At 41.4% G+C, this 57671-nt stretch carries 53 protein-coding genes (2 of these 53 cut by a window edge); 26 read left to right on the top strand and 27 right to left on the bottom strand.

Annotation, left to right across the window (positions count from 1 at the left end; genetic code table 11):
* Both ABMY41_RS05030 and trmL read right to left on the bottom strand, forming a co-directional pair.
* On the bottom strand, positions 1-40 hold the beginning of the coding sequence (locus ABMY41_RS05030; RefSeq protein WP_349274283.1) for an EAL domain-containing protein. 1871 nt of this gene lie to the left of the window's left edge; 40 of the gene's 1911 nt are visible here — the first part of the coding sequence; it begins with the start codon at positions 38-40; the stop codon falls past the left edge of the window.
* Between the two features lie 76 nt (positions 41-116).
* Positions 117-581: a tRNA (uridine(34)/cytosine(34)/5-carboxymethylaminomethyluridine(34)-2'-O)-methyltransferase TrmL gene (trmL, locus tag ABMY41_RS05025; protein WP_349274282.1), complete on the bottom strand. Its 465-nt coding sequence runs from the start codon at positions 579-581 to the stop codon at positions 117-119.
* Between the two features lie 101 nt (positions 582-682).
* Here trmL and ABMY41_RS05020 point away from each other — a divergent pair, with 101 nt between their 5' ends.
* The gene (locus tag ABMY41_RS05020; RefSeq protein WP_082401648.1) at positions 683-1591 is read left to right on the top strand and encodes a cation diffusion facilitator family transporter; all 909 of its coding nucleotides are present in this window, start codon (positions 683-685) and stop codon (positions 1589-1591) included.
* Here ABMY41_RS05020 and ABMY41_RS05015 read toward each other — a convergent pair.
* Genes ABMY41_RS05015 through ABMY41_RS05005 form a run of 3 tightly spaced genes read right to left on the bottom strand, consistent with a single transcriptional unit; the run spans position 1570 to position 4588 of the window.
* On the bottom strand, positions 1570-2511 hold the full coding sequence (locus ABMY41_RS05015; RefSeq protein WP_349274281.1) for an alpha/beta fold hydrolase: 942 nt from the start codon (positions 2509-2511) through the stop codon (positions 1570-1572). The two genes, ABMY41_RS05020 and ABMY41_RS05015, sit on opposite strands and share 22 nt — an antisense overlap.
* Entirely contained in the window at positions 2512-3897 is a 1386-nt protein-coding gene (locus tag ABMY41_RS05010) for an ATP-binding protein (protein WP_175078502.1), read from the bottom strand.
* 1 nt (position 3898) lies between these two features.
* Positions 3899-4588 (bottom strand): response regulator, encoded by a 690-nt coding sequence (locus ABMY41_RS05005; RefSeq protein ID WP_175078501.1) that lies wholly within the window; start codon positions 4586-4588, stop codon positions 3899-3901.
* Positions 4589-4759: 171 nt separating this feature from the next.
* On the opposite strand from ABMY41_RS05005, the gene ABMY41_RS05000 reads away from it, so the two are divergent.
* Positions 4760-5287: a Spy/CpxP family protein refolding chaperone gene (locus ABMY41_RS05000; protein ID WP_349274280.1), complete on the top strand. Its 528-nt coding sequence runs from the start codon at positions 4760-4762 to the stop codon at positions 5285-5287.
* A 56-nt stretch (positions 5288-5343) separates the two neighbouring features.
* On the opposite strand, the gene yacG is transcribed toward ABMY41_RS05000, so the two are convergent.
* The 7 genes from yacG to nadC all read right to left on the bottom strand — a co-directional run bounded on the left by yacG (position 5344) and on the right by nadC (position 12208).
* Complete coding sequence (gene yacG / locus ABMY41_RS04995) at positions 5344-5577, bottom strand: DNA gyrase inhibitor YacG (protein WP_054562797.1); 234 nt, start codon at positions 5575-5577, stop codon at positions 5344-5346.
* A gap of 73 nt (positions 5578-5650) precedes the next feature.
* Positions 5651-7327, bottom strand: coding sequence for a type IV-A pilus assembly ATPase PilB (gene pilB, locus ABMY41_RS04990; RefSeq protein WP_349274279.1), 1677 nt, complete (start codon positions 7325-7327; stop codon positions 5651-5653).
* 197 nt (positions 7328-7524) lie between these two features.
* The gene (coaE, locus tag ABMY41_RS04985; protein WP_349274278.1) at positions 7525-8121 is read right to left on the bottom strand and encodes a dephospho-CoA kinase; all 597 of its coding nucleotides are present in this window, start codon (positions 8119-8121) and stop codon (positions 7525-7527) included.
* Between the two features lie 2 nt (positions 8122-8123).
* Positions 8124-9020, bottom strand: coding sequence for an A24 family peptidase (locus ABMY41_RS04980; protein ID WP_349274277.1), 897 nt, complete (start codon positions 9018-9020; stop codon positions 8124-8126).
* A 130-nt stretch (positions 9021-9150) separates the two neighbouring features.
* Positions 9151-10380: a type II secretion system F family protein gene (locus ABMY41_RS04975; protein WP_349274276.1), complete on the bottom strand. Its 1230-nt coding sequence runs from the start codon at positions 10378-10380 to the stop codon at positions 9151-9153.
* Positions 10381-10438: 58 nt separating this feature from the next.
* Positions 10439-10885, bottom strand: a complete 447-nt coding sequence (locus ABMY41_RS04970; protein ID WP_349274274.1) for a pilin — start codon at positions 10883-10885, stop codon at positions 10439-10441.
* 474 nt (positions 10886-11359) lie between these two features.
* On the bottom strand, positions 11360-12208 hold the full coding sequence (nadC, locus tag ABMY41_RS04965; protein WP_138619066.1) for a carboxylating nicotinate-nucleotide diphosphorylase: 849 nt from the start codon (positions 12206-12208) through the stop codon (positions 11360-11362).
* Positions 12209-12395: 187 nt separating this feature from the next.
* Here nadC and ampD point away from each other — a divergent pair, with 187 nt between their 5' ends.
* The gene (ampD, locus tag ABMY41_RS04960) at positions 12396-12938 is read left to right on the top strand and encodes a 1,6-anhydro-N-acetylmuramyl-L-alanine amidase AmpD (RefSeq protein ID WP_349274272.1); all 543 of its coding nucleotides are present in this window, start codon (positions 12396-12398) and stop codon (positions 12936-12938) included.
* Positions 12939-12959: 21 nt separating this feature from the next.
* Entirely contained in the window at positions 12960-13811 is an 852-nt protein-coding gene (gene ampE, locus ABMY41_RS04955; RefSeq protein ID WP_349274270.1) for a beta-lactamase regulator AmpE, read from the top strand.
* A gap of 61 nt (positions 13812-13872) precedes the next feature.
* Here the strand turns inward: ampE and ABMY41_RS04950 are convergent, their stop codons facing one another.
* Positions 13873-14325 (bottom strand): transposase, encoded by a 453-nt coding sequence (locus ABMY41_RS04950; protein ID WP_289097399.1) that lies wholly within the window; start codon positions 14323-14325, stop codon positions 13873-13875.
* A gap of 382 nt (positions 14326-14707) precedes the next feature.
* Here ABMY41_RS04950 and pdhR point away from each other — a divergent pair, with 382 nt between their 5' ends.
* The 9 genes from pdhR (at position 14708) to ABMY41_RS04905 (ending at position 28123) form a co-directional block, all read left to right on the top strand.
* Positions 14708-15457, top strand: a complete 750-nt coding sequence (gene pdhR / locus ABMY41_RS04945) for a pyruvate dehydrogenase complex transcriptional repressor PdhR (RefSeq protein WP_036965924.1) — start codon at positions 14708-14710, stop codon at positions 15455-15457.
* Between the two features lie 84 nt (positions 15458-15541).
* Positions 15542-18208, top strand: a complete 2667-nt coding sequence (aceE, locus tag ABMY41_RS04940) for a pyruvate dehydrogenase (acetyl-transferring), homodimeric type (protein ID WP_062566172.1) — start codon at positions 15542-15544, stop codon at positions 18206-18208.
* 9 nt (positions 18209-18217) lie between these two features.
* A complete protein-coding gene (gene aceF / locus ABMY41_RS04935; RefSeq protein ID WP_349274267.1) occupies positions 18218-20137 on the top strand; it encodes a pyruvate dehydrogenase complex dihydrolipoyllysine-residue acetyltransferase in 1920 nt (639 codons plus the stop codon).
* 188 nt (positions 20138-20325) lie between these two features.
* Complete coding sequence (gene lpdA, locus ABMY41_RS04930; protein ID WP_054562783.1) at positions 20326-21750, top strand: dihydrolipoyl dehydrogenase; 1425 nt, start codon at positions 20326-20328, stop codon at positions 21748-21750.
* A 202-nt stretch (positions 21751-21952) separates the two neighbouring features.
* Positions 21953-22615 (top strand): tRNA-uridine aminocarboxypropyltransferase, encoded by a 663-nt coding sequence (locus ABMY41_RS04925; protein WP_349274290.1) that lies wholly within the window; start codon positions 21953-21955, stop codon positions 22613-22615.
* A gap of 790 nt (positions 22616-23405) precedes the next feature.
* Positions 23406-24410 carry a Fe(3+) ABC transporter substrate-binding protein gene (locus ABMY41_RS04920; protein WP_055197654.1) on the top strand — a complete coding sequence of 335 codons (1005 nt, stop codon included), beginning with the start codon at positions 23406-23408 and terminating at the stop codon, positions 24408-24410.
* A 77-nt stretch (positions 24411-24487) separates the two neighbouring features.
* Positions 24488-26122 carry an iron ABC transporter permease gene (locus tag ABMY41_RS04915; protein WP_287244533.1) on the top strand — a complete coding sequence of 545 codons (1635 nt, stop codon included), beginning with the start codon at positions 24488-24490 and terminating at the stop codon, positions 26120-26122.
* Entirely contained in the window at positions 26119-27162 is a 1044-nt protein-coding gene (locus ABMY41_RS04910; protein ID WP_349274265.1) for an ABC transporter ATP-binding protein, read from the top strand. The genes ABMY41_RS04915 and ABMY41_RS04910 overlap by 4 nt, the downstream gene beginning before the upstream one ends.
* 61 nt (positions 27163-27223) lie before the next feature.
* Positions 27224-28123 (top strand): Dyp-type peroxidase, encoded by a 900-nt coding sequence (locus ABMY41_RS04905; protein WP_349274263.1) that lies wholly within the window; start codon positions 27224-27226, stop codon positions 28121-28123.
* Here the strand turns inward: ABMY41_RS04905 and argR are convergent.
* Positions 28120-28587 carry a transcriptional regulator ArgR gene (argR, locus tag ABMY41_RS04900; protein WP_054551012.1) on the bottom strand — a complete coding sequence of 156 codons (468 nt, stop codon included), beginning with the start codon at positions 28585-28587 and terminating at the stop codon, positions 28120-28122. The genes ABMY41_RS04905 and argR overlap by 4 nt on opposite strands.
* Positions 28588-28812: 225 nt before the next feature.
* On the opposite strand from argR, the gene mdh reads away from it, so the two are divergent.
* Positions 28813-29748, top strand: coding sequence for a malate dehydrogenase (mdh, locus tag ABMY41_RS04895; RefSeq protein ID WP_054562778.1), 936 nt, complete (start codon positions 28813-28815; stop codon positions 29746-29748).
* An 89-nt stretch (positions 29749-29837) separates the two neighbouring features.
* On the opposite strand, the gene ispB is transcribed toward mdh, so the two are convergent.
* On the bottom strand, positions 29838-30809 hold the full coding sequence (gene ispB / locus ABMY41_RS04890) for an octaprenyl diphosphate synthase (protein ID WP_054562777.1): 972 nt from the start codon (positions 30807-30809) through the stop codon (positions 29838-29840).
* 410 nt (positions 30810-31219) lie between these two features.
* Between ispB and rplU the strand changes: the two genes are divergently transcribed.
* The 5 genes from rplU (at position 31220) to ABMY41_RS04865 (ending at position 34139) form a co-directional block, all read left to right on the top strand.
* Positions 31220-31531 carry a 50S ribosomal protein L21 gene (gene rplU, locus ABMY41_RS04885; RefSeq protein ID WP_036965957.1) on the top strand — a complete coding sequence of 104 codons (312 nt, stop codon included), beginning with the start codon at positions 31220-31222 and terminating at the stop codon, positions 31529-31531.
* A gap of 16 nt (positions 31532-31547) precedes the next feature.
* Positions 31548-31805, top strand: a complete 258-nt coding sequence (rpmA, locus tag ABMY41_RS04880) for a 50S ribosomal protein L27 (RefSeq protein WP_054551015.1) — start codon at positions 31548-31550, stop codon at positions 31803-31805.
* Positions 31806-31967: 162 nt separating this feature from the next.
* Positions 31968-33122 carry an Obg family GTPase CgtA gene (gene cgtA, locus ABMY41_RS04875; RefSeq protein WP_349274261.1) on the top strand — a complete coding sequence of 385 codons (1155 nt, stop codon included), beginning with the start codon at positions 31968-31970 and terminating at the stop codon, positions 33120-33122.
* 68 nt (positions 33123-33190) lie between these two features.
* Positions 33191-33682 carry a type 3 dihydrofolate reductase gene (gene folA, locus ABMY41_RS04870; protein WP_054562813.1) on the top strand — a complete coding sequence of 164 codons (492 nt, stop codon included), beginning with the start codon at positions 33191-33193 and terminating at the stop codon, positions 33680-33682.
* Between the two features lie 79 nt (positions 33683-33761).
* Positions 33762-34139 carry a DUF3718 domain-containing protein gene (locus tag ABMY41_RS04865; protein ID WP_062566166.1) on the top strand — a complete coding sequence of 126 codons (378 nt, stop codon included), beginning with the start codon at positions 33762-33764 and terminating at the stop codon, positions 34137-34139.
* Positions 34140-34412: 273 nt separating this feature from the next.
* Here the strand turns inward: ABMY41_RS04865 and ABMY41_RS04860 are convergent, their stop codons facing one another.
* The 7 genes from ABMY41_RS04860 to lptD all read right to left on the bottom strand — a co-directional run bounded on the left by ABMY41_RS04860 (position 34413) and on the right by lptD (position 43141).
* Positions 34413-36428, bottom strand: a complete 2016-nt coding sequence (locus ABMY41_RS04860) for a methyl-accepting chemotaxis protein (RefSeq protein WP_287204865.1) — start codon at positions 36426-36428, stop codon at positions 34413-34415.
* Between the two features lie 141 nt (positions 36429-36569).
* Positions 36570-37385 carry a symmetrical bis(5'-nucleosyl)-tetraphosphatase gene (locus ABMY41_RS04855; RefSeq protein ID WP_272982700.1) on the bottom strand — a complete coding sequence of 272 codons (816 nt, stop codon included), beginning with the start codon at positions 37383-37385 and terminating at the stop codon, positions 36570-36572.
* Positions 37386-37391: 6 nt separating this feature from the next.
* Positions 37392-37781: a Co2+/Mg2+ efflux protein ApaG gene (apaG, locus tag ABMY41_RS04850; protein WP_054550996.1), complete on the bottom strand. Its 390-nt coding sequence runs from the start codon at positions 37779-37781 to the stop codon at positions 37392-37394.
* A complete protein-coding gene (gene rsmA / locus ABMY41_RS04845; protein WP_054550997.1) occupies positions 37765-38571 on the bottom strand; it encodes a 16S rRNA (adenine(1518)-N(6)/adenine(1519)-N(6))-dimethyltransferase RsmA in 807 nt (268 codons plus the stop codon). Before rsmA ends, apaG begins: the two co-directional genes overlap by 17 nt.
* The gene (pdxA, locus tag ABMY41_RS04840; protein ID WP_054562772.1) at positions 38568-39560 is read right to left on the bottom strand and encodes a 4-hydroxythreonine-4-phosphate dehydrogenase PdxA; all 993 of its coding nucleotides are present in this window, start codon (positions 39558-39560) and stop codon (positions 38568-38570) included. Before pdxA ends, rsmA begins: the two co-directional genes overlap by 4 nt.
* A 5-nt stretch (positions 39561-39565) precedes the next feature.
* On the bottom strand, positions 39566-40858 hold the full coding sequence (gene surA / locus ABMY41_RS04835; protein ID WP_055021167.1) for a peptidylprolyl isomerase SurA: 1293 nt from the start codon (positions 40856-40858) through the stop codon (positions 39566-39568).
* Positions 40859-40894: 36 nt separating this feature from the next.
* Positions 40895-43141 (bottom strand): LPS assembly protein LptD, encoded by a 2247-nt coding sequence (gene lptD, locus ABMY41_RS04830; protein WP_349274260.1) that lies wholly within the window; start codon positions 43139-43141, stop codon positions 40895-40897.
* A 103-nt stretch (positions 43142-43244) separates the two neighbouring features.
* Between lptD and ABMY41_RS04825 the strand changes: the two genes are divergently transcribed.
* Genes ABMY41_RS04825 through djlA form a run of 3 tightly spaced genes read left to right on the top strand, consistent with a single transcriptional unit; the run spans position 43245 to position 45795 of the window.
* Positions 43245-44246, top strand: coding sequence for a phosphotransferase (locus ABMY41_RS04825; RefSeq protein WP_287244545.1), 1002 nt, complete (start codon positions 43245-43247; stop codon positions 44244-44246).
* Positions 44243-44899 carry an N-acetylmuramate alpha-1-phosphate uridylyltransferase MurU gene (gene murU / locus ABMY41_RS04820; protein ID WP_289097415.1) on the top strand — a complete coding sequence of 219 codons (657 nt, stop codon included), beginning with the start codon at positions 44243-44245 and terminating at the stop codon, positions 44897-44899. Before ABMY41_RS04825 ends, murU begins: the two co-directional genes overlap by 4 nt.
* A gap of 23 nt (positions 44900-44922) precedes the next feature.
* Positions 44923-45795 (top strand): co-chaperone DjlA, encoded by an 873-nt coding sequence (gene djlA / locus ABMY41_RS04815; protein WP_062566162.1) that lies wholly within the window; start codon positions 44923-44925, stop codon positions 45793-45795.
* On the opposite strand, the gene ABMY41_RS04810 is transcribed toward djlA, so the two are convergent.
* Both ABMY41_RS04810 and rluA read right to left on the bottom strand, forming a co-directional pair.
* Complete coding sequence (locus tag ABMY41_RS04810; RefSeq protein ID WP_349274258.1) at positions 45778-46710, bottom strand: DUF3530 family protein; 933 nt, start codon at positions 46708-46710, stop codon at positions 45778-45780. The two genes, djlA and ABMY41_RS04810, sit on opposite strands and share 18 nt — an antisense overlap.
* 80 nt (positions 46711-46790) lie before the next feature.
* Positions 46791-47444, bottom strand: coding sequence for a bifunctional tRNA pseudouridine(32) synthase/23S rRNA pseudouridine(746) synthase RluA (gene rluA, locus ABMY41_RS04805; RefSeq protein ID WP_082401641.1), 654 nt, complete (start codon positions 47442-47444; stop codon positions 46791-46793).
* Between the two features lie 133 nt (positions 47445-47577).
* Between rluA and ABMY41_RS04800 the strand changes: the two genes are divergently transcribed.
* A complete protein-coding gene (locus tag ABMY41_RS04800) occupies positions 47578-47808 on the top strand; it encodes a hypothetical protein (RefSeq protein ID WP_058586608.1) in 231 nt (76 codons plus the stop codon).
* Positions 47809-47863: 55 nt separating this feature from the next.
* Here the strand turns inward: ABMY41_RS04800 and rapA are convergent, their stop codons facing one another.
* Positions 47864-50758, bottom strand: a complete 2895-nt coding sequence (gene rapA, locus ABMY41_RS04795) for an RNA polymerase-associated protein RapA (RefSeq protein ID WP_349274257.1) — start codon at positions 50756-50758, stop codon at positions 47864-47866.
* A 299-nt stretch (positions 50759-51057) separates the two neighbouring features.
* Here rapA and ABMY41_RS04790 point away from each other — a divergent pair, with 299 nt between their 5' ends.
* The 3 genes from ABMY41_RS04790 (at position 51058) to ABMY41_RS04780 (ending at position 56838) form a co-directional block, all read left to right on the top strand.
* Positions 51058-52455 (top strand): PhoH family protein, encoded by a 1398-nt coding sequence (locus tag ABMY41_RS04790; protein ID WP_175078662.1) that lies wholly within the window; start codon positions 51058-51060, stop codon positions 52453-52455.
* 62 nt (positions 52456-52517) lie between these two features.
* Positions 52518-55946, top strand: coding sequence for a response regulator (locus tag ABMY41_RS04785; protein WP_349274256.1), 3429 nt, complete (start codon positions 52518-52520; stop codon positions 55944-55946).
* Positions 55915-56838: a diguanylate cyclase gene (locus ABMY41_RS04780; RefSeq protein ID WP_349274255.1), complete on the top strand. Its 924-nt coding sequence runs from the start codon at positions 55915-55917 to the stop codon at positions 56836-56838. The genes ABMY41_RS04785 and ABMY41_RS04780 overlap by 32 nt, the downstream gene beginning before the upstream one ends.
* A gap of 37 nt (positions 56839-56875) precedes the next feature.
* Here ABMY41_RS04780 and ABMY41_RS04775 read toward each other — a convergent pair whose 3' ends face one another.
* Both ABMY41_RS04775 and ABMY41_RS04770 read right to left on the bottom strand, forming a co-directional pair.
* Positions 56876-57256 (bottom strand): DUF3192 domain-containing protein, encoded by a 381-nt coding sequence (locus ABMY41_RS04775; RefSeq protein WP_063702046.1) that lies wholly within the window; start codon positions 57254-57256, stop codon positions 56876-56878.
* Between the two features lie 163 nt (positions 57257-57419).
* Positions 57420-57671, bottom strand: the 3' end of a protein-coding gene (locus tag ABMY41_RS04770) for a D-2-hydroxyacid dehydrogenase (protein WP_349274254.1). Its footprint extends 693 nt past the window's final position; only the last 252 of its 945 coding nucleotides appear in the window; the start codon falls outside the window, past its right edge; the stop codon is at positions 57420-57422.

The raw sequence follows: 57671 nt of genomic DNA, 5'->3' as shown, positions 1-57671 counted from the left end.
CAAAAAAGCGCATTAAATCCATCTTTAGGAACAAACTCACCTATTTAGGTTAGTCCATAAAAAATGGTCGTGCTAAACAATTAGTGAATATTTATTACAAGCGCTTTTTCAATGAGTTATTGACCGTTCACAAAACCCAGCTGACGCCAAGATTCATAAACAAATACAGCAACTGAGTTAGATAAGTTCATACTACGGCTGTCTTTTTGCATTGGAATACGTATACGTTGCTCTTTCGGCAACGACTGAATTAGCTCATCAGGTAAGCCACGTGTTTCAGGGCCAAACACTAAACAATCGCCAGGCTGATATTGTGCTTGATGATGAAATTGACTGCCTTTAGTGGTGCAAGCATACACTTTTTTCGGTTGGCATTTTTCTAGATATGCTTCAAACGAGGCATGGCGCTGTACATGGCTAAACTCATGATAATCAAGACCTGCACGTTTTACGCGTTTATCATCCCACTCAAAGCCAAGGGGTTCAATTAGGTGTAACGCATAACCTGTGTTTGCGCATAAGCGAATGATATTACCCGTGTTTGGTGGAATTTCTGGTTGGTACAACACAATATCAAGCATGTGAATCTCATTTATAAGGATTTGATCTGCTGCTGAGTATACACGAACTAGAATTAAAAGATGATATACTCAACACAGTTACTCACTAAAGGTAAGTTGTTGTGCAGCATCGTAGTTATGAGTTTTGGGTTAAAACAGCCAGTATAGTCACCATTGTTATGGTGAGTCTGATGATCGCGGCAAAAAGCTGGGCTTGGCTTGCATCTGGCTCGGCGTCAATGTTGGGTTCATTGACCGATTCGTTAATGGATATCACCGCATCATTGATGAGTTTTTTAGTGCTAGGTTATGCACTACGCCCTGCTGATGACGACCATCGCTTTGGTCACGGAAAAGCCGAAGCATTAGCCGGGCTTGCACAAGCTGCTTTTATAGCTGGCTCAGGTTGCTTTTTAGCGTTTCATGGCATTGAGCGCTTATTTAATCCGGTAACCTTAAAGCATTCAGACCTTGGTATTTGGGTTAGTATTTTCGCTATTGTTTGTACGCTCGTGGTGGTGTTTGTGCAAACTAAGGTGATAAATCACACCGAATCAATCGCCATTAAAGCAGACTCGATTCATTATAAAGGCGATTTAATCTTAAACTTGGCGGTATTACTGGCAATTGTGTTAGCTAAGTACGGTGTCGCTTATGCCGATCCATTATTTGCTATTGGGGTGGCTGTTTATTTACTTTATAACAGCTGGGATATTGCTCGCGAAAGTGCGGATCACTTAATGGATAAAGAGCTCCCAGATGAAGAAAAACAACAAATACTGGCCATTGTGAATAGTCATCAAGACGTTTTTGGCGCCCATGATATTCGTACCCGCCAAGGTGGTAAAATTAAGTTTATTCAGATGCATTTAGAGCTGGAAGACTCATTATCATTGATAAGAGCGCATCAAGTTGCTGATGAAGTAGAGGCATTAATTCAAACGCATTTTGATTGCGAAATGGATATTTTGATGCACCTTGACCCACTTTCGGTGGTTAACAAAACACGTCAAAGCTCAGCACAAAATTGATAAAAATCGCTGAGTATTGTTTGTCTGATCTCGTCGCGTTCACACAATAGTTCGTGGCGAGCGCCCGCATAGCTTTTTAGTTGTGCTTGCTTTTGCCTATGGGTAAGTGCAAATTGCGCAGCGTTATCGACCACAGTATCTTGCTCGGCGCTTGCGATAAACAAAGGAATATCGACTTTTTTATCGACTAAAGAAGCAATAAAATCAAACGATGCATTGAGCCAGCCATAGGTTACGCCACCTAGTTGTAAATCATTTTCTGCTTCATACAGCTCTCTGAACAGTTTATAGCGAATTTCACTACTGGTTAGTTCATTAGCTGCAAAGTCGACTGGTAAATAATCGCTTTGGCCAAATGCGTAACTGCGGCCAAGACCAAGTAAGGATGCAATTTTAGCAGCCAGTTTTGCTACAGGCTTTGGCGTGCCTTTAGTATAGATATCAAACATCGGCGCTGATAAAAAAGCACCCGCAAATTGATGCTGATAGCGCGATAGGTAATCATAGGCAATGGCACTGCCCATAGAGTGGCCAAGCAAAACCTGCTTTCCTTGCCAGTGTTGCTGCACCACTTTTTCTATAAATACAGCAAAGTCATTTGCGTAATCAGTAAAACGGTTTACATAGCCTTTATGAGTATTTTTTAGATGACGATAAGAGCGACCTTGCCCCTGGTGATCAACACTAAAAACTGCAAAGCCATTTTGATATAGCTCCCACAGCAACTCTTTGTACTTAATTAAAGACTCTATTCGGCCAGTACTGATAACGATGGCCGTTTTTGCTTGTTGGGGAATTGCATAGCCGTAATAAAGCTTGCCATGAGCGCTGCTCAGAAAGTCTTGCTGTAATTGCTCAGAAAAAAACTGATTAATATTAGGTAGGTTATTAACAAGACTTGCTTCGCTACTATAAAACATTTACTCACTCTTAAAAGGTAGACGGATGTTTACGCACAGTCCGCCATGTTCTTGGTTTTCAAGTGTTAGTGTACCATCATGTGCTGAGATAGCATTCTTTGCAATTGCAAGACCTAAACCCGTGCCGCCTGTGCTTCTATCACGAGCATGCTCCTGACGGAAGAAAGGTTCACACAGCCTTGCTAGGTTTGCTTCATCAACCCCTTTACCGTCATCACAAATAGTGATGTAGATAGCGTCTGATTCAACTAGGCCAATTGAGATTGAATGTTCTGCGTATTTAATGGCATTGCGAAGTACATTCTCAAGCGCGCTGGCTATTAAGGTTTCATCGCATTTTAAATCGGCTGTTAGTGTACCATTAACAATAAGCTCTTTATTACTTTGCTTGGCCTCAAATTGAGCATCGTTGAGTACATGATCAACAATCACTTGTAAGGATTGTGTACTCAACGCCAGAGTCTGGCTTTTGGCTTCTAAACGTGAAACTTGAAGTACATCGGCAATCATTTTATCAAGCTGATTTGCCTCTTTTTCAATGCGCTCTAAATAAGTGTGTTGAGCATCATCTGCTTGCATTTGTGCAAGGCCTGTGGCCATTTTTAAGCGCGTTAATGGTGAACGTAGTTCATGAGAAATATCTGCTAGTAGTCGTTTTTGAGCGCTAATAAGCTGCTCAAGTTGCACCGCCATGGTATTAAAGTCACGACCAAGTACACCTAACTCATCTTGACGAGTAGGAGATACATCGGCACGGGCAGTTAAATCGCCATGAGCTAGTTTTTTTGCTGTTTCTTTTAAACTATTAATAGGTGCAATTAAGTTACGGCTAAAGAAGAAACTCAGCATCAAGGATGCAACTAAAGCAATAAGCAGTTTAAGCCAAACAGGCATTAGCCATAGGCTGACAAAAAACGGTTTCTTGCGTTTTTCATCTATTTCATAAAGATAAAACTTACCTTCAGGCACATTCAAAGCTACCGGCCCATAAGCTTGGTATTCATCGGTAAAAATAATTTGCGGACGCATATATTTGGTAAAGTTCAGCAAGCTTAAATCAATGTCTTTGGATACAGGTTCGCTGAGCATTTCAACACCATGAACCTCACCATTTAAGTACAGTAATTTATGCTTTGATAAGCGCGGATGAGATAAAACCTCTTGAGTTGATTTTCCGTGTTTAGCAACAATGCGTTCAATACTTTTAGCTGTGTACTCAAGATTTTTCAGCATGGGTCCACGCAGGTCGTCATTGCCGACATTGCTCGTTAACTGGCTTAAAAACACCAGTATTGTGATAGTCGCTATGACAGTAACCCAAAACCAAGCAAATATTTTTAAAAACAAATAATGGCGGGGATGCTTTAGCCAGCTTGGAGTTTGCATATTATTCGCCTTGTATTAATACATAACCACTGCCACGCATGGTTTTGATCCGTTCATTACTAACATGCTCTGCAATTTTTTTACGGATGTTGCTGACATGCATATCGATTGAGCGGTCAAAAGGTGCAAGGCGTCTACCTAATACTTGTTCACTTATTTGCTCTTTGCTGATCACTTCTCCGGCATGTTGCACTAGCATGGCAAGGATCTCATACTCAGTGCCGGTTAGGCTAAGTACATTGTCATTAACAGAAGCTTCTCGTGTTGCGAAATTAACATTGATGCTGTTAACACTCAATGAGCTGGTCTGTTGGCTCGATAAGCTATTGATATGTTCGATGCGACGAGTAATTGCTTTAACGCGAGCTAGTAGCTCTCTGTGATTAAATGGCTTAGGAATATAATCATCTGCGCCTAGCTCTAAACCAAAGATACGATCAAAATCTTCGCCTTTCGCAGTTAACATGATCACCGGTGTGAGCTTATGTTGTCTTAATTGCTTTAGCACATCGAAGCCATCCATAGAGGGTAACATCACATCAAGCAATATTAGCTCATAGTTATGCTTAATAGCTTGCTTTAGGCCTTCAGCGCCATCATGAACACACTCTACTGTAAAACCTTGTGCTGACAAGTACTCGCTGAGTAATTCGCACAATCCTGTATCGTCGTCGATCATTAATAGTTTCATTCTGACACCTAGCTATTTATTTCTTTAAGGTTATTTTACTCAGTAAATTGTGTAAAAGTGAATCTTTACACAACCTTTACACTGGCTTGCGTTCCTTTGCATTGCATTAGTTATAGTTAACCCATCAGTCGGAAACGACAACAGAGCACAACCCAACAAAAGGTAATGATTATGACTATTTCAAATAAGCTTTCTAAATTCGTACTTGTTTGTGGTTTAGCAGCAGCCAGTGTAGGTGCTACTTCAGCAATGGCGAAAGGAGACTTTAACCGTGGTATGAACCCTCAGGCTCGTTTTTTACTTTCTGAGCGTGGTATTGATAAATTACAACTTACCGAAGAGCAGCAAACGCAACTTAAAGCAATTTTTGCCGAGCAGAAAACACAATTTGCAGCACTGCGTGGCGATAAAGATGTAATGAAAGCCGCTCGTGCTGCACACAAAGAGAAAATGGATGCGTTATTAGCAACAAAAGCATTTGACGAAAATGCCGCATTAGAGCTGATTAAAGCACGCCAAGAAAAAGGCCAGCAGTTTGCCATGCTAAAAATGAAATCTGACCATGCGATTTGGCAGGTTTTAAATGCTGAACAGCGCGATAGCTATCAAGAGATTAAAAAGCACCTGCGTAAAAAAGGTCACAAAAAGGGCCACCATGGTCCACGCGGCGAGCGTAAAGGTGGGCGTTCAGAAGGTTAAAAGTGATAGGTTATTTTAAAAATGCGGCAATTGCCGCATTTTTTGTATTTGATGCTTTATTCTTTAAAGAATGAATCATCATTTTTAGCCAGCATTGCTTCGATATCTTCAATCATATCTTGGCTCAAATCATTAGCATTGCTAATTGGGCTAGAAATTTTATTGTTTTCAAACGACCACTCGCCTAAATCAATTAGCTGGCAGCGTTTTGAGCAAAATGGACGATGCGGGCTTTGCTCTGACCATTCAACTTTGGCTTTGCATGTTGGGCAGTTTACAACTGTTGGCATTGAATAACTCTCAAATAAGCACTTTTGTCAGATCTTACTGAACAGTAAGCTGATAATCCAGTAACGAATTTGTTTAGAAACTCGTTACTCGGTTTATTTCTGCCAAAGAGGTAACACCATCAGCGGCTTTTTTCAGGCCAGATAAACGCAGATCATTAAAGCCTGATCGCAGAGATACTTCAGCGATTTCGAGTGAGTTACCACCACGCATAATAATTTGCGCTATTTCAGGGGTAATTTGCATTACTTCGTAAATACCTACTCGACCTTTATACCCTTCAGTACAGCTGTCGCATCCTTTTGGTGCAAATAACTGAACCTCATTGAGCTTGTCTTTATCAAAACCTTGGCGAATCAATTCTTCATCAGGTAGTTTTTCTGGTGTTTTACACTTAGGGCAAAGCCGTCTTGCTAAACGCTGCGCAATAATAAGGCTGATAGAACTTGCTACGTTATAAGCAGGAACACCCATATTTAAAAGACGAGTAAGAGTTTCTGGCGCTGAGTTTGTATGCAGAGTCGATAATACCAAGTGACCTGTTTGCGCCGCTTTTATTGCAATTTCAGCGGTTTCAAGGTCACGGATCTCACCAACCATTACTACATCGGGATCTTGTCGTAAGAAAGCCTTTAATGCATTGGCAAAGGTCATGTCTGCCTTTGGATTAATTTGTACTTGGTTAATCCCTTCAAGGTTGATCTCTACTGGATCCTCGGCAGTACTGATATTGCGCTCTGGCTGGTTAAGAATATTCAAACCTGTATAAAGTGATACCGTTTTACCAGAGCCCGTTGGACCGGTTACTAAGATCATACCTTGAGGCTGCTCAAGCGCGTCCATGTAGAGTTTTTTCTGCTCTAGCTCATAACCAAGTACATCGATACCTAGCATAGCACTTGATGAGTCGAGAATACGCATAACGATTTTTTCGCCCCAAAGGGTAGGCAAGGTACTGACACGGAAGTCGATACTTTTACGTTCAGTAATTTTAAGCTTAATACGGCCATCTTGAGGTTTACGTTTTTCTGCTATGTCTAGTCGTGACATAACCTTGATACGCGCAGATAAACGGCTCGCTAAGCTATTTGGCGGACTTGCCATTTCATGCAAAATACCATCGATACGAAAACGTACACGGTAACGGTGTTCATAAGGCTCAAAGTGTAGATCCGAGGCCCCTTTTTTAATTGCGTCCATCAAAATTTTATTGATGTAAACGATAATAGGAGCGTCGTCTTTATCTTCATCTTTTGGTGCTAAATTTTGGGGAGTTTCTGACTCTAAATCCCCGAGTTCTTTGAATTCGCTTTCACTTAAATGCAAGCTTCCTGCAGCATCAAATAATTGCTCAATTTTGTTTTCAAGTTGCGTGTAATCAACAACGACCACTTCACATGAAAGACCAGTACTAAATTCAAAGTTTTCAAAGGCTCCGTAATCGGTTGGATCAGAGGCGGCAATGTAGAGTTTACGGCCTTTTTTTACTAAAGGCAGAATGTGGTGTTCACGAATTAGTTTGTCTTTAACTAGTTCTTCGCTAATGTTCGCTACATCAAAGTCTCTAATATCAAAATAAGGCACACGAAAAAGATCTGTGCATTGCTCTGCGAGTTCATGGCCAGCCATACCACATGTTTTAGAAATTAGCTCCGCAGTAGAGCTGTATTCGCGCTGCTTTGATTTTACGGTCTCTGCATCAATGCGACCTAGAGTGATAAATTTTCGAAGTAGCGGTGAGTTAATATTCATTGCGCACCTAGTTTGATCCTTTATTTGCCACAATCTAACAGAAAAAGTAAATCGGTTACATCAGTCTTGTCTGATTTTGGAAAAATTGCAAAATAAATTAACCATAAACTCAAATGTTTAGCTAGTTAATTGGTACTTTGGTATTGTTTTTCTGTGGCTGCTTTTTACAAAAATAAGTATTTAAATCAATAATATCGTTAAATTAAAGTTAGGTATTTCTCATGCAACTTTTGTACATCAATTTTTACATCAGAAAGAAGGCGGTTATTATCTACTGTATCTGTCGCTTTTTGTTGCTTATCTGTTCTGGACATTTGTGAAGCGATGATTTGCTTAGCTAATTCAACAGAGATCTTGTCTCGAGTTGTGGTTCTCGTTATTTGCACTTCAACAGGAACATCTACCAATAGAGTATGATCACAGAATTGATCTAAGCCGTTTTCAAAAAGTAGAGGCGCAACTAATATTACATACTGGCTGGTGGCTTGTTGTAATTGAGCGAGCATTGATTCTCTAATAAGCGGGTGCAATAAGTTATTAAGCCATTGCTTTTGTGATTCATCAGCAAAAATAATTGCTCTTAGTTTTGCACGATCAAGGCTGCCATCAGTAGTGAGTATCTCCTCACCAAAGTGTGCTGTAATTTTTGTAAGGCCAACAGATCCTGGCTCAACGACCTCTCTAGCCACGATATCGGCATCAACCACCTGAATGCCAAGCTCTTCAAACATGGCGCTTATTGCACTTTTCCCTGAGCCGATACCACCCGTTAATCCTAAAATCCAGCTTGCCATAATCAGTAGCCCAAATAATTAAAGTAGTAAGCTTGAATTTGCTCACCCCAAAGCAAGGTTAGCCAACCGGCAATGGCAAGGTAGGGCCCAAATGGGATTGGCGTAGTTTTGTCTTTACCTTGAATAATGATTTGCGCAATGCCGATGATGGCACCGACGACACTTGATAGCAGCACGATAGTTAAAATATCTTGCCAGCCAAGTAGTGCACCAAACACGGCTAATAGTTTAAAGTCGCCATAACCCATGCCTTCTTTACCAGTAGCAAGCTTGAATAACCAATAGACACTCCATAAGCTCAGGTAGCCAACTGCTGCGCCGATAATGGCATCGCTCGGTGCAATGGTAATATCCATAGTGGCAGCAATCAGCGCTAACCAAACGAGTGGCAAAGTGAGTTGGTCGGGCAATAACATGTGATCTACATCGATAAAAGTTAATGCAACTAAAAACCAAGTAATCAATATATAAAGAAGAGCTAGCTTAGTTGGGCCAAAAACAGCGGCGACAACTAAACTTAAAACCGCTGTAAGCATTTCTACAATAGGGTAGCGCACAGATATTGGTGATTGACAATTTGCGCAGCGACCTTTTAATAATAGCCAACTTAGCACAGGGATATTTTGCCAAGCTTTAATCGGAGCCTTGCATTTTGGGCAGGTCGAATTAGGTTTTATTAAATTAAAGGGGGCTTGTTCTGTTTGCTGTTTTGAATTTAGCTCATCGGTCAATACAATACGGCATTCAGTTTGCCATTCTCTTTTCATCATCAGTGGCAAACGATAAATCACCACATTTAAAAAGCTACCAATACACAGGCTTACTAAGCCTACAGTCAAAAAATAAAACCACTGCTGACTTTGCATCGCAGTGGTTATATCAAGAAAAAAATTTACCATTAAAATACCTAACTTCAGGCCGTTTACAGGCCGACATTATTTCGCTGTGTTGAACTATTTTTATTATTTATTTTTATTATTTATTTTATGTAGCAAGTTATCAACTAGCATTTTTCTTACGGCTTATATTTTAAACAACTGAACCAAGTTGGAAAATTGGTAAATACATAGCAATAATTAAACCACCCACGAGTACGCCTAAGACTGCCATTATAAGTGGCTCAAGAAGGCTAGATAAACCGTCTACAGCATCATCAACTTCTTGCTCATAAATAGTCGCTACTTTTGCAAGCATACCATCGAGTGAACCCGACTCTTCACCTATGGCCACCATCTGCACCACCATATCAGGGAATATTTTAGTATTGCGCATCGCCCAGTTCATTAAATTACCAGAACTGACCTCGGCTTTGATTTCTAAAATCGCATAACGATACACCGCATTACCTGAAGCACCCGCAGCTGAGTCGAGTGCATCAACGAGGGGGACACCAGCAGCAAAGGTAGTAGAAAGTGTACGAGCATAACGAGCAACCGCAGCTTTATTTAAAATCATGCCAATAACAGGTAGCTTTAATATAGCTCTATCGTTGGCATCTCTGAGTTTTTTGCTTTTAAGTAACGCTTCTTTATAAGCGTAGCCTGCGGTAATAATAGCAATAAGCATCATCCACCAGTATTCTTGCATAAATTCTGAAATACCTATTACCATTAAGGTAAAGCCGGGCAGCTCGGCGCCAAAACTCGAAAAGATGTCTTTAAACTGTGGAACTACAAAAATAAGCAAAATAGATGTAACAATGACAGCAACGACTAAAACCGCAATGGGGTAAAACATGGCTTTTTTAATTTTTGATTTTAGAGCTTCAGCCTTTTCTTTATAAAGCGCAACACGGTCAAAAATTTTATCAAGGGCGCCAGACTGCTCACCTGAAGCAACTAGGTCGCAATATAGATCATCAAAATAGCGTGGATGTTTTCTTAGGCTTTGTGATAAAGGCACGCCTGCTTTAACCTCATCACCTATGCTTTCCATTAACTTAGCAACGCTTTTATTCTTTGCGCCTGAGCCGATCATTTCGATAGATTGTATTAAGGGCACACCTGCCATCAGCATTGTGGCTATCTGGCGAGTAATTAGGGCTATATCTTTAGGGGTTATCTTTTGTACAGTCTTTATGCCAAAAAGAGGTTTAGGTTTTCGTTTTACCTTATAAGGTGTTATACCTTGCTTTCTAAGTTGTGCTTTGACTAGTGATATACTTGAACCACTCAATTCTCCTTCTAGCTTTTTACCTCGAGAGTTAACTCCGGTCCAGATGAAAGAGTCTAAGTCTTGGTTATCATATAGTTTTGACATTTAAAAACTCTTTAGAAAGGTAGCTTGAGTCAGCTACCTTGTTAAGCATTAAGCAAATCTATTTTTTTGCTGTGCATCCTTTTGGTGCGATACTTTCATCCCCAGCTGCTAAATTATGAACACAAGTCCATTTAAAAGCATTATTTGATAAATCAGGCGTGTAAACAAACTTTTTATTTTTTAGATTTGCAGCTACCCCTGAGCCATTCATTGTTGCTGTAATTACACCTGTACCAATTGCTACAGCAATAGAACTGTAAGTACCTGTAGCCGCTAAATCTGAGTTATTAGGAGCTGTGTTTTCATCTGGGTATTCTCCATTAGATTGATAAAACTCTGCAATTGTTGTTTTTACTCCTGCTGCTAACGATGCTGCCTCTGAAGCTTGTGCTCTAGCCGTATAATCCTGATAAGCAGGTAACGCAATTGCTGCCAAGATACCGATGATTGCAACTACAATCATTAATTCAATTAGGGTGAAACCCTGTTGGTTTTGTTTTGTCATTTGTTCCTCTCCTAAAGGATATGATGATTTTGTAAGTTTAGCTATAACTTCAGCGTTGTAAAACCAAGGCTCAATTTACAGGAAAAATCTTACAGTTTTAATTAAAACTTCTTTAAATAAAGCTAGATTGATAACATAAAACTCTTAGAACTTCCTATGTTCTGAAAACATTAATTAACTTTAGCATTATTCAATGATTTTGAAAGCTATTTTCCTGTTAGCTAGAGGTTTTTTCAGAACTTTTCTACTTTAGTTTGAGACAGGTCAAGCTAATTCAATTATTGTACTGTTTGATATGGCATCCTTGCTAATACTATGTGTGTAAGAGCCTAGGGTGCAGACATACTAAAGAGTGATATTTTACCGTATAAATGTTTGTTTTTTGTTACTATTACAAGCTTTGTACGTATTTAATGCTTTTTTTATTTCGTTGTCAACGGATTAGGTAAGCATTAAATACGTGGCTAGCTATTTTTAAGCACTAAAACGCATTGAAAGATCGATTGATTGTAAATTTTTTGTAAGTGCGCCACTTGAAATAAAGTCAACACCGGCCTGTGAATAGGCTTTTAAGGTTTCGAGTGTCATGTTGCCAGATACTTCGAGCTTTGCTCGCTTGTCTGTCAACACGACTGCTTGTTGAATTTGTTCGACTGTAAAGTTATCAAGCATGATGATATCAGCACCTGCTGTGATTGCTTGCTCAAGCTCATCAAGTGACTCCACCTCAACCTCAACTGGTTTTGTAGGGTGATTGATTTTTGCTTGAGCTACTGCTTTATCAATACCGCCACAGGCAGCGATGTGGTTTTCTTTAATTAAAAACGCATCAAACAAACCGATGCGATGATTCGCACCGCCACCACATTTTACAGCGTATTTTTGTAGCGCACGTAAGCCAGGAATTGTTTTACGCGTATCGAGTAGCTGCGTCGTTGTACCCTCAAGCTCTTTTACATAATGAGCGGTTGTTGTTGCTGTACCTGAGAGTGTTTGTACAAAATTAAGGGCAGTGCGCTCAGCAGTTAAAATTGCGCGAGCTGAGCCTGATGCGGTGAAGAGCGTGCTATTGGCTGCTACTTTGTCGCCATCATTTACAAGTACTTCAACGTTTACTGTAGGATCGACTTGGTTAAAAACTTCTAAAATAATGTCTTTACCACAAAATACGCAGTCTTCACGGGTAATTACCTTGGCATTGGCTAGCTCGTTTTCTGGAATTAGTTGCGCGGTAATATCACCGTCATTTGCGCTTTGGTAATTTAAATCTTCATCAAGGGCAAGTTTTACCAGTTGGCTAATTAATGTGTGTGGGACTGACATGTCGAAAGCTCATTGTTTATTAATAAATTGGCGAAATTTTACTATGTTTAACCCCTCAATAGAAGACAAAGATTGGCTACAGTAAAGTATCCCCACTGTTACTTTAAGTGATTGAATCAAAGCAACTAGACCCTGAGATTTTAACCCTTTACACTATTTAACTTTATTGTCATCGTTAGTTTTTAATATGCATATAAATGAATTGGGTCAATTAAACAATGTGTTACAAAGGCCCTGTACACATTACGATGAACGCCCAGAAGGCGAGGTGTCATTACTTGTTATTCATAATATTTCATTGCCAGCAGGGCAGTTCGCAACGCCTTATGTTGATGATTTGTTCATGGGGGCAATTGATTGTACGGCGCATGAAAGCTTTGCTGATTTAAAAGGCTTAAGAGTGTCTGCACATTGCTTTATTCGTCGTACCGGTGAAATTATTCAGTACGTGCCTTTTGAAAAACGAGCTTGGCATGCTGGTATCTCAACGTTTGAAGGCAGAGAGCGCTGTAATGATTTTAGCGTGGGCATTGAGCTTGAAGGTACAGACACCAAAGCGTATACCCAAGCCCAATATAATGCATTACACTTAGTGACTAAGGCGTTGATGGCAAAGTACCCTGAGATAAACCGTTCGCGCATTGTTGGCCATTGTGATATTGCACCGGGCAGAAAAACTGACCCTGGTGTGAGTTTTGATTGGCAATACTATTTTGATTTAGTGTTTTAGTTAAAGGATATAGGTAAAGGCATGATCTTAATTTCAATAATTATTGCTTTGGTGATTGAGCGTTTAGGAGCTCGAGCAGATTATTGGCAAATCGGTTTTTATGCCAATAGATATCTTAAACACTCGCAAAAACAACTCTCAGAAAAAGGCTTATTTAATTCGCCAATTGGCTTTTTGATTTGGTTAATGTTGCCTGTCGTTGCCGCAGGTTTAGTTTATCAACTCTCTGATTTTATTATTTGGCAGCTGGCAGTGAATGTTGCTGTGCTGCTGGTTTGTTTTGGCTGTGCTAAACAACGTGCTTTATATAAGTCTTACTTAAATGCCTTAACACGCAACGATCAAGAGGCAGCGACCTTATATGCATTACAAATGGGGCAAAAGAAAACAGAAGATGAGCCTCAAGGTGAGACTTTTGGCCAAACTTTAGCTTGGCTAAATTTTCGCTTTTACTGTGCAGTTATTTTTTGGTTTGTGGTTTTAGGTGTACCTGGCGCGGTTCTTTATGCGCTAGTTCGAACCTTTGCTGATAAAGTCAGAGACGACCATCAAGTGGCTTACGCTAAACGTTTTAAACTGATCCATAGCTTACTGTTTTGGCTCGATTGGTTACCAGCTCGGGTTGCAAGCTTTGGTTATTTAGTGATTGGTAACTTTAATAAAGGCACTAGTTGTTGGCTGAAGTATGTGCTCGACTTTTCAGTGAGTAACCGAAAAGTTGTTACACAAACCGCACTTGCTGCTGAGCAAATTGAGCAGCAACATTTTGGCTGTACTTATGAAGCCACTTGCATGATGAAGCTTGTAAAACGAAATGTATTGTTCTTTTTAGTGATCATCGCAGCGCTTACCTTATTTGGTGGTTTGGCTTAGCGTAGGCGCGATTTTATATCTTATAGGTGTGTACGAGTTTTGTCGCGGGGTAAACCCGCTGCTACGGTTTTACATATATGCTATCCCAATATGGGTAATCAGCTAGATTGCTTATAATCCCGGCTCTTAAAGGGTTCGCAACTATATATCTTGCATTTGTTACTAAGTCTTCTTCATTACGAATTTGGTGATCATAAAACCCTTTTTGCCAAAGTCGTTGTTTGAAATGTTTTCTAAATAGAGCCGCTGTTCTACCTTTGAATATTCTAACTACTTCACTGAGTGAGAGTATGTTTGATAGTTGAAATAACCAATGAAGGTGGTTTGGCATTACGACGAAGGTGTTTGAAATGAGAAGATTTTCTTGTTCTACATTTTGCATTTCACGAATTATTTGGCGATTTATAAATAGGTTATTGAAGTAGTTTTTACGGCTGTGGCATACAAGTGTAATAGCATAATAATGGTTAGCTTTTGAAACTCTGCCTTTTCTTAATCGATATGTGCTGTACATATGCCTTCCTTAGCATCTTAAATTTATAGTGTAGATTATTGTGAGCTTTTGTCGCGGGGTAAACCCGCTGCTACAAAGCAACTCAATTCAACTAACATCTAAAACCTGACCTCTAATAGCTTTGTCTGTCAATCTGGTCTGACCATTTATTTTTTATTGTTTTTTCCTTCAGAAAAAGCCACTTTAATCCATACTGTTTAATCTTTAGACGAATTACGTTAGGGTGTAACTAGGCGCTGAACGTAGTGAAATTGACAGAAATACGGGTTTTTGATAACGTATGCGACAAATTTGGTATGACCAATTTACCTTTTTGGTCAAAGCACAAGGCTAAATACCCGATATTTATGGGGTTAGCGCATAACAATGCGGACGTTAATAAATGTCTTTAAAGATTAAAGCAGCAAAATTATCTGATGTTATTTTACAACAACTTGAGAATATGATTCTTGAGGGGTCGTTAGCGCCAGGCGAAAAACTGCCTCCTGAACGTGAATTAGCGAAACAATTTGAAGTATCGCGACCTTCACTGCGTGAGGCGATTCAAAAGCTAGAAGCCAAGGGGTTAGTAACGCGTCGCCAAGGTGGTGGAACGTTCGTAAAAAATCAGCTTGAAGAGGGGCTCACTGATCCGCTTTTTGATTTGATTAGTAAGCATCCAGAGTCACAATTTGATTTACTCGAATTTCGTCATGCCCTTGAAGGAATCGCAGCATATTATGCAGCTATGCGTGGCACAACGAATGACTTCAAAAAAGTAAAACAAAGCTTTGACAACATTGCGCTCGTTAATGACGACATTGTGCAAAAAGCAAAAGCAATTAATGCATTCCATTTTAGTGTGGCAGAAGCGTCTCATAACGTTGTACTGCTACATTTAGTACGTGGTATGCAGGCCTTGCTAGAGCAAAATGTATTGCAGAATTTAACTGTACTGTTAAAAAAACCACAGATCAGCCAGCAGCTCGCAGAACATAGACGACTGTTGATGGATGCGGTTATTGAAGGAAACCCAGAGCAAGCACGTCTTGCTAGTAATGCTCACTTAGCCTTTATCGAAGAAGCCTTACTTGAGGCTGGCAAAGAGCATTCGCGGATTGAACGTAGTTTAAGACGCACCAAACAACATTAAGCAAGTGATTAGCTAAGTTTAGTTAACTACTTAATTTAAGATTTATTAAAATAATTAGTATTTTAAACATAAGGAAACCTCCATATGTCTGAAGTCAATAAAATTGACGTAGACGCGCTAGAAACACAAGAGTGGTTACAAGCCCTTGAGTCTGTTGTGCGTGAAGAAGGTGTTGAACGTGCTCAATTCTTACTTGAGCAAGTGTTAGAGCAAGCCCGTTTAGACGGTGTTGATATGCCTACTGGCACAACCACTAACTACGTTAATACCATTCCGGTAGATCAAGAACCTGCTTATCCAGGTGACGTAAACATTGAACGTCGTATTCGTTCAATCATTCGTTGGAATGCGATCATGATCGTATTACGCGCGTCGAAAAAAGATCTAGACTTAGGCGGCCATATGGCTTCTTACCAGTCTTCAGCTGCATTCTATGAAGTATGTTTTAACCACTTCTTCAAAGCACCAAACGATGTAGATGGTGGTGATTTAGTTTATTACCAAGGTCACATTTCTCCAGGTATCTATGCACGTGCATTTGTTGAAGGTCGTTTAACAGCTGAGCAGCTTGACAACTTTCGTCAAGAAGTTGATGGTAAAGGTCTTCCTTCATACCCACACCCTAAGTTAATGCCTGAATTCTGGCAGTTCCCTACGGTATCTATGGGTCTTGGTCCAATTGCATCAATCTACCAAGCTCGTTTCTTAAAATACCTAGACGGTCGTGGCTTAAAAGACACTAAAAACCAACGTGTATACGCTTTCTTAGGCGATGGTGAAATGGATGAGCCAGAATCACGTGGTGCAATCTCATTCGCTGCACGTGAGAAGCTAGATAACCTATGTTACCTAATCAACTGTAACTTACAGCGTTTAGATGGCCCAGTTATGGGTAATGGTAAGATCATTCAAGAGCTTGAAGGTCTATTCAAAGGTGCAGGCTGGAACGTGATTAAAGTTGTATGGGGTAGTGGTTGGGATATCCTACTTGCTAAAGATACATCAGGTAAATTACTGCAGTTAATGAACGAAACGATTGACGGTGATTACCAAACATATAAAGCAAAAGACGGTGCATATGTTCGTGAGCACTTCTTCGGTCGTTACCCAGAAACAGCAGCACTTGTTGCTGATATGACTGATGAAGAAATCTTCGCACTTAAGCGTGGTGGTCATGAGCCATCAAAACTTTACGCTGCATTCAAAAAAGCGGAAGAAACCAAAGACCGTCCAACTGTGATCCTAGCTAAAACTGTAAAAGGTTACGGCATGGGTGAAGCGGCTGAAGGTAAAAACATCGCGCACCAAGTTAAGAAAATGGACATGACCCACGTTGAGCACCTACGTTCACGTTTAGGTCTACAAGATTTAGTTTCTGATGAAGAAATTAAAGACTTGCCATATCTTACTCTTGAAGAAGGCTCTGAAGAGTACAAGTATCTTCACGCTCGACGTGAAGCGCTACAAGGTTACACACCTAAGCGTATTCCTAAGTTTTCTGAAAGCTTAACATTGCCAGAAGTTGACGCGTTCAAGCCACTACTTGAAGAGCAAAAACGTGACATCTCTACAACAATGGGCTTTGTACGTGCACTTAACGTATTACTAAAAGACAAAGGCATTGGTAAAAACATCGTTCCTATCATTGCTGATGAAGCGCGTACATTTGGTATGGAAGGTTTATTCCGTCAAATCGGTATTTATAACCCGCATGGCCAAAACTACACGCCACAAGACCGTGACATCGTTTCTTACTATAAAGAAGCAACATCAGGTCAGGTACTACAAGAAGGTATCAACGAGTTAGGTGCAATGTCATCATGGGTTGCTGCTGCAACATCATACAGCACTAACGATTTACCAATGATCCCATTCTACATCTACTACTCAATGTTTGGTTTCCAACGTGTAGGTGATATGGCATGGATGGCCGGTGACCAACAAGCACGTGGTTTCTTACTAGGTGCTACGGCAGGTCGTACTACACTAAACGGTGAAGGTTTACAGCATGAAGATGGTCACAGCCACATTCTTGCTAACACGGTTCCTAACTGTATTTCTTATGATCCGACATTCGCATACGAAGTAGCGGTAATCATGCAAGACGGTATCCGTCGCATGTACGGTGAAGACCAAGAAAACGTGTTCTATTACCTAACGCTAATGAACGAAAACTACCATCAACCAGCAATGCCAGAAGGCGCTGAAGAAGGTATTCGTAAAGGTATCTACAAACTTGAAACTGTGGCTGGCGATAAAGCGAAAGTACAGTTACTAGGTTCAGGTACTATCATGATTGAAGTGCGTAAAGCGGCACAAATCCTGAGCGAAGAGTATGGTATTGGTTCAGATGTATTCTCTGTAACATCATTCAACGAGTTAACTCGTGACGGTCAAGACGCTGAGCGTTTCAACATGCTTAACCCTGAAGCAGAGCAAAAGACTGCTTACATCACGAACGCATTAACAGATGCCGTGACTGTTGCAGCAACAGACTACATGAAGAACTACGCAGAACAAGTTCGTTCATTCGTACCAAGCAGTAACTACAAAGTGTTAGGTACTGATGGTTACGGTCGTTCTGATAGCCGTGAAAACTTACGTCGTCACTTCGAAGTGAATGCTGGTTATGTTGTGGTTGCAACACTATCTGAGCTTGCTAAACGTGGTGAAGTTGAGAAGTCAGTAGTTGTTGAAGCAATCAAGAAATTCGACATCGACACAAACAAAGTTAACCCGCTATACGCATAAGAGGTTCCAATGAGTATTGAAATTAATGTACCAGATATCGGTGGCGATGAAGTTGAAGTAACCGAAATCCTTGTTAGCGTTGGTGATAAGGTTGAGGTTGACCAATCGTTATTAACGGTTGAAGGCGACAAAGCATCAATGGAAGTACCTGCTGCACAAGCAGGTACAGTTAAAGAAATTAAAGTAGCTGAAGGTGATACGGTAACTACTGGTTCACTTATCATGATCTTCGAAGGTGAAGAACAAGCTGCGGCTCCTGCAGAGGCTAAAGAAGAAGCGCCAGCTCCAGCAGCTGCGCCTGCAGCTTCTGCTACACAGGAAGTAACTGTGCCAGATATCGGCGATGATGAAGTTGAAGTAACTGAAATCATGGTTGCGGTAGGTGACACGGTTGAAGAAGAGCAATCTTTATTAAGCGTTGAAGGCGATAAAGCATCAATGGAAGTACCTGCTCCAATTGCGGGTACGGTTAAAGAGATCAAAATCGCGACTGGCGATAAAGTGAAAACGGGCTCTCTAATCTTCGTTTTTGAAACAGCTTCAAGCGGTTCAGAAGCGCCAGCTGCAGAATCAGCACCAACTGAAGCTGCTCCGGCAGCAGCGGCATCAAGCACTAAAGAAGTTAACGTGCCTGATATCGGTGGTGACGAAGTTGAAGTAACCGAAGTGATGGTTGCTGTTGGCGATAAGGTTGAAGAAGATCAATCAATCTTAAACGTTGAAGGCGATAAAGCATCAATGGAAGTACCAGCACCATTTGCCGGTACTGTTAAAGAAATCAAAGTAGCTGCTGGGGATAAAGTATCAACTGGCTCACTTATCTTTGTATTTGAAGTAGCGGGTAGTGCACCAGCTGCAGCGGCTCCTGCTCCTGCAAAAGCTGAAGCAGCGCCTGCTCCTGCAGCAACAGCGCCTGCTCCTGCAGCAACAGCGCCTGCGGCTGAAAAGCCTGCATCAGCACCTGCAAGCAGCGAAGGTTTTGCAGATAACAAAGCGTATGCACATGCATCACCAGTTGTTCGTCGTTTAGCGCGTGAGTTTGGTATTAACCTAGCAAACGTAAAAGGCACGGGTCGTAAGAATCGTGTTGTGAAAGAAGACGTACAAAACTACGTGAAAGACCTTGTGAAGAAAGTTGAGTCAGGTCAGCTATCTGCAGGTAAAGGTAATGCCGGTGGCGGTGAGTTAGGTCTTATCCCTTGGCCTAAGGTTGATTTTGCTAAGTTTGGTGAAATTGAAGAGAAGAAACTTTCTCGTATCCAGAAGCTATCAGGTGCTAACTTACACCGTAACTGGGTGCAAATCCCGCATGTTACACAGTTTGACGAAGCTGATATCACAAGCCTTGAAGCATTCCGCAAAGAGCAAAATGCGCTTGCTGAGAAGAAAAAGCTGGGTGTTAAAATCACACCACTTGTATTTGTGATGAAAGCAGCGGCGAAAGCATTGGCTGAATTCCCAACGTTTAACTCTTCACTGTCTGAAGACGGCGAAAGCTTAATCTTGAAGAAATACATCAACATTGGTGTTGCAGTTGATACGCCAAATGGTCTAGTTGTTCCAGTGTTCAAAGATGTTGATAAGAAAGGTATCATTGAACTTTCTCGTGAGTTAATGGATATTTCTAAGAAAGCACGTGAAGGCAAGCTAACGTCATCTGATATGCAAGGCGGTTGTTTCACAATCTCAAGCCTTGGTGGTATCGGTGGTACAGCGTTCACACCAATTGTGAATGCGCCAGAAGTTGCTATCTTGGGTGTATCTAAGTCAGAAATGAAACCTAAGTGGAATGGCAAAGAGTTTGAACCTAAATTAATGGTTCCATTATCAATGTCATACGACCATAGGGTTATTGACGGTGCCCTAGCAGCACGCTTTACTGTGACGCTAGCAAGCTACATGAGCGATATTCGTCAACTAGTGATGTAATCGTCTCGTAAATTATAAGAATCAAATCCCAGCAAGTTGTTTTTTGCTGGGATTTTTACCATTGGCAATGATACAATCTTTGCCATAGAACAATCTTGGTATAGATATCTGCTCTCCCTTTCTGCCTTGCAGAAACATGGCAGTTAAACTTAGGGGCAGTGTCCCGTTCAAACATTTAAGGTAATAGCATGAGCAACGAATTAAAAACTCAAGTTGTTGTACTAGGCGGTGGTCCTGGTGGTTATTCTGCGGCTTTCCGTGCTGCTGACTTGGGCTTAGAAGTTACACTGGTAGAATCTCGCAACACATTAGGCGGTGTATGTCTAAATGTGGGTTGTATCCCTTCAAAAGCACTTTTACACGTAGCTAAAGTGATTGATGACGCAGCTGAAATGTCATCTCACGGCGTTACTTTTGGCAAGCCTGAAATCGACTTAGACAAAATCCGTGATTGGAAAGAGTCTGTAATCGGTCAACTAACTGGCGGCCTAGACGGCATGGCTAAAATGCGTAAAGTGAAAGTAGTTAGCGGCTACGGTAAATTCACTGGCAGCAACACACTTGCTGTTGAAGGTGAAGACGGTACAACAACAATCACTTTTGACAATGCTATTATTGCAGCGGGTTCTCAACCTGTTAACTTACCTTTCATCCCTGAAGATGACCGTGTAATTGACTCAACAGGTGCGCTAGAGCTTAAAGACGTTCCTGAGAAACTACTTGTTTTAGGTGGTGGTATCATCGGTCTTGAGATGGGTACTGTATACCGTGCACTAGGTTCTGAAATCGACGTAGTTGAGTTTGCTGATCAATTAGTACCAGCAGCTGATAAAGACGTTATCAAGATCTACCAAAAATACGTTAAGAACAAGTTCAACGTAATGCTTTCTACTAAAGTTGTTGGCGTTGAAGCGAAAGAAGATGGTCTATACGTTTCATTCGAAGGTAAAAACGCACCAGCTGACGCAGTACGTTACGACAAAGTACTTGTTGCTGTTGGTCGTACACCTAACGGTAAGTTACTTGACGCTGATAAAGCAGGCGTTAACGTTGATGAGCGTGGTTTCATCAATGTTGATAAGCAACTTAAAACAAACGTTGATCACATCTTCGCTATCGGTGATATCGTTGGTCAACCAATGCTTGCGCACAAAGCGGTTCACGAAGCTCACGTTGCTGCAGAAGTTATCTCTGGTCAGAAACACTTCTTTGATCCTAAGTGCATTCCTTCAATCGCATACACAGATCCAGAAATCGCATGGGTTGGTGTAACTGAGAAAGAAGCTAAAGAGCAAGGCTTAAGCATCGAAACTGCTGTATTCCCTTGGGCTGCTTCTGGTCGTGCAATCGCTTCAGCACGTACTGAAGGTCAAACTAAGCTAATCTTCGATAAAGACTCAGGTCGCGTTATCGGTGGTGCTATGGTTGGTATCAACGCAGGTGAAATGCTAGGTGAAATCGGCTTAGCAGTTGAAATGGGCGCAGACGGTGAAGACCTAGCGTTAACTATTCACGCTCACCCAACATTAAACGAATCAATCGGTCTAGCTGCTGAAATCTTCGAAGGTTCAATCACTGACCTTCCAAACAAAAAAGCAGTTAAAAAGAAGTAAGTTCTTTTGACTAATCGTTTTAAAAACCCAGCTCCTGCTGGGTTTTTTGTTTTTTTTTAACTATAAGCTTTAAGATCTAGCTGCTTATAGCTTGCAGCTTAATACTTAGATCAATATCTATTCCCCATATTTTTAGCTACAATACGCGCCGTTTAATTATCTGGTAAATACAGTGGCTACTATCTCAAATAATTCGGTGTTAATGCTTCGTGCTCAGCAAATGACTGAGTCTCGTCGTGAATTCAAAGCACGAGGAGCAAAGTTAACGCGTTGTGAGCGTTGTTTATTAGCCGAGCACTATTGTATTTGTGAAGGCGTTGAGCAAGCTCAGTGTGATGCCGCGGTCTGTTTGCTTATGTACCATAATGAGAGTTTTAAGCCGTCAAATACTGGCCGTTTAATTGCTGAAATCGTGCCAGATAATCATGCCTTTAAGTGGGATAGAACAAATCCAGATGAAGCCTTATTAAGCTTGTTGGCAGATCCTCAGTATCAGCCAATGGTTATTTTTCCTGCCAGCGATGTTGACGACGAAGAGCGCGTGATCACCGAAGTAACTCCTGTTGAAGGTAAACGTCCATTGTTTATCTTTTTAGATGGGACTTGGCGTGAAGCAAAGAAAATGATCCGTAAAAGCCCTTATCTAGATAATCTTCCTGTGTTTTCAATTACGCCTGAAAAGCTATCTGATTATCGATTACGTGTTGCCCCGCATGAGCATCAACTAGGCACCGCTGAGGTGGCTATTATGGTACTTGCCCTTGCCGGTGAAGAAGATGCTACACAAAAGCTTGAGCAACATTTTATTAAGTTTAGAGATGCTTATCTGCTAGGTAAGCGTAATAAGGGACGCCCAGAGCAATAACTCTTTACTAAATTTTAGGCAAAAGAAAAGCGCGTACTATCTCTAGTCGCGCTTGCGGAATCTTCTTAATTTTTTGCATCCTGCAATTGAATCTAATCAACTCCCTAAACTTTGCCAATCCATGCGATTACACTTTACTTATTGGTTCTGTGCAATATAAGGCAATCCCGCCTTGTTTCCTTGTTAGTCCTTTACATCCATGCTGGTAAATACTTTACCACTCCTTTACGTGCCATCCTGACACTATCCCTTTGTTTGCAAATCCATTGCGATGCCCTAACGGCCTGTCCTTTATTCCACTTTTTGAACTTCCTGTATAACAACGTCCTGTTGTCATGCCATTCCACATCATCCTGATGTTGTCCGTAGGTTGTCACTCCATTGCGTTACTCTTCCTGAGCCTGTCCTTGATTCCTTATTCTCCTAATGAACCTTATTCCGCGGTATTATGAGTAATGCTTCCTTATCCATCTACTCATTAAGCTTCTTGCTTAGTTGATGTAAGTAATTATAGAGAAATGGGCAAAGCTGAGTAGGTCAAAATCTTACTTAATCTGCTGGTTATTTTATTGTCATTTAAAGTATGTTGTTATATTTCAAGTGTTTATCTTGTTTTGTGCAGTGTTTGCTGGTGGTTTTTACTCAATAACTGCCATGTGGGTGAGATATGTCTTACATGCAAATTCCTAAATGGCAGTTAGGTTGATTGAAATATAAGTTTAAACGGGTGCACTTTGCCCTAACTCTAGGTAAAATATTTTGATAATTGTTACTATTTAGGTGCTATAAAATGAAGAAAACAGCCTTAGTATTACTTAGCGCATTATTAAGCGCGCCTACATTTGCTGCAGATGTAGTAAATATTTACTCGTTTCGTCAACCATTCTTAATTCAGCCTATTTTGGATGATTTCACTAAGCAAACAGGTATTAAAACTAACGTGGTTTTTGCTAAAAAAGGGTTAATTGAACGTGTAAAGCGTGAAGGTAAGCACAGTAAGGCTGATTTAGTATTAACCTCTAATTTTAGTGCGCTGATTCAATTAGAGGACTTAGGCTTAACGCAATCAATTAATAGTGATGTGGTTAATGCGAATGTGCCAAGCACTTTTCGCGATGCCGACGGTCAATGGATAGCACTTACTAAACGTGTACGTAATGTTTACTCTGCAAAAGAGCGTGTTGGTGCACTTGCTGAATTAACTTACGAGGATTTAGCCGATCCAAAATACAAAGGTAAGATCTGCACTCGATCTGGTAAACACCCTTACAATTTAGGTTTAGTTGCTTCTATGGTTGCTCACCATGGCGAAGCAAAAACTAAGCAATGGCTTGAGGGCGTAAAAGCCAATTTAGCACGTAAGCCGCAAGGTAATGACAGAGCGCAAGTCAAAGCCGTAAAAGAAGGTTTATGCGATCTGGCGTTAGGCAACAGCTATTATTTTGGCAAAATGATGCAAGATGAGCAGCAAAAATCATGGGCTGAAGCGGTTTATATTAACTTCCCTAACCAAACAAACCGTGGTTCTCATATCAATGTATCGGGCGTTGTTATGACCCGTTATGCTAAAAACCCTGAAAATGCCTTGAAACTGGTTGAGTATATGACCGACAATAAGGCGCAAAATATGTATGCTTCAGTTAATATGGAATACCCTGTAAAGCAAGGGGTTGCATTATCTGAGATGGTTGCATCATGGGGAGAGTTTAAAGAAGATAGCCTTCCTCTTGATGAGATCAGCAAATATCGCCCTGTGGCACTGAAGCTGATTGATGAAGTAAAGTTTGATTTATAACGAGGATATTTCTCGTAACACATTTTTATAAAAGCTGTTTTTTAACAGCTTTTATTTTATCTGGTATTAATCCACTTATGCATGTGAAGTTTTCGCTGTCGCGTTGGCAGCTAATAGCCTGGCTTATTGGCCTGTTGCTTGTTACGCCATTAGGCTTTTTGTTATTTGAGTCTCTGCAAGGAGATTCAGATGTATTTCAGCACCTTTTCGATACTGTGCTGTGGGATTATACCCGTAATACACTCATACTTATTGCAGGGGTAGGGCTGCTGAGCTGTGTAATTGCATTGCCGTTAGCTTGGTTAACTGCATATTGTGACTTTCCTGGGCGAAAGCAATTTGAATGGGCGTTAATGCTGCCATTAGCAATGCCAACTTATCTCATCGCCTATGTGTATACCGACTTGCTTGATTACGCAGGGCCAGTACAAATAGCCCTTAGAGACTGGTTTGGCTGGCAATCACCAGACGATTACTGGTTTTTTGATATTCGTACATTGACTGGGGCTATTTTTATGATTGCCTTGGTACTCTATCCTTACTTATACCTAATTTTTAAAACGGCACTCAGAGAGCAGTCTTTTAAACTAGTACAAGCTAGTCAACTAATGGGGCTATCACCATTACAAAGTTTTTTACGCGTTAGTTTGCCTCTTGGTCGTGGGGCGATTGTGGCAGGGGTTACATTAATCAGTATGGAAGCTATGGCTGATTTTGCCACTGTTAATTACTTTGCTGTGAGCACACTAACGACCGCTGTTTACGATACATGGCTTGGCTATTACTCATTAACGGCAGCGGCGAAAATTTCAGGCATTATGTTACTGATTTTGTTTTTAACCATCATGGTTGAACGCTTTAGTCGTCGTAATCAAGCTGTGTATGAGCGTCAGTCAAGCGTTAACAGTGCAACCTTGTATCGCTTAAAAGGCAGTGCCGCATGGGCTGCAAGCTTGGCTTGTACCGTTGTGCTAGTACTGGCTTTTATTTTGCCGGTTGGGGTGTTAGTTAAATACGCTATTGTTTATGCAGATGAAGCATGGAATGGGGCATTCTTTAATTACGCTTGGCAAAGCTTTAAAGTGGCTGTTGTGGTGAGTATTGCAACTATTCTATTGAGCTTATTGGTATTGTTTTATCAACGTATTGCGAAACAAGCTTACCCTTTGATCCCAGGGCGTTTAGCAAGTACTGGCTACGCCTTACCTGGTACTGTGTTAGCCATTGCCGTATTGCTACCATTAACTCAGTTAGATGATGCATTAAATAATTGGCTTGAACCTTTTGGTTTATCACCAGGATTACTTTTGAGCGGCACTTTATTTGCGATGATTTTTGCTTATGTTGTACGTTTTTATGCGATTGCGCATGGCGCGCTTGAAAGCAGTTTTTTACGTATTAGCCCATCGCTAGATATGGCCAGCCAATCAATGGGCAAAGGGCCCTTACAAACCTTGTGGCGAGTACATTTACCACTGTTAAAGCGCGGCATTCTAACAGCTGGCTTGTTAGTGTTTATTGAGTGCATGAAAGAGTTACCAGCAGCTCTATTACTCAGACCTTTTAATTTTGAAACCCTGGCAACTCATGTTTTTCAATATGTTAGTGATGAGCAATTGGAGCTTGCGTCAATTTCAGCCTTGTTTATCGTGTTAGTTGGGTTAATCCCTTTGTATTTCGTTAATCGTTCGATGGAGCAAAATCACTCATGAGTCATTTGATAATTAAAGACTTAGCTTATCAGTACAATGTGACTCAGGTGTTGAGTGAACTAAACCTCAATGTTGAACAAGATGAAATCGTCTGTTTGCTTGGCGCAAGTGGCTGCGGCAAAACTACCACCCTAAAGGCAATTGCCGGAATTTTACAGCCTGAGCAAGGCTATATGAGTATTGATTCGAAAGTGGTCAACGATAGTGGGCTGTTTGTTGCACCGGAGAAACGTAATATTGGCATGATGTTCCAAGACTATGCGTTGTTTCCTCATTTAACGGTAAGCGACAACATTGCGTTTGGCCTAAGCAACATGAGTAAAGCGCAAAAGCGAGAGCGTGTCGATGAAATGCTTACCCTTGTTAAACTCGATGGTTGTGCAAAGCGATATCCGCATCAGCTTTCTGGTGGCCAGCAGCAACGAGTGGCAATAGCCCGTGCACTTGCTTACAAACCAAGTTTATTATTACTTGATGAGCCATTTTCGAATATTGATACACAAGTGCGTTTTGAGCTTATTGCCGATATACGTCGCATTATTAAAGCTCAGCAGGTTTCTGCGGTATTTGTTACCCACTCGAAGGAAGAAGCTTTCGCATTTGCCGACACGCTTGCGGTTATGCATGGCGGAAAAATCGCCCAACAGGGCTCTCCGGAGCAGTTATTTAGTCAACCTAACTCAAAGGTGGTTGCAGAGTTTCTTGGTACGGGCATATACTTAACGGCAAAAGTATTAACGCCAACTGAATACGAAACGGCGTTTGGTGTGGTTCACTCATTGACGGCAAGCAATACTAATTGTCAGCAAGGTCAAGTGTATATAAGGCCGCATCATATTCAGTTGTGTGAAGCTGCGCACAGTGACGCAAACAGTTTAACTATCTTGCACAGGCGTTTTATCGGTACGCGTTATGTATATCGTATCAATATTGCAGGGCAAGAGTGTGAAGTTGCTGCAGAGCAAGACCGCGTGTTAGCTGTTGAGCAGCCTGTAAAAATAAAAATAATGCCGCACACAGTCAATTTTTTTCATGATTAGTAATAAATAACAATCTTGAATCCTTGGCTTTGTGCAAATAACGAGAAGCTAAGGATTCACTATGGCGCAAGCGCAATCTGGGATTTGTGCTGAAGCAAACTTACATGGTTTGCACCTGTTTTTTAATGTTTACGATGGCCATGATGAGTCATTACGTAAAAAACTAAAACGCGTTAGCGTCATTCAAGATGAGTTTGCTGATCAGTTCTCAGAAGCTATGCTATCGTGTGTGGTTGCCCTTGGTGCTCAGTATTGGCCGCATATTCTGCCCGAGTTTATCCCAAGCCAATTGCAAAGCTTTCCGAATGTGACTCATAGTGAGCATGTGATTAGTGCTCAGCCATTTGACTTGTTTGTGCAAATTCGCTCTGACCGTGAAGATGTAAATCATCTATTTGCTCTGCAAATTCTAAAATTATTAACACCGGATGTTGAGCTGGTGGAGCAGGTCCGTAATTTTCGGTTTTTAGATGGACGTGATTTTAACGGCTTCATTTATGCAGGCGATACACCTCATGGCCGTCAAAAACGTAGTACAGCACTTATCGATAAACCGGGTTACTTTGAAGACCAAGGCAGTTATATTCATGTTCAGCGCTTTGTGCATGATTTGAGTGTCTGGCAGCATTTATCGTTGTCTGAGCAAGAGCAAATCATGGGGCGCACGCGTCTAGATAACACCTTGATTGTGCCTGCTGTAGAAACCAGTCATGCGGTTCGTAGTGAATTAAAAGATGAGCATGGCCAGCCACTATTGCTAAACCAAAGCATGCCATTTGGTGATGTGCATAAGCAGGGTATTTTAATGGTTTCGTGTGCTGCGCAAGGGGATGCGTTTGAGCAGGTATTAAAGAGTCGTTTGGGGCAGGGCGATTGCTATGATCATTGGCTCGATTTTACTCAAGCCGATATGGGATCTGCGTTTTTCGCCCCGTCAGTAAACTTCTTAAAGCAACTTTAAACGGTATCGAATAAAGTGCGCACGCGATCAAGCGTCACATCGATTTCAGAAATCTTCGCAGGGGCGATAAAAATAGTGTCGTCGCCTGCAATGGTGCCGAGTACACCATCTGCCTTACCGAGTGAATCAAGTAAACGAGCAATTAATTGAGCTGCGCCTGGGCTAGTGCGAATAATAATCATCATTTCGTTATGCATAATATCAATAACAAGCTGACGCAGTGGGCTTTTCGCTGTTGGCACACCCATTTCAGCCGGTAAACAATAGACCATTTCTTGTTTTGCATTGCGAGTACGTACTGCACCGAACTTGCTTAACATGCGAGAGACTTTACTTTGACTAATATTATCAAAGCCTTGCTCTTTTAATGCTTCGACAATCTCACCTTGTGAGCCGAAGTTTTCTTCTTTTAATAGCGCTTTAAACGCTTTGATCAGTGCTTCTTGTTTGTCTTGTGGTTGCATGTTGCCGTTTCTTTATTCATAAAATGTAGGGTAATTCTACACAACTCTGCATATTTATGCAGTATTAGTTTACAAAGTCGTCCAAAATGCTGTGTCTTTACAGCTAAGTTTACAACTATGGTCGAAATTATACGCGAAATAAGCAGGATAAATTTGTTTTTAGTCGCTAATTTCATTATCTTTAGGGCCACAAATATTTCCTACCTCAAATTACGGAGAATTCCAATGAAAGTTGCTGTTTTAGGCGCAGCTGGCGGTATCGGCCAAGCATTGTCTTTATTATTAAAAACAAGTTTACCTGCAGGTTCTGAATTATCGTTATACGATGTTGCCCCTGTTGTTCCTGGTGTAGCGGTTGATCTTTCTCACATCCCAACAGACGTTAAAGTTGAAGGCTTTGGTGCTGACAGCCTAGACGCAGCATTAGCTGGTTGTGATATCGTTCTTATCCCAGCGGGTATGCCACGTAAGCCAGGCATGGACCGTGCGGACCTTTTCAACGTAAACGCAGGTATCATCAAAACATTAGCTGAAGGCATCGTTAAAAACTGTCCTAAAGCGTTAGTAGGTATCATCACTAACCCAGTAAACGGCACTGTGCCAATCGTTGCTGAAGTATTCAAAAAAGCGGGTACTTACGATGCTAACCGTGTATTCGGTATCACAACGCTTGACGTGATCCGTTCAGAAGCATTTGTTGCTGAACTTAAAGGTTTAAGCGCAACTGACGTTAAAGTTCCTGTTATCGGCGGTCACTCAGGTACTACAATTCTTCCTCTTCTATCTCAAGTTGAAGGTGTTACTTTCACTGACGAAGAAGTTGCAGCATTAACTCCACGTATCCAAAACGCAGGTACTGAAGTTGTTAACGCTAAAGCGGGTGGCGGTTCAGCGACTCTTTCAATGGGTGCTGCAGCAGCACGCTTCTGTATGTCTTTAGTTAAAGGCTTACAAGGTGAAGAAGTAGTTGATTACGCATACGTTGCAGTTGAAAACGGTGACGCAGCATACTTCGCACACCCAGTTCGCCTAGGTAAAAACGGCGTTGAAGAAATCCTTTCTTACGGTGAGTTAAGTGCATTCGAAGAGCAAGCTAAAAACGACATGCTAGCTACACTTAACAAAGACATCCAAGAAGGTGTTGATTTCATCAACGGTTAATTCCGACAGATGATAGGCGATTTTTTAAATCGCCGAAAACAAAAAAGCCTGCAAATGCAGGCTTTTTTAATGGCTCGAATAAATAGCGTTTAGTGATCGCGGGCAACGGCGATACGGGCCAAACTCTCTAAGGCTTGTTTGTACGGTGTATCTGGTAAGAACGCAATACAAGCAATTGCTTTGTCAGCTTCTTGCTCAGCTTTTTGCATTGCAAACTCAAGGGCCTTAGTGTCAGCTAATGCCGCTAGAATGCTCTCTAAGTGGTCCATACCATTACCAAGCTCAATTGCTTCGCGTACTAGCTTAACTTGCTCTGGTGTGCCTTTTTGCATTGCGTAGATAAGCGGTAGGGTAGGTTTACCTTCAGCTAAATCATCGCCAATGTTTTTACCAAGTTGCTCGGCATCAGCGTTGTAATCAAGAACATCATCCACTAATTGGAATGCAGTGCCAAGATGCATACCGTATAAGTTTAATGCTTCAAGGGTTTGTTCGTCTTGCTCGGTAATAATTGCAGCAAGGCCGGTTGCAGCTTCGAACAATTTTGCCGTTTTGCTGTAAATAACCTGCATATAGCTTTGTTCTGTCGTGTCAGGGTCATTACAATTCATTAGCTGTAATACTTCACCTTCAGCGATGACATTGGTTGCATCAGCTAAAATTTGCATGATTGGCATTTTACCTAGGCCAACCATAAGCTGAAATGAACGTGTATAGATAAAGTCACCCACCAAAACGCTCGCTGCATTACCAAACTCTGCGTTGGCTGTAGGCGTACCACGGCGCAAATGTGACTCGTCGACAACGTCGTCATGCAATAAAGTTGCGGTATGAATAAATTCGATGATAGTGGCAAGCGTAATATGGTCTTTGCCCTCATAACCAAGTGCTTTTGCCGCTAAAATGGCCAACATAGGACGAACGCGTTTACCGCCACTGTTTACTATGTATAAACCGAGTTGGTTAACCAATGCGACATCTGAGCGCATTTGGGCATGTATAAGTTGATTGACGTCATCCATTTCATTTTCGATTAACGTCTGGATAGCTTTTATATCCATTGATCTCCGAGCCAATATTTATGGGTATACGGGGCTGATTGTACAACAAAAAAAGCGCTTGCTCGATATTTTGTGATGATTCAGTAAAAAAACACTGTAAAGTTTTTTATTTGAGATCAATTTTGCCAAGATAAATTTATAGCCTTGATTAATAAGTGATCAGCTTTTTGAATTTTCAAGGTGCGTATTATTAGCGTAATTTAATTGTCATGAGATCGTAAAAACCGCTTGGCATGTGGTGTTTTTAGGATAGAATAGGGGAAAATATTGAATTGCTCTCAATGCAGCTATTTTTTATTCATTTTATCGAAAAAGAGGCTTGCTAGTTTTTGCACATTAGCGTAAACTTCGCGCCCTATTGAAGAATATTTTAGTTGCGTCGATTTGAGGGCGCACAGACGGAGTTAATTATGTACGCGGTTTTCCAAAGTGGTGGTAAACAGCACCGTGTGACTGAAGGTCAAACAATTCGTCTTGAGAAATTAGACGTTGAAACTGGTGCAGCAGTTGAATTTGATTCAGTACTTTTAGTTGCTGATGGTGAGAAAATCGAGATCGGTGTACCGTTCGTAAACGGTGGTAAAGTAACAGCTGAGGTTGTTTCACACGGTCGCGGTGAGAAAGTTAAGATTGTTAAATTTAGACGTCGTAAGCATTCTCGTAAGCAAATGGGCCATCGTCAATGGTTCACTGAAGTTAAAATCACTGGCATTAGCGCTTAATTAGAGGTACTGAGAAATGGCACATAAAAAAGCAGCTGGTAGTACTCGTAACGGTCGCGATTCAGAAAGCAAACGCCTAGGTGTTAAGCGTTTTGGTGGCGAATCAGTTCTAGCGGGTAGCATCATTGTTCGTCAACGTGGTACTCGTTTCCACGCTGGCGCAAACGTAGGTATCGGTAAAGACCACACTATCTTCGCAAAAGCAGATGGTAAAGTTCAATTCGAACAGAAAGGTCCTTTAAACCGTAAATACGTAAATATCGTAGCTGAGTAATCATCTCGATATTTGAAAAACCCCGCCTTTGCGGGGTTTTTTGTTTTAAGGCACATAATAGTGCGTATAAATATATACCTAAGCGCCTTGGCATTGGGTGCTGAATAGGGCACTTAGGTATATAATAGAGTTATTAACAAGCCAATCTTAAAGTGAGTAATCATGAAGTTTGTAGATGAAGTAGAAATTCGTTGTGACGCGGGTGATGGCGGCAGCGGTGTCGTATCTTTCCGACGTGAAAAATATGTACCAGATGGCGGTCCTGATGGCGGCGACGGCGGCGATGGCGGCAGCGTTTATCTACAAGCCGATGAAAACTTAAATACGTTAATTGATTACCAATTTGAGCGTTTTCATAAAGCAGAGCGCGGCACAAATGGTCAAAGCCGTAACATGACTGGTAAAAAAGGCGCTGATTTAACGCTTAAGGTGCCTGTTGGTACACGTATCATTGATGTTGATACTGAAGAGTCATTAGGTGATCTGACTAAGCATGGTCAAAAGGTTGTTGTTGCAAAAGGTGGTTTCCATGGCTTGGGGAATGCACGTTTTAAATCAAGTACAAACCGTGCGCCACGTCAAAAAACACTAGGTACACCTGGTGAAGTTCGCAGCTTACGCCTAGAGCTAATGCTACTTGCTGATGTTGGCTTACTTGGTTTACCAAATGCTGGTAAATCAACGTTTATCCGCAGTGTTTCTGCAGCTAAACCAAAAGTGGCAGATTACCCGTTTACGACACTTATTCCTAATCTTGGTGTAGTACGCCCAGATTCGAATAAGTCATTTGTAATTGCTGATATCCCTGGTCTAATCGAAGGCGCTTCGGATGGCGCAGGCCTTGGTATTCGCTTCTTAAAGCACTTAGAGCGTTGTCGTGTATTACTGCATATCATTGATGTTATGCCTGTTGATGGCACAAATCCAGTTGATAATGCCTTTGCGATTATTAATGAGCTACACCAATATAGTCCTAAGCTTGCTGAAAAGCCGCGCTGGTTAGTATTTAACAAAATTGACCTATTACCAGAAGATGAAGCTGAAGCACTGTGTAATGAAATTGCCGAAGAGCTAGGTGAAGAGGTTAATGTTTACCGTATCTCTGCTGCTAATAAGCAAAATACCCAAGCACTATGTCATGATATTATGGCGCTACTTGATAGTATGCCGAAAGAGAAATTCGCTGAAGAAGAGAAAGAAGAAGTTGAATTTAAGTGGGATACTTATCATCAGAAAGCAACATCTCAAGACGATGATGATTGGGATGACGACTGGGATGATGATGACTACGATGTAGAAGTTATCTACCAACGATAAAATTTAAAACTGAAAAGGAGCCATGCGCTCCTTTTTTATTAATAAGAAAAAAGTATTAAAGGTTTAGTGTGAAAATTTCAATGATTGCTGCTATGGCAAATAACCGAGTAATTGGCCAAGATAACCAAATGCCATGGCATTTACCCGCCGATCTGCAACACTTTAAAAAAGTAACCATGGCAAAGCCTGTGATCATGGGCCGTAAAACATTTGAATCAATAGGTCGGCCTTTACCGGGTCGTCAAAATATTATTATCACGCGTAATGCTGATTACACAGCTGAAGGTATTGAGGTGGTTACTTCACCAGAGGCTGCGCTGGAATTGGTTGCTGATGTTGAAGAAGTAATGATTATAGGTGGCGGAAATATATACGAACAATTTCTATCTCAAGCAGATCGTCTATACTTAACATTCATCGACCTCGAAGTGGCCGGTGATACGCAGTTCCCAGATTACGAAAGTGTTGCTAATTGGACAGTTGCCGAGCAAGAAAAGCATCAGCCTGATAACAAAAACCCTTACTCGTATACTTTTGTAACCCTGTACAAAAACTCGTAACATTATTGCGGTAAAATTAATTAGTTGGTACAATATTAGACAATCTTGGTAAGAAGAAAGTATTACGTAAGGGCAAAATATGATGAAGTTACCAAATATGTTACTTGCAGCGGCTGTTGTTTCAGCGTCAGTTGCGTATACAGCACCAGCAAAAGCTGATGATCAATTAGCGGTTTCTATCTGTGAGTACATCGCAGCTGATGATAAAAACCGTTTACGTAGTAAGCTTAAAAGCTCACGTGTGAAAATTCGTAACATCTTTGATGCTGTAAAATGTAACGGCAACAATATGCTTCGTCATGCAATTGAAAGCGGCGCTGCGGATGCTGGTGAATACATCGTTAAGAACTTATCTAAAAGCTCTTTAGAAGACGGTGCAGACATCGCATGGGCAGAATCAAACGGCCACGGAGGTTCTCCACTAATCGCTGTTATTAAAGACCGCGCAGGCCTTTAATTGAAACGCCAATAGAATTTAAGAAACCGCACTCGTTGCGGTTTTTTTATGCCTGAAAAACGCTTCGTTAACTTCATACCTATTCGCAATAACTCGTTATTATTTTGTATTAAATAATGTGCCTGCATGGGGGATGCAGGAAAATATTAAGAGTAATCACCTCAAAAGATCATTTAATTAAGCGAGTTGCTATAAATAGATACAAAAAAACCGTGTTTGTTTTCACAAACACGGCTTCTATATGTTGTTAGCTCGTAGCTCGTTTATAGCTTCTTAAACTTTAAACGCATCTACCGATAAACGTAGTTCTTCCGCTAATTTAGCAACTTCTGAACTTGAAATATTGGTTTGGTTTGCGCCTTCAGCTGTTTGTTCAGCAATTGCTACAATCGACTCTAAGCGCTCGCTAATTTCTTGTGAAACTTGCTGTTGCTCATGAGCAGCTGTTGAGATCTCTTCACTTACGTTGTGAGCTTGCGCAACTGCTGCAGTGATTGAATCAAGGGCGGTATTTGCAAGGTCTGATTGCTCAACACACGACTCAGCTTGTTGCTTACCTTTCGACATTGCCGATACAGCAGCCTCAGCGCCAACCTGAAGCGATTCAATCATCGCTTGGATCTCTTGGGTCGATTCTTGAGTCTTGCTTGCTAGAGAGCGTACTTCGTCAGCAACTACGGCGAAGCCTCGGCCTTGTTCACCGGCACGGGCTGCTTCAATGGCTGCATTAAGTGCAAGTAGGTTTGTTTGCTCTGCAATGCCACGAATAACATCTAAGATGCCACCAATTGATGCGCTATCTTTGTGTAACTTATTGATAACTTGTGAAGCATCATCAACTTCACGGGCAAGTTGTTCAATAGTCGCTTTGTTTTGTGAAGAAATGCCTTTAACACGGTCAGCTTCTTTATCAGCGTTCTTGATTTCGCTAAGTGCCTGTTGAGCACTGCTGCTTACCGCTTGTGATGTACTGCTCATTTCCGTGGTTGCTGTAGCAGCTTGTTCAACTTGTGCTTGTTGGTTACGAATAGCTTGGCTTGATTCTTCAGTGATTGCTGAAGTTTCTTCAGAGGCCGCAGCAAGCTGGGTTGAGCGAGAGATAATGCCTTGAATAAGTGTACGTAAACTTTCGATTAGCGTATTACAACTACGTGATAGCTCACCAAATTCGTCTTTAGCTGAGTCGTCTAAGCGTTGAGTCATATCGCCGCTAGCAACAATATCAAGAATACGGTTTACTTCAGAAAGTGGTTTAGTAATACGGCTAACAGTAATTGCTGCAACAGCAATAGCAATTAAAGTGGCGATAACCATGGCAATCCAAGTCCAAATGGTTGCCGTAGATACGTTACCACTTACATCTTGCTGTAAGTCAAAAGCAAGGACTGTTGCTTGGTCAACAAGCTCTTTAAGTTGCTTTAGGGCTTCAGTGGTTGATTTTTCCGCATTTGCTAGCTCAGCTTGAGTTTGTGCAATTGCATCAATTAAACGCTTTTTATTTGCTGATAGGCTGTTGTTGCCACGTACGTTATTTACAAGGTTTTCAACATAACTGTTTAGGTCGTTGTATAAATCAGCATTACTTTCAATGATAGCAGGGCGGATTAGGCCAAGGCTGCGCTCTACTTCTTCTAGATAATAAACCTGTTCGTTTTTCACGATATCTAACGTGTTAAGAGTTTTAACCGTTAACATATCGGTACTGTTAGTCACTACCGACTGGAAGTTGTTTTCCATGTTGTTAGCAGCTTGGTAGGCACGTGAATGGTTCTCTTCAAGACCATCAATATCAATGATGTCAAGTACAACAGAGTTAGCATCTTCGGCGCTGATCTCGATATTTTCAAGCTGGGTGCGCAGCGTATTGTTAAGCTCAAGTTGCGTTTGTTTATCTTTAAAAAGATTATCGACAGACTTGGCAAAGCGCTTATAAGTTTGCTCAACTTCTTGGCTGCTTTGTTTTAATTTAGGGTCGTTACTCACTATTTGTTGTAGGTCTTGATAAGAGCTATCGTAACGCTTTTTCTGTTCGGTAAAGTTCTTGCGAATAGTTGCTAATTCATCTTGTGATGTAGTGTAAAAACTAGCTTGCGCTGATTTACTCATCAGGATGAATTCAACCTGCAACTCATAACTTTTGTCGAGGGCCGGTAATGACAGCTGATTAACTCGCTGTGTCGATTGATCAATGTTGGTAATTCTGATCAACGAGTTACCACCAATAAATAGCAGGAGTAACGTAATAACAATAAAGCCACCCCAAATACGCTGTCTAACGGTCAAGTTCATATGTAATTCCAGAAAATAGTACTAATCAAAACTTATCGGCAAGGTTGCCAATTAGTTAAGTATTTAAATTTAATTAGCTTTAAATTAAATTAACTTTAATTGTTATAAATCTAACAGATGTTCAGCTATTTTTCAGTTTATTTAGATAAAAGAGTGGGATTTTTCGACAAAACAGCCTTTTTGACTGAGTTCCATGAGGGTCATCGCGCCTCCCCATACACAGCCAGTGTCGAGGGCATGAATATTTTCGGCTTTAACTTTACCTTCTAAAGCAGCCCAATGACCAAATGTGATCTGTTGCTTGAGCTTACTTATACTCGGATGCTCAAACCAAGGGATTATTGAGCTATCTTCACTAATGCTGGTTTTATTGCTGAAATCGAGTTCACCAAGCAAATTAACGAAGCGCATGCGCGTGAAGTAATTAACGATATAACGAAATTTAGCCTCGTTAGGTAGCGTTGATTGCCATTCTAATGGGTGGGGGTCATACATATTGGCAAAGTAATGATGGGCATCATTACCTTGGTAGCAACTTTCGGCAAAGCGAGCGCGTTTTAATGCTTTTTTTATTGACCAATTTGGGTTTAAGCCAGCATGGCTTATCAGCATGTCATAGCGTTCAAGCCAAATAGCTAATGGCTGTTGTTGCAAAAAGTGAATATATTCAGGGAGCTTTGGGCTGTCAAAAACATCTGCAAGCTTATCTTTTGGATTTGCTGGTTTATTTAGATAATGACAAGCAATTAGGTGTAAATCATGATTACCAAGAGTAATGGTTACACTGCCTTGCATAGTATGAAGGCGCTCGAGGCAAGCGAGTGAATCTGGACCTCGAGCAACAATATCGCCAACTAAGTAAAGGTGATCTTGGCTTGGATTGAAGTTGACACGTTTTAGTAACGCATCAAATTCACTGTAACAACCTTGTAAGTCACCAATTGCGTAGTCAGCCATTATTACCTAGTGCAAAATGTTTGGGCGGGCTAAACGAAACACCTCGATTGGCGCTTCAAACTCAGTGCCAAATTCGTTACGCATGGTGTAATGGCCTTGCATCGTCCCAACAGGGGTATCAAGCACTGCACCACTGGTGTATTTATAGCTTTCACCTGGGGCAATGGTCGGTGTTTCACCCACAACTCCTTCACCTTGCACTTCCACTTCTTTGCCGTTGGCATCGGTAATTAACCAGTAACGACTCAATAGCTTAGCACTGCATAAACTGTGGTTTTTAATGGTGATTGAGTAAGCAAAAACGTATTTATCTTGTTCAGGCTCTGATTGGCCTTCTACATAGAAGGTTTCAACCGACACCTTAATTGGAGAACCTAAATTACTGCTTGTTGTCATAAATCCAATTAGCTATATCAATAAATTGTTGTAAAGACAGGCTTTCAGCACGCAGAGTGATATCAATGCCTATGCTTGTTAGTTCTTCAGCTGTCAGTAAGTTAGATAAACTATTACGCAGAGTCTTACGGCGTTGATTAAAGGCTTCTAAACATACCGTGTTTAATAGCTTAGTGCTTTTAGCTGAACGTTGCTCAGGCTTTTTAGGGATCAAGCGAATAACCGCTGAATCTACTTTAGGTGCTGGTTTAAAGCACTCTGGCGGCACATCAATCACTGGCATTGCGTGACAGTAATATTGTGTCATTACACTTAAGCGACCAAAGGCTTTACTGCCCGGGCCTGCGACCATACGTTTGACCACTTCTTTTTGCAGCATAAAATGCATGTGCTCTACGTTATCCGCGAACTCAAATAAATGGAATAGCAGCGGAGTCGAAACGTTGTATGGTAAGTTACCAAAAATCTTTAACTTTTCGTCAGACTTGATCAAAGAGCTAAAATCGAATTTCATTGCATCGCCTTGATGCACTGTTAACTTTGGCCCTAAGAATGGGTGGCTCGTTAAACGTTCTGCTAAGTCTTTATCTAGCTCAACAACCGTTAGGTGGCCACTTAAATCAGCGACTGGCTCAGTGATTGCACCAAGGCCCGGGCCGATTTCTACTAAATTGTCTTCAGGTTTAGGATCGATAGCCGTGACGATTTTGTCGATGATCATGTCATCGTTTAAAAAGTTTTGACCAAAACGCTTACGAGCGCGGTGTCCTAAATGTACTTTATCTGTCATTGATTCTGTGCTTTTTCATGGGCGAGCTTAATTGCTTCGCGGATCGCTAATTCAAAACTACCTACATCAGCAGTGCCTGTGCCGGCTAAATCGAGAGCCGTACCGTGATCTACTGAGGTGCGAATAAATGGCAGGCCAAGGGTGATGTTGACCGAATTGCCGAAACCTTTGTATTTTAGCACAGGTAATCCCTGATCGTGATACATTGCAAGCACGGCATCTGCTTGCGAGAGATATTTATCTTGGAACAGGGTATCAGCAGGCAATGGTCCAATTAAGTTCATGCCTTGATTATTTAACAGCTCTAACGTTGGCGCTATGGTATCAATTTCTTCAGTGCCTAAATGACCATCTTCGCCAGCATGTGGGTTTAGACCACATACGAGGATACGCGGTTTTTCAATACCAAACTTAGTTTGTAAGTCATGGTTTAAAATTGTGGCAACTTTACTTAAACGTTCAACGGTGATTGCGCGCGATACATAAGCAAGCGGTATATGCGTTGTAACAAGCGCCACGCGTAAGCCTTCTGTAGCTAACAACATCACGACATCGGCAGTATTCGATTGCTGGGCAAAATACTCAGTGTGACCGCTGAATGAGATACCTGCTTTGTTGATAATCCCCTTATGCACAGGGCCTGTAACAACAGCGGCAAAGGTACCATCCATATTTTTTTCACTGGCAATGCGCAGTGTATCCAGCACATATTGACCATTGGCGTCATTAAGTACGCCCACTTCAACATCAGAGCCTAAATCTACTTGGTGTAAGTAAACGCTGCCTGCAGGGGCAATGCTTGGTGCTTGGCTGTCATCGAAGTCAATTAAATTAATATCTAAACCAAGCAACTTAGCGCGCTGTTTTAACAGCGCGCCATCAGCAATCACCACCAGTTGGGCATCCCACTGGTGCTGGGCTAACTTGATAAGTAAATCAGGGCCAATACCGGCTGGCTCACCTGGGGTAATTGCAATTCTAATGGTCATAATTTTTATTCTGTTGGGAAAATATCAACGTGCGCTTGTTCACGCATTTCTTGCTGCCAGTTGAAACTTTCTTCTTTAAATTTACGATTAAACAGTAGTTGGTGAGCGCGGTTACGCTTAGCTTGCTCTGTTTTATCAGCTACACGCTTATCAAGTAGCTGTACAATGTGCCAACCAAACTGTGTTCTGAATGGCTCACTGATTTCATTTTTATCTAGAGAAAGCAGGGTATTTTTAAATTCTGGTACATAGGTGCTTGGATCAGTCCAATCGTACTCACCCCCTTTTAATGCTGAACCCGGGTCTTCAGAGTATTCTTTAGCAAGTTCACCAAAGTCAGCTTTACCTTCACGTAGCTCTTTAGCAAAACCTTTTAGCATGTCACGCGCTTTTTCTTCGCTTAAGATGATAGAAGGCTTAATTAAGATGTGACGTGAACGAACCTCTGTTGTTTCAACAACTTGGCGACCACGAACATCTTGCACTTTAATAATGTGGAAACCAGCACCTGAACGAAGCGGGCCAACGATATCGTCTTTTTTGTGGCCTTTTACTGCTTCAGCAAAAAGTGATGGCATTTCGTTGATGCTCATCCAACCTAGCTGACCACCTTCAAGGGCTTTTGAACCGCTAGAAGATGAAATAGCGATACGCTTGAACTCTTTGCCTTCTTTTAAAAACTCGATAACTTTATCTGCACGCGTTTTAGCACTGGTGATTTCATCAGCTGTTGCATCACTTGGGATATCAATCAAGATATGACCAATATCATACTCTTCGGCATTCTTGCCTTGAGTTTCCATGATTTTAAGAAGGTTATCGATTTCTTGTGGGCTAATGTAAATACGGCGGTCAACGTTCGCACGCATTACTTGTTGCGTGGTGATTTCTTTACGAATTTCTTCACGGTATGCTGGGTAGCTCTCGCCTGATGCCTCGATAGTGCGACGTAAATCAGCGATTGTACCGCCTTGCTCACGAGCCATATTTTCAAGTGTTTGGTCTAACTGAGAGTCAGAGATTTCTAAACCCATGCGCTCAGCAAGTTGCATCATCAGAGTTTGGTTTACTAAACGCTCGATTGCTTGAATGCGAAGCGTATCATCAGAAGGTAATTGCTGACCTTGCTCTTGCGCTTGAGTTTTTACGCGATTGATAATGGTGTCTACTTCACTTTGTAAAATAACACCTTGGTTAACTACACCAACGACTTTGTCAATTTCGACAGGTTTTGCGAAAACGCTTTGGCAAAGGCCAACTGTTAATAATGCAGATGCAAATAATTTTTTTAAATTCATACTTTTTCTAATACTCTTGCTAATAGTACTGCGGTACTAGTTATTAAGAAAATACGGTCTACGATAGCCAAAAATACCTTGTTGTAATAATTTTTGTGCATCATAACGGCTTTTACTTCCAAGCCCTTTTAATACGATATTGAAGCCAATACTGGTATCAAAGGTTGCTTGCTCTTGACCAATCGCCTGGTTCAAATCTGTTTCGATTTGACGACGGCCTGTGATTTGAAACGCCCAACAGCACGATTCATACTGAAGACCGCTGAAAAGCTCAATGCTACGACCACTTTCTAAATCGCGGTGATAGCTGCCAACAAACTGCCAATCTTGCGATAGCGGAATGCTGGTAAATAGACCAACTTGCTCGATTGTATTGCCTGAGACATCATTTGCATAGCGATGGTTCAATTGCACGAGCTGTTTATCGTCACCTTTATAATCTAAGGTGATATTTGATTGAATAATTTCTTTACCATCAGTGTCGTATTGAATACCACCTGATAGATACCAGCGACGGTGCCAATGTAACATGGTTTGCGCTGCGAACAAGGCATTGTAGTTAGTATCAACATTAATACCTTGTGATGTAGGCTTTGCATCATCACTTAAATAGAAGATTTGGCCTGCGCTGAAATTAAATACTTCTTCGTTTTCATTGCTAAATAAGCGAGTAGTCGCACCTAACGTAAATTGGTTCGCAGTGGCAATACGGTCGATACTTGAGAAACGACGGTCTCTAAATAAACCAAAAAAGTCATCTTGTAATTTTGCCGTATCGTAAAGGCCAATATTTGATTGGTCTTTATTTGGCGTATACAAGTACTGAATTTGTGGCTCAAGAGTTTGAATACCATCTTTGAAGAAAAACGCAGTATCACGTTCAAAATTCAATTGGCTGTATAAACGCACTTTTGGCAGGGTGCGGGTGACTTTTTCGTCGTAGTCGGTCCCTGCTAAATCACCATGCTGGTTATATTCAGTATGCAATACGCTGAACTCAGATAAAAATGACCATGCGTATTCTTGATAATCAAAGCTTGCTTTTGGTTCTATGTGAACACGGCTTGCTTCATCAATAACTGCGTTATCATTAGTGAAATAACTAAGCTCACCATCAAGGGTTAAATCAACGCCATAAAAATCATACGCATCAGTTTGCGAAAAGCTAATTTGCGGCAGCGCCGCATATGACTCGCGGTGATCACCAAGTACTTCAAAACTCTGTAGCTTAATATTGGTGCGCCAAGTGTCACCTAAGTGGGTGAGTGAGCCCGTACGGTATAACTGAGTGTCTGTGCGAGTCGCGTAGCCAGAATTTAAATCGGTTAAGTAGTTATCATCACTAACGTTGGTAATATCGATATTACCGCGCCAGTTTTCACCAAAGTAACTTTGTTGTTGCCAATGGAATAGATAGCGCGAGTCAACATTTGGCTCTTCATCATCTTTATCTAGGTACTCAACGGCAATGAGACCGTTGTTTTGCTCAGTTAAATAACGAAACTCACCAATCATTTGCAAGCCGCGCTTAGACATGTAGCGAGGCGTAATGGTGGCGTCGTAATTTGGAGCAATATTCCAGTAGTACGGAGTGATAGTTTCAATACCGTAGCGGCCTGAACTTGAGAAGTTAGGTGTTAATAAACCTGATTTACGGCGGTCATCTAGCGGAAACGTAAAATAAGGAACATAAAGAACTGGCGTATCAAATACCCGTAATACGGTATTGTGAGTTTCGCCCCAGCCGTCTTCACTTGATAAGTCAATTTCGTCAGCTTCAATCGCCCACACCGGTGTTTCGCCCGGACAGGTAGTAAAGCTTGCGTTCATCAGGTTTAGGCCAGACTCGTTGACTGTTAGTTTTTCTGCGCCACCATGACCAAGTTGGTCGGTGAGCTTATAATCAGCACCAAGCAAGCTTAATTCAGAATTATTTAAATCCGCATTGAGCCCAGAACTATTAATTTGGCTTACTTTATCGCGATAAACGATAGGGCCGGTTGCATTAAGTAACCCACGTTGTTTGTCAATCAGTGCACTTTGTGCGGACAAATTCATCGTTAGGGTGTTAATATCTACATTACCGGTAAATTCTGCGCTTTGGGTACCCAATAGTTCAATATCATCGGATTTGATATCGATCATATTAAGTTCAAGGCCAGGGAGCGGTTGCCAAGCTCTGGTTTGCATTGAAGTGCCACAAAAATTGTGTGTCAGTTCAGTTTCGGCGAACGATGGTGCGCTAAGTACGCTTAGCATCATTATGCCCCAGGTTTTGCTCATTTAATGACCTTAATGCTCTTTGGTTGGATATAAGCTAGACATAATAAAGGAAAACAATGGCAAATACAGTAATTGACTTAGTGAAAAATAGATATCTTACTAAATGAATCGTTATAAAAGTTTACAGCAGTTTTTAAATCCTCACTTTAAAGAGGATGAATATCAATTAGCCGCCATCACAGGGGATGCGAGTTTTCGCCGTTATTTCCGCGTAAATACAAGTGATCAGAGCTATATTGTCATGGACTCAGATCCAGATAAATTAGATAACACGCCTTATATAGAACTCAACAAAGTATTTTCTCAGCATGGCTTTAAATTACCAAAAATTCTTCAGGCTGATGAAAAACAAGGCTTCTTCTTGCTGAGTGATTTAGGCAATACTCATTTAGCTGATTTACTGGGCGACGAAGACCGCACTTTACACTACAAACATCTAATAAAGTTAAGTGCACAATGGGCGCAAATCCCGCCAGCCCAATACATGAAAGTATTTGATGGCGAGTTTTTACAGTTTGAACTGAGCATTTTTAGAGATTGGTTAGTCGATAACTTTATTGGTGAGCAACTTTCAGCTGATGAGCAGCAAATGTGGCAACAGGCTTGTGAGTTATTAGTTAACAATGCCCTTGAACAACCAATTGTTACGGTGCACCGAGACTTCCATAGCCGTAATATTATGCGCACGGGGCAGCAATGGGCAATCATCGATTATCAAGATGCGGTGCAAGGGCCTGTATGTTATGACCTTGTGTCGTTATTAAGGGATTGCTATTTCAAGTTACCAGAGCAAGAGCTAGATTACCTTTTACATTACGCTTATGACGAATTCAGCGATCAACAGCTATTGCAAGACACTTCATTTTCAATGTTTAAGCGTTGGTTTGACTTAACCGGTGTGCAGCGTCATTTAAAAGCAGCAGGTATATTTTGCCGCTTAAAATTACGTGACGGAAAGTCAGGTTATTTGAATAATGTGCTGCCAACCCTTACATACATTAGTAATGTCAGTAAAGAATACCCAGAGTTAACAGCCCTTGGCCAGTGGATAGAGCAGACTATTATTCCACAGACTAAGCAGCGTTTAACGAAAGAGTCCAAATGAAAGCAATGATCCTAGCGGCGGGGCGTGGTAAACGCATGATGCCGCTAACAGAAACGATGCCAAAGCCGATGCTAAAGATTAACGGCAAGCCATTATTAGAGCATCATATTAATAACTTACGCCAAGCAGGCATTACCGATATTGTCATTAACCTTGCCTGGCAAGGTGACAAAATAACAGAGTATTTTGCTGATGGATCGCAGTTTGGTGTATCGATCACTTACAGCCAAGAGCAGGCTGGGGGGCTTGAAACCGCCGGGGGCATCATTCAAGCATTGCCGTTATTGGGTGAGCAATTTATTGTCATCAATGGTGATGTGTTTACTGATTATGATGTGACTTCGTTGATGCAGCTTCATCTGCAAGCAGGGGAGGCGCATATTGTCCTTGTTGAAAATCCCGCGCATAACCCTGATGGTGATTTTGCACTGAGTCACCTAAGCCCAGATAGTCAAAAGTATACTTTTTCCGGTATAAGTCGCTATCATGCTGATTTCTTTAAAGGTCTCAGCGCAGGTATTCGTCCACTTGGGCCCATTTTGCGAGAAAAGCTCAGTGAACATCACGTTTCGACTGAGCTTTATTTGGGGCAATGGGATGACATTGGCACACCTGCCAGACTCGACGAAATCAATCAGCGTTTCGCTTTGTAATAACAACAGAGGTTTGCCAAATTATGTGGGGAAAAGTACTCGGTTTTTGTTTTGGCTTTATGTTTGGCAAATTTATAGGAGCCTTACTGGGCCTATACCTAGGCCATATGTTCGATCGCAGCTTAAAACAAGACTTTGATAAAGCAGGTGGTTTTTCTGGTTTGTTTAAAGGCGATGATATTAACGAGCGCCAAGCACTTTTCTTTTCTAGCTGTTTTGCGGTGATGGGGCATATCGCCAAATCGAATGGTCGCGTTAGTGAAACGCATATTCGTGCTGCAAGTCTGTTTATGGACGAAATGGGCTTATCGGGTGATGAGCGCAGAGAAGCACAAGATGCCTTTCGTAGTGGTAAAGAAAGCGACTTTTCATTAAAAGAAACCGTTCATGACTTTAAAGAGCGCTTTGCTCGACGCCATGATTTATTGCAACTGTTTCTCGAAATACAAATCCAAATGGCCTTTTCTGATGGCCACCTTGCAGAGCAAGAAAAGCAGCTATTGCAAGAGGTGAGCAAGCAGTTAGGTATTTCACGTACTCAGTTCGCATTTTTATTAAAACGCTACCAAGCCGAATTTGCATTTCGTCAGCAACAACAGCGTTTTTATGAACAGCAGCGTCAACAAAGCCAGCAAAATCGCAGCAGTCATAGTGAACAAAGAGGGCACAGTGTGCCACCGAATAATGGTATGAATCGCGCCCAAGCGTTGGCTCTTTTAGGCTTAAACAGTGATGCTTCTGCGAGAGATATTAAAGTAGCCTATCGAAAGCTCATGGCTCAGCATCACCCCGATAAGCTGGTATCGCAAGGTTTACCAAAACATATGATGGAAGTTGCGGTAAAGAAAAGCCAAGATATTCAAGCGGCTTATGAGTATTTAAAAAAGGCGGCGTAAAAAGCCGTCTACCTCTTTAAGCAGCCGCTGGTGCTGCTCAGGCTCTGAAGGCACACCAAATAACTCTCTTTGTCGGTAGTCATATTTAGCGTGTTTTCTTACCCAGCGTTTTCTGTCTCTAACACTTTGCAGGGTGTCAGGGTTACCCTCGCTGTAAAAAATATCCAGTAACGGTGGGCTGATAGTTGAAAGCGTCGCATTGAGATGCTGGTTACGAACACTGTTAGGTAAATAACTACCTAGGCTAATAAAAGCGTTTAGTTCGTTATTTGGAAAGCTAGCATAATGCTCAATCAATAGCCCCGCACTGGCACCTTGTGCCACCACAATAATATTGCCGCCTTCATCCATTGCACTGTTATACAAGGCATTGAATCTGGCAATTAGCTTTAATTTGTAATCATCAAGCACGGCTTCACTGATATTGGGCTCACCCGTAACAAAATGCGGCGCTTGTTGCGTTTGGGCTGGTGGAGCAGAAGCTGCTTGCTCATCGCTTTGTTCAACAGTTTGTGTTGACTCAGGTTCAGAGCTTTCAGGTGGCTCGGGCGTTGTCATATCAACAGGGTGCCAATCAATGTCAGGCATGGTCATGGCAAGGGTTGCATAGCCAATTTCGTTTAACTGCTTGCGCAAAAAGTTAATACCAGCATTATTAGTGGGTAAGTGCTGCCAATCAGGAATGATTAGCACAATTCCGCGTTGACTCGCTGCCATCGATTGACGATATAAGCTAATGAACTCATCTTCACCGGCAAGCAGAGTGCGTACTTCATCGCTTGGTAAAAAGCGTTGCATATCGTTAGTGACCAAACTTGACCAAGGGGTGGGTTTAATAAAATCGGCAGCATTCACATTGCCCATGAACGCAAAACAGGCTGCGTAAAGTAAGCGATGTGCGGGTTTTAAATTCATGCCGATATTACCTGAGTCTTTAATTAAATCAGTTATTGATTAGCTATCGGCAGTATTTATTAAATATTTAGCGAATTGTCTTAAAACTCAGGTGCTGCTTCAAAAATCAATGTTTCACCGCTGGCTGGGTGAGCTAAGGTTAGCATTTCGGCATGCAGTTGTAAGCGAGGAGCCATGGCGAATGCCTCGGGGTGAGCATACAGCTTATCGCCTAAAATAGGGTGACCCAATGACAGCATATGCACACGTAGTTGGTGAGAACGCCCAGTAATTGGGGTCAGCTCAACACGAGTCGCATTCTGTTCATACTCAAGCACTTTAAAGTGGGTTAATGACGGTTTGCCATTATCGTGATCAACCATTTGCTTTGGTCGGTTCGGCCAATCACAAATAAGTGGCAAATCTACCGATCCAGTTTCTTGCTCAAGCTTACCAAATACACGAGCAATGTAGCGTTTCGCGGTTTTTCTATCTTGAAACTGAATGCTTAAATTACGATGCGCTTCTTTGTGCATAGCTAAACAAATAATGCCAGAGGTAGCCATATCAAGGCGATGAACAATTTTTGCCGTTGGAAAAACGCGGTTAATACGAGCAATAAGGCAGTCAGCGTGTTTTGGGTCTTTTCCCGGCACAGTAAGTAAACCACTTGGTTTATTCACAATAAGCAAGTCATCGTCTTGATAAACAATACTTAAATAAGGTGTCATAGGGGGATTATAATTGAGTAACACAGCCAGCCTCGATGATATGCAAGGGCGCTATTTTAAAGGAGTATGAGCGCATACACAATGCCAGTGCTGGTTTTCGAGTAGCAGCTGAGATACAGTAAATTCAGCTATGGAGATTAAATAAAAGGACAAGTGAATGTTTCGCCTTGGTTTAATTCGCAGTAAACCTTGTACACGTTGTGGCTTAGAAGTTAATGACCTTGAGCCTGAATGCCCGCACTGTAAAGGTTTTTCAGACCTACAAGCAGTATATTTGAAGCAAGCTTACAAAGACGATTTAATACAAAGAAACAAAAGCTTAGCTAAGTTATTTTGCAAGCTAGCGGCAGTGGCCGTAATTATTACCCTAGTGGTGTTTTTTGCATAAAAAACGCGATGTGAAAGCACATCGCGTTTGTGGTTTTGAGTTTAGCGCTTCAACGTTAGTGCGAAACGACAATTAAACGAATTGCATCCAGTTTAACTTGGGCTTTTTCGATGTAAGTAGTGAGTTCACTACGTTGCTTATCAAAGAAGCTCAGTTCTTCATCACGAATATTCGGGTTGATCTGCTTAAGAGCTGTTAAACGAGCTTGCTCTTCACCGAGTGCAGTTTGCATTTTCTCTAGTGATTCAGCGCGTAGTGTTTCAAGCTTGGTTTGTGCCATGCCTTGCGCACTAGTGATCATTGGGTGAATGGCACTTTGTAGCGCGCTGGCTAATTTACTTGCCGTTTGGCGACCAACCGCTGATAACTGTTTATTGAAAGCATCAAAAGCAACATTATCAGCCAGATTGTTACTGCCCTTATCTAATAAGATACGAATAGGCGTTGGTGGCAAGAAGCGGCCAACTTGAAGTGCTTTAGGCGCCATCGCCTCCGCAATGAAAATAAGCTCAACAAAGAAGGTGCCAGCAGGTAGCTTTTTGTTTTTCAGTAACGCCACAGAGGCAGTACCAAAGTCATCATCACAAATCATGTCTAGGCTGCCTTGCACCATTGGGTGGTCCCAACTGATGAAATGGGCGTCTTCTTGCGAAAGCGAGGTGCTGCGATCAAACGTTACTGTGATGCCATCATCTTTTAAGCATGGGAAAGATGGATTTAGCATGTGCTCAGTTGGTTTTAAGATAATGGTATTTTCACCTTTATCTTCTTGGCTTACCCCAAAGGTGTCGAACACATTGATCATATAACTTGGTAGCGTGAATTGATCGTCTAATTCTTCGATATCAGCTACAAGGCTTTCTGCTCGGCCTTGGCCACTTGAATGCAGCTCTAGTAAGCGGTCACGACCACTTTCCATTTGCTTACGAAGCTTGGCATTTTGACCTGCAACTTGTTCTAGTAGTGGGTCTAGCTCTTCTTCGTCGCAATTGTGTGCACCAATAAACTCAAGTAGTTCTTCGCCATACTCTTTATAAAGCATTTGCCCTGTTGTCGAGGTTGTTTCAAACGCATCTAAGCCTTCGTTGTACCAACGAAGTAACACTTCTTGTGCGGTGTTTTCAAAATACGGCACATGAATGTTTACGTCTTGAGTTTGACCAATACGGTCAAGACGACCAATACGTTGCTCAAGTAAGTCTGGGTTTAGTGGTAAATCAAACAATACTAAGTGATGCGAGAATTGGAAGTTACGACCTTCAGAACCAATTTCAGAACAAAGTAGAATTTGCGCGCTGTCGTATTCATCGGCAAAGTAAGCCGCTGCACGGTCACGTTCAACAATCGACATGCCTTCGTGGAAAACAGAGGCTTTAATTGCTTCACGCTCACGTAAAATCTGTTCTAGGCTAAGTGCGGTTTCGGCTTTAGCACAGATAAGTAGTACTTTTTCGTGTTTAAGGGTTTTTAAGGTTTCGATTAACCAATCAACACGTGGGTCAAATGCCCCCCAGCTAGCATTTTCACCTTCAAACTCTTGGAAGATCTTTTCAGGGAATAGAGCGCGAAGTGCCGTTAGTTCAGCATTTTGAATGCCGCCCATGTTACCCAGTACCGACATCGCCGTTTTATATTGTTTTGGCATTGCCATAGGGTATGCATGAAGCTTACGGCTTGGGTAACCATCAATACCGCTGCGGCTATTTCTAAATAAAATACGACCCGTACCATGGCGGTCCAGCAGCATTGATAAAATTTCGTTGCGCGCCGTTTCATCACCTTGCTCCGCTTTCGCTAAAAGGTCAGTAATGTCGGTTTCTTTTAATAGCTCTTTTAATGTAGCACGAGATGCATCATCAAGGCCTTGTTCCCCCAGTAATTGATTAGCAGCTTCAGCAACCTCTTTGTAATTACTTTCTTCTTCAACAAACGCATCGTAGTCGTAGAAACGATCTGGGTCGAGTAATTGTAAGCGGGCAAAGTGACTGCGGTGACCAAGTTGATCTGGCGTTGCAGTTAATAAGATAAGGCCCGGAATGTCTTGGCTTAACTCTGCCATGCGTTGGTATTCAGTGCTTGGCTTACCATTATTGATACTTAAATGGTGCGCTTCATCAACAACCAATAAATCCCAATCAGCTAGGGTTGCTTGCTCAAACCAGCGTTTTTTCTTGCTTAAGAACTCAAGGCTAGTAAGTACTAACTGTTCTGTTTCGAATACGTTTGGTGAGTCTGCAAATGCTTCATCACAACGCTCTTCATCAAAGATTGAAAAACGTAAGTTAAAGCGGCGTAGCATTTCGACTAACCACTGATGCTGTAAGTTTTCAGGCACAACAATCAATACACGGCTAGCTCGGCCACTGATGATCTGTTGATGTAAAATCATACCTGCTTCAATGGTTTTACCTAAACCTACTTCATCAGAAAGTAATACGCGTGGTGCAAAACGTTTACCTACTTCTTGTGCAATATAAAGCTGATGCGGAATAAGGTTTGCACGCTGACCAATTAAACCTTTTAAGGGAGATTGTTGGCGCTCAAACTGGTGCTGCCAAGTTTGGTAGCGCAGCGTATAGCGGTCAAAACGGTCCACTTGGCCTGCAAATAAGCGGTCTTGTGGTTTATTGAATTTGATAAAGTGATCTAAAAAGGTTTCTTTTAACTGCGCTTTTTCACCATTATCAACGCGAATGCCGTGATAGCATAGTAACTCGCCTTGCTCTTCAACAGACTCAACTTCTAATTCCCACTCTTCAACGCTGCGAATAATATCACCTGGATTAAATGCGACACGAGTAACAGGCGCTTCTGTTAAAGAATAAACTCTGTTTTCTCCACTGGCTGGAAATAAAATGCTGACCTGACGGCCTTCAAGGGCAACAACGGTGCCTAATCCTAAATCTGACTCAGTATCACTGATCCAACGCTGACCTAAGGAAAAATTCATGTATGTCTCGTCTATGAAGAAAAAAGGCGGCTATGTTACCTGTAACGCCATGCTACTTCAAGGCAGTAAACTCGCCGCGCACAATTAAATTTAGTCAACCTTTTTAAGCCATTATTAATGGTAAAAATTGTATGTATTTTAACCAGTTAAATAATTGTATATTTGTTTGTCATAAAAAGGACTTTTGTCGTAAATAGACTAAACTGAGTATATACCTGACGAATAAACCATAGCTTCATCCGCCGCTTGTTTAGTTTATTGGGTATAGCATAAAAATCATAAAACGTAAGGAAAGTGCTATGGAAAAAGCTTCGAACCTTGATAGTAAAATGTATGTGCTCGATACCAATGTATTACTCCACGAACCCCTCGCTTATTTATCTTTCCAAGAACATGATGTTGTTATCCCCATGACAGTATTAGAAGAGCTCGACCACATTAAAGACAGGAAACATGACGTTAGCCGTGACGCCCGTGTTGCTATTCGTGGTTTAGATGAAGTGCTAAAGGACGCTTCGCCAGAGCAAATGTTGCAGGGTGTCGCGCTCCCTAGTAACAAAAAGGCTAAAACAGAATCTCGTGGCCGCTTAATTATCGTTAATGACCATTTATTTGCAGACAGTATTTCGGGTTTACCTGGCAACGAAAACGACCACCGCATCATCAATTGTGCTGTTCATTTACAGAAGCAACACAGCGATAGCAAGGTGGTGCTTGTCACTAAAGACATAAATATGCGCCTCAAAGCGAAAGGGGCAGGCCTTAAATTTGTTGAAGACTACAGAACAGACCAATTAATTGACGACATTGCTTTGCTTACTAGCGGCTATAAAAAAATTGAAGGTGATTTTTGGCAACAGGTTGGAGAATGCGAAACAGAGCAGCAAGGCCGAGATACCTATCATCATGTGGCAAAGAGCACGATTAGCGATGTGTTCTGTAATGAATATATTTTAGATGAAAGCGACCACTTTGCGGCTCGAGTAACAAGCTACGATGATAAACAAATTACTTTAAAGGATATCAGTGTTGAGCGCTTGATGAGCCATACCGCTTGGGGCGTTAAGCCAAAAAATGTTTATCAAGGGATGGCACTTGATGCGCTACTTGACCCAAGTATTGAATTGGTGATTTTAACTGGCCCGGCAGGCTGTGGTAAAACCTTACTCGCTCTTGCCAGTGCCCTCGAAATGATTATTGAAAAAGGCATTTACGATAAAGTGATTGTCACTCGTAATACCCCAGAAATTGCTGAATCGATAGGCTTTTTACCGGGTACTGAAGAAGAGAAAATGGCGCCTTGGTTAGCTGCTATTACCGATACGTTAGAAGTGCTGCATAAAGGAGATGAGAATCCAATTTCAAGCCGTAATTACATTATGGAAAAAGCCAACGTACAGTTTAAATCGGTAAACTTTATGCGTGGTCGTAGTATTCAAAACGCGGTTGTTATTTTGGATGAAAGTCAAAACTTAACTGCTTCACAACTGAAGACCATTATTACTCGCTGCGGCGAAGGCACTAAACTCATTTGCTCAGGTAACCTAGCGCAAATTGATAGTAATTACCTCACGCCAGTTACCTCAGGCTTAACTTATATTGTTGAACGTTTTAAAGATTTTCAGGGCAGTGCCACCGTTAACTTAAACGGTGTGGTACGTAGCCGCTTAGCCAGCTTTGCTGAAGAAAATTTATAACTTGCCAGTATTCCTATGCCTCGTTAACCTAGCTGTTATCGAGGTAAGGTACTTATAAGCCAGTGAATTTTTTACCGTTAAAGCATTACTATCGCTCTTTAGCAGTGGCACTTATTGTGCCACTGCTGGTGGCGTTTTTTTTGTGTTTACACCTATATAATTTAAAACTTGAGCGGGCGATAGAAAGCAGGCAAAACGGTTTTGATAATATATCAGCTCAGCTTAGCCATGCTATGAGTGCCGCAGATGGCCTTATAGACACCATGTTCAAGCTTTACGAGCAGCCACTTTCTTATGATTTTGATCCTAGTTGGGCACGCAATGTGAACCAGTTTGATCACTATTATTACCAAAGTGTTGGTGATGGAGTGGGGGAGGTTGTCGGGCAAGGAAAGTTTGCCTCAACCGCTTATGCAATTAATCAATGGCGACGAGTTATTGCCCTCGGCCCGTCTTTTAATACCACGCTGTCGCTTATTCAATCTTTAGAGGCGGTTGCTTATGTTAATGAGCAAGGCTTTGTTTATATTAAGCGCCGTAGCACAGCAAAAAGTGAATTTCTGACCAGCGTGTTAGATAACAAATTTCGACCTTTATCAATAAATAGCAACAAACTTGCTTCGAGCTCTGTATTGACGATTAATGGTCATGCCTACTTTGCTATTGGCAAGCAACGAGCTGCCAATAGTCGTGATTACATCGTGTTGATTTATGACCTTAAAGCAATTTCTAACTGGTTAAAAAAAATAGCGCCTAACTATGGTGAGTATATTTTTATCAACCAAGATAACCAAGTTATTGCCAGCTCAAAAACAGCACTTAATACTGCCATTAGTGCTAGCGAGCATTGGCCGAATGTCGCTGTAGATATGAGCAAGAATAACCACAGTCATTTAGTGCAAGAAGCAACCAACTTACCTATTTACACTCGTTTCTATGAATCAAAGCAAGCCCTGAGTGAACCGGTAGGCTACGACATTTTTTTAGAATTCGCATTTTTGAGTGTGTTTTTAGTGATGATGTTCAGCGCTGTTTTTTGGTTAAGTCAGCGTATTTTTGTAAAACCAATGACACACTTAATGAATTATCTTGAGCAGCATGATGAAGGCAAACAAGCGTTAGTTCATTATCGTATTCCTGTTGATTGGCAGCCTTGGTTCAGCCGTGTGAAAAAGGTGTTTAGCCGTAATGAAGAGCTCGTTCAGTCGTTACAAGAGGCAAATAAAGCGCTTGATTCGCAAGTACAGGTAAAATCAAAACAATTACGCCGTAGTATTGATGCGAAAGAGCGTCACTTAGCGCTATTAAATACCATGCTCAATAACGTACCGGATCTAATTTATTTTAAGGATATTGATGGTTCATTTTTAGGCTGTAATAAGGCGTATGAGCGCTATATCGGCTTGCCACAAGAGAAGTTAGTTGGGCAGCAATTATGTGATATTAGCGATGATAATGGCGAGTTAAACGAGCTTGAAAAGCAAGTACTCAAAGATCGCCAAGCTTATCAAAAAAGATTGACCACAGAAGATAACAGTTATCTGTTTAGCATCGTGCCATTTTATAACGAGCATCAGCAATTTCTCGGCACCATGGCGATTGGTCGTGATATTACCGAGCAGCATAATGCGCTCAATGCATTACAAAGCTCCGAAGCAAAATTACGTAGCGCCATGGAGTATGCTGCAAATGGGGTGCTGTTGGTATCGCTTGACGATCAGGTGCTGCAAGCAAATAAAGCGGCACGTAAAATCTTTGCAATTGAAAACGCCAATGAGCTCAAATTAATAGACTTATTTGCTGAGGCGTCTTATCAGACGTTAAAAAATACCCTGACAGAGCTGTTGCATGAGAAGAAAAAAGTTTATCACTTTAGTCTTGAGCAGCAAGAACTACAGCGCTGGCTACAAATTAGTGTGTCATTAGTTTGGAATGCTGAGCAAACCCCTGATTACTATGTTGTTCATGTACAGGATGTGACGGATTTAGTAAAAGCAAAAGATGACGCAGAGCGGGCTACATTAGCTAAGAGCCGCTTCATTGCAAACCTTAGTCATGAAATACGCACACCACTCAATGCTGTACTAGGCTTAATTGACGTGATTGCATTGCAAGGTTTAACACAGCCGCAGCGTAATCATGCCGAACAAGCAAAATCAGCAGCCAATAGCTTGCTTACTTTATTGAATCGTATGCTCGACTTTGCCCGCGCTGAAAGCTCGCAAGTACAACTTAATAAAGCCCCTTTTAGCGTACCTGACTTAATCGACTACTGTCAGGGAATAACAGCCCCTTTATGCGCAAATAAAGATATCGAGTTTAAAGTCGAATGCGATAAAAGCATTAGCGATAACTTAGTGGGTGATCAAATTTGCTTGCAGCAAGTACTGGCTAATTTACTGACCAACGCTGCCAAATTCACCGAACAAGGCACAGTGACATTAAACTTAATGCTGGTGGAAGAGTCAGCTGAGCAGCAACTCATTTGCTTTACTGTTAAAGACACCGGTATTGGTATTGGCAAGGCAGATCAAAGCCGCTTATTTGATGCATTTACTCAAGGTGATGAATCATTAACGCGCTCTCATCAGGGGGTTGGTTTAGGCTTAGCGATTGTTAAGTACGAAGTTGCGCTAATGGGAGGCGAAATTAAGCTGGAAAGCGAAAAAGGTAAAGGCAGTGAGTTTTGCTTTTGCTTACAGCTAGATAAAGCCGCGGAGCCTGTGAAAAAAGAGCTGGTTTCATTGCCTTCTAGTACTGATTTATCTGGCATGTTAGTGCTGGCTGTGGATGATAACCCGCTTAATTTAAGCATTATTAAAAGCATTTTAGAGCAAATTGATGTCACCGTTGTGTGTGCACATAGTGGTGAAAAAGGCATTGAGCTGGCAAATAGCTTAAGGCCCGATCTCATTTTTATGGATATTCAGATGCCAGAAATGGATGGTTGTCAGGCAACGCGTATTATTCGTCAGTCATTCACCAAAGAGCAAATGCCGATTTACGCACTCACAGCACACAGTGAAAGCGAAGATATTGAGCATTCAATCGCGGCGGGTATGAATAAGCATTTAACTAAACCGATTGTTGCTAGTAAGTTGTTTTTAGCAATGAGTGAACTTGATAACACAAAAGAAGTCTTTTTTGATCAAGCTTTTATACTGTCTCAGTTTGCAAACAATACTATGTTAGTATTAACTATGTTGTCGAAGTTTGCGACTATGGCAGCAGAGCAGTTATTACAAATCTCTACATTAAAAACTACCGATGAGTTGGTCCGTGTGGTTCATAATGTAAAAGGGTCAGCCGGAAATCTCGGTTTTAAGCGATTGTCAGCGTGCGCTCAGCAATGTGAAGCTAAGCTTAAAGCAGATGGCGAACTTTCCGAACAATTAATTGATGAGTTGCAATGCCAAATAAAACAGGTTATTGCCTTTATCATCGAACAAGGATCTACTGATGTTGAAAAGAGCCAAGGTACTGATTGTTGATGACGATCCGTTAAACCGCTTGGTATTAGAAAAAACATTAAAGCAAGACTATGATGTTTTTTGTGTTGAGAGTGGCGAAAAAGCACTGACGTTTCTAAAAACACAAAGTGTGGATCTGTTGATCTTGGATATTGTAATGCCAGGAATCGACGGCTATGAAGTACTCAACAAATTAAAAGAAAACGCAACGACAAGCATGCTACCGGTAATCTTTATCTCGGCAAATACTAGCCATGATGATGAAGCTAAAGGGTTAGAATTAGGGGCGATGGATTACATCACCAAACCTTTTAGTGCAGCGATCGTTCGTGCACGTGTGCGCAATCAATTAATGATCAAACAAAAAAATGACTTGCTTGAAATGCTCGCCTCAATTGATGGCCTAACAGAGATCCCAAACCGACGTTATTTAGATGAAAACTTAGCGCGAGAGTGGCGTCGTTGTCGTCGTGATCAAACACCATTATCAGTATTATTAATGGATGTTGATCACTTTAAACGTTACAACGATTGTTATGGTCACCGAGCAGGCGATGATTGTTTAAAACAAATTGCTCATGCCTTAGTTGGAGCATGTGAGCGAGGTAGTGACTTTGTTGCTCGTTATGGCGGTGAAGAGTTTGCAGCAGTACTTCCAAATACCTCTGCAAAAGAAGCTATGTCGTTTGCAAACAAATTACGTAATGCCGTTAATGAGTTAAATATTCCGCATAAAGCGTCACTAAATGCCGACCATGTCACAATTAGTATTGGTATTGCGACCACGGAAAATGGCCAGGTGTATGCAGAGCAAACATTACTTGAAGAAGCTGATTTAGGTCTTTATCAGGCAAAAGATGCTGGGCGTGATCAGATAGTATCGAGAATGATAGCGGTGAGTGAACATAAGTAGGCAATAGCTGCCTACTTACAGAATTTAAATATGTAAGCTAGCCATTGCTAAGTGATTTATAAATCGTATCACCCACACCGATTAACTTATCATTTTTAAAAACTAGTGGTGTACATTCGTCTTTAGTCATCTTGCCATCAGAGTGAATACTATGGGTTGCATAGAATAATACTTGGTACACATCATCACCCTGCTTTAATAACTCGGTAAAGTTAGGAGTATTTAGTTTGTTTAATACAGTTTGGTAGCTGGTATCTAATGCAAGATTAGAAATCACTTCACGGTTATTTTTATGCTGTTGCTGCCAGCTAGATGAGCTTCCCGCCCAATGTGTATCGGCTTCGCCGTCAGAAACAGCAATGACACAACCAGTTAAAAATGGTGCAGTTAGCGCGGCAATTAGAAGTGCTTTTTTCATGTTATTTTATCCCGAAGAAATTGTTTTATAGTTATTCACTTAATAGCAAACTGCTTGCCAAACTTATAAATTACAACTAAATCAATTGGTTACGTTGTTTTTAGTCAATGGGCTAAGTAATAAATTGCTAACTACTTAGCTCTATTGACTAATAAGTTGCGGTTTAGACCAACCTGTTACGTGCTTCGCCTTGATTAAATGCCTGGATATTTAATGCAATTTCGTTAACTAGGCGCACGATAGATTCTTGGCTGGCCCATGCGATATGTGGGGTCAGTAATAAGTTTGCACCTTTGTATAGTGCCAGCGGGTTTTCTTGCTCTGCAGGTTCTTTACTGAGTACATCAACACCGGCTCCGGCAATAATATTATTAGCTAATGCATCAGCTAAATCGGCTTCATTGATGATCCCACC

Origin of the sequence: Pseudoalteromonas sp. BZA4 (assembly GCF_040104395.1) — a bacterium.
GTDB lineage: Bacteria > Pseudomonadota > Gammaproteobacteria > Enterobacterales > Alteromonadaceae > Pseudoalteromonas.
Note: the sequence above shows the minus strand (reverse complement) of the source record. Positions and strands in the feature narration are given on the sequence as shown.

Excerpts from the sequence above, each read along its gene's own strand:
- trmL (WP_349274282.1), bottom strand. The coding sequence starts at position 581 with ATGCTTGATATTGTGTTGTACCAACCAGAAATTCCACCAAACACGGGT.
- lpdA (WP_054562783.1), top strand. The coding sequence starts at position 20,326 with ATGAGCAACGAATTAAAAACTCAAGTTGTTGTACTAGGCGGTGGTCCT.
- ABMY41_RS04800 (WP_058586608.1), top strand. The coding sequence starts at position 47,578 with ATGTTTCGCCTTGGTTTAATTCGCAGTAAACCTTGTACACGTTGTGGC.
- ABMY41_RS05005 (WP_175078501.1), bottom strand. The coding sequence starts at position 4,588 with ATGAAACTATTAATGATCGACGACGATACAGGATTGTGCGAATTACTC.
- ABMY41_RS04810 (WP_349274258.1), bottom strand. The coding sequence starts at position 46,710 with ATGAATTTAAAACCCGCACATCGCTTACTTTACGCAGCCTGTTTTGCG.
- lptD (WP_349274260.1), bottom strand. The coding sequence starts at position 43,141 with ATGAGCAAAACCTGGGGCATAATGATGCTAAGCGTACTTAGCGCACCA.
- pilB (WP_349274279.1), bottom strand. The coding sequence starts at position 7,327 with ATGAATATTAACTCACCGCTACTTCGAAAATTTATCACTCTAGGTCGC.
- ABMY41_RS04915 (WP_287244533.1), top strand. The coding sequence starts at position 24,488 with ATGCATGTGAAGTTTTCGCTGTCGCGTTGGCAGCTAATAGCCTGGCTT.
- ABMY41_RS04860 (WP_287204865.1), bottom strand. The coding sequence starts at position 36,428 with ATGAACTTGACCGTTAGACAGCGTATTTGGGGTGGCTTTATTGTTATT.
- ABMY41_RS04855 (WP_272982700.1), bottom strand. The coding sequence starts at position 37,385 with ATGGCTGACTACGCAATTGGTGACTTACAAGGTTGTTACAGTGAATTT.
- coaE (WP_349274278.1), bottom strand. The coding sequence starts at position 8,121 with ATGGCAAGCTGGATTTTAGGATTAACGGGTGGTATCGGCTCAGGGAAA.
- ABMY41_RS04910 (WP_349274265.1), top strand. The coding sequence starts at position 26,119 with ATGAGTCATTTGATAATTAAAGACTTAGCTTATCAGTACAATGTGACT.
- ampE (WP_349274270.1), top strand. The coding sequence starts at position 12,960 with ATGATCTTAATTTCAATAATTATTGCTTTGGTGATTGAGCGTTTAGGA.
- cgtA (WP_349274261.1), top strand. The coding sequence starts at position 31,968 with ATGAAGTTTGTAGATGAAGTAGAAATTCGTTGTGACGCGGGTGATGGC.
- surA (WP_055021167.1), bottom strand. The coding sequence starts at position 40,858 with ATGAATTTAAAAAAATTATTTGCATCTGCATTATTAACAGTTGGCCTT.
- ampD (WP_349274272.1), top strand. The coding sequence starts at position 12,396 with ATGCATATAAATGAATTGGGTCAATTAAACAATGTGTTACAAAGGCCC.
- yacG (WP_054562797.1), bottom strand. The coding sequence starts at position 5,577 with ATGCCAACAGTTGTAAACTGCCCAACATGCAAAGCCAAAGTTGAATGG.
- ABMY41_RS04950 (WP_289097399.1), bottom strand. The coding sequence starts at position 14,325 with ATGTACAGCACATATCGATTAAGAAAAGGCAGAGTTTCAAAAGCTAAC.
- mdh (WP_054562778.1), top strand. The coding sequence starts at position 28,813 with ATGAAAGTTGCTGTTTTAGGCGCAGCTGGCGGTATCGGCCAAGCATTG.
- ABMY41_RS04780 (WP_349274255.1), top strand. The coding sequence starts at position 55,915 with ATGTTGAAAAGAGCCAAGGTACTGATTGTTGATGACGATCCGTTAAAC.
- ABMY41_RS05000 (WP_349274280.1), top strand. The coding sequence starts at position 4,760 with ATGACTATTTCAAATAAGCTTTCTAAATTCGTACTTGTTTGTGGTTTA.
- ABMY41_RS04825 (WP_287244545.1), top strand. The coding sequence starts at position 43,245 with ATGAATCGTTATAAAAGTTTACAGCAGTTTTTAAATCCTCACTTTAAA.
- ABMY41_RS04920 (WP_055197654.1), top strand. The coding sequence starts at position 23,406 with ATGAAGAAAACAGCCTTAGTATTACTTAGCGCATTATTAAGCGCGCCT.
- ABMY41_RS05015 (WP_349274281.1), bottom strand. The coding sequence starts at position 2,511 with ATGTTTTATAGTAGCGAAGCAAGTCTTGTTAATAACCTACCTAATATT.
- aceE (WP_062566172.1), top strand. The coding sequence starts at position 15,542 with ATGTCTGAAGTCAATAAAATTGACGTAGACGCGCTAGAAACACAAGAG.
- rapA (WP_349274257.1), bottom strand. The coding sequence starts at position 50,758 with ATGAATTTTTCCTTAGGTCAGCGTTGGATCAGTGATACTGAGTCAGAT.
- rpmA (WP_054551015.1), top strand. The coding sequence starts at position 31,548 with ATGGCACATAAAAAAGCAGCTGGTAGTACTCGTAACGGTCGCGATTCA.
- ABMY41_RS04970 (WP_349274274.1), bottom strand. The coding sequence starts at position 10,885 with ATGACAAAACAAAACCAACAGGGTTTCACCCTAATTGAATTAATGATT.
- ABMY41_RS04975 (WP_349274276.1), bottom strand. The coding sequence starts at position 10,380 with ATGTCAAAACTATATGATAACCAAGACTTAGACTCTTTCATCTGGACC.
- ispB (WP_054562777.1), bottom strand. The coding sequence starts at position 30,809 with ATGGATATAAAAGCTATCCAGACGTTAATCGAAAATGAAATGGATGAC.
- pdhR (WP_036965924.1), top strand. The coding sequence starts at position 14,708 with ATGTCTTTAAAGATTAAAGCAGCAAAATTATCTGATGTTATTTTACAA.
- ABMY41_RS04865 (WP_062566166.1), top strand. The coding sequence starts at position 33,762 with ATGATGAAGTTACCAAATATGTTACTTGCAGCGGCTGTTGTTTCAGCG.
- ABMY41_RS04905 (WP_349274263.1), top strand. The coding sequence starts at position 27,224 with ATGGCGCAAGCGCAATCTGGGATTTGTGCTGAAGCAAACTTACATGGT.
- pdxA (WP_054562772.1), bottom strand. The coding sequence starts at position 39,560 with ATGACCATTAGAATTGCAATTACCCCAGGTGAGCCAGCCGGTATTGGC.
- apaG (WP_054550996.1), bottom strand. The coding sequence starts at position 37,781 with ATGACAACAAGCAGTAATTTAGGTTCTCCAATTAAGGTGTCGGTTGAA.
- rplU (WP_036965957.1), top strand. The coding sequence starts at position 31,220 with ATGTACGCGGTTTTCCAAAGTGGTGGTAAACAGCACCGTGTGACTGAA.
- ABMY41_RS04775 (WP_063702046.1), bottom strand. The coding sequence starts at position 57,256 with ATGAAAAAAGCACTTCTAATTGCCGCGCTAACTGCACCATTTTTAACT.
- murU (WP_289097415.1), top strand. The coding sequence starts at position 44,243 with ATGAAAGCAATGATCCTAGCGGCGGGGCGTGGTAAACGCATGATGCCG.
- aceF (WP_349274267.1), top strand. The coding sequence starts at position 18,218 with ATGAGTATTGAAATTAATGTACCAGATATCGGTGGCGATGAAGTTGAA.
- ABMY41_RS04790 (WP_175078662.1), top strand. The coding sequence starts at position 51,058 with ATGGAAAAAGCTTCGAACCTTGATAGTAAAATGTATGTGCTCGATACC.
- nadC (WP_138619066.1), bottom strand. The coding sequence starts at position 12,208 with ATGTCAGTCCCACACACATTAATTAGCCAACTGGTAAAACTTGCCCTT.
- rsmA (WP_054550997.1), bottom strand. The coding sequence starts at position 38,571 with ATGACAGATAAAGTACATTTAGGACACCGCGCTCGTAAGCGTTTTGGT.
- ABMY41_RS04980 (WP_349274277.1), bottom strand. The coding sequence starts at position 9,020 with ATGGTAAATTTTTTTCTTGATATAACCACTGCGATGCAAAGTCAGCAG.
- ABMY41_RS05010 (WP_175078502.1), bottom strand. The coding sequence starts at position 3,897 with ATGCAAACTCCAAGCTGGCTAAAGCATCCCCGCCATTATTTGTTTTTA.
- argR (WP_054551012.1), bottom strand. The coding sequence starts at position 28,587 with ATGCAACCACAAGACAAACAAGAAGCACTGATCAAAGCGTTTAAAGCG.
- ABMY41_RS04925 (WP_349274290.1), top strand. The coding sequence starts at position 21,953 with ATGCTTCGTGCTCAGCAAATGACTGAGTCTCGTCGTGAATTCAAAGCA.
- djlA (WP_062566162.1), top strand. The coding sequence starts at position 44,923 with ATGTGGGGAAAAGTACTCGGTTTTTGTTTTGGCTTTATGTTTGGCAAA.